The following is a 46,121-nucleotide window of genomic DNA, read 5'->3' on the forward strand; positions in this document are numbered from 1 at the left end:
CGTGCCGACCTCGAGGCCGCCATGAGCGGCGGCGCCCCAGAGAAGCTGCTCGGCCTGTTCCACCCGGGCAACCTCAACGTCTACCTCGACCGCCAGCACATCAAACAACCAGAGGTCCTCGGGGACTGGGACGACCAGCCCACCCTGATGGAGACCACCGAAGCGGCGCTGAAGGTACTCGAGCAGAACGAGAACGGCTTCTTCCTGGCCGTTGAGGGCGCATCGATCGACAAGATGGAACACCCGATGGACGGCCCGCGGGTTGCCTACGACACCATCGAGCTCGACCGGGCCATCGGCGTGGCCCGGAAGTGGGCGGAGGGCCGCGACGACACCCTGATCGTCGTCACCGCGGACCACAACCACTCGATGAGCATCGTCGGTACCCACGACCGCCGCAACGCCGACGGCCGTCAGGCCAACGGCGTCTACGCCGACGCCGGGTTCCCCACCTATGTCGACGATGACGGCGACGGGTTCCCGGACGACCCGAACCCGGACGTGCAGCTGTTCTTCGGCTGGTCCAACCACCCCGACCACTCCGACGACTTCCAGCACAACTCGGTGTTCGCACAGCCCGCGCTCATCGACCCGGACACCGGTGTGGCCGTGGACAACCCCGAACGCGACCCGGACGCCGACGTCCAGATCGGCAACCTGCCGTACAACCAGACCAACTGTGTCCACACCGTCGAGGACGTCTCCGTCTTCGCCAGCGGACCCGGAGCGGAGCGGTTCAACGCATTCCTCGATAACACCGAGGTCTTCCACGCGATGATCGACGCCCTCGGCCTCGACCCACTCAACGAGAAAGCCTGACAACTCCTCAGCTCACATCGACAGGTGGCCCGGCCGGTACTGCACCAGCCGGGCCACCGGCCCCTAATCCGGCACCCTGCGAGGGCGGCGCCCGCGGGCCCCAGTGGCGGATGGTCGCCCGGGTGTCACCAGGCCAGAGTGGCCCTGGGCTTGAATCCGATACTTAGGTACAGGTTTATCGTCGAGACATGGACCTTGCACACGAATCGTTGTTCGTCCCGGACGCGTGCGAGCTGCCGACCGCGCAGCGGCCACTGCGAGTGGCCGAGTTCCAGGATCTGTTCGCCTCGAGCCTGTATGAGGTCAGGCGACCTGCCGCCACCCGGCTGGACCTCGTTCTCGATGCCGATCCGGCGGTGGAGCGTATCGCGCGTGACCTGGCGGCGCGGGAGAGCGAGTGCTGCTCGTTCTTCACCTTCAGCTTCAGCACTGTCGCGGGCCCCGGGCCCGATGGACCGGCAACGCGGCCGGGCGAGCCGTCGTCGGCGCACGTCCTGAACGCGGTGGACGTCCTGGAGATGGAGATCACCGTGCCCGAGACCTACGTCGAGGTGCTCGACGGCGTCGAGCGATTGGCGGCGTCGTCGATGCGGTCAGGAGAGCCGGGATGACCGTCGCCACGCAGGTCGAGCCACCGCACGGGCTGCGCAGCGGTGCGGTGGCCGACGCCGCCGGAGTGAACCTACAGACGCTGCGGTACTACGAGCGCCGAGGACTGTTGGACCCGCCGGCGCGGACTCTGGGCGGACATCGGCTGTATCCGCCCGAAACCGTCACAGTGGTCAAGGTGATCAAGGCGGCCCAACGTCTGGGCTTCACCCTGGACGAGATAGCGGAGATGATCGACGTCGGCGCTCATCGTCATCGGACGCCAGGGCTGCAGGCGCGGGTGACCGACAAGCTTGCCGAGATCGAGGCGCGTATCGCCGATCTGACGGTGGTCAGGGACACGCTTCGCAAAGCGCTCCATGCGGGCTGTGACGATCTTGAAAGCTGCGCGCTGAGCCCGGATTGCCCGTTGCCGTTCACCGAGATCGCGCGCGATGCCTAGAGTGATGCCTACAGTGCTGGCATGACTGTTGGCCGGTCCATCGCGCTGTTCGTGCTCGCTGCTATCGCCGAGATCGGCGGAGCGTGGCTGGTCTGGCAGGGTGTGCGCGAGCATCGTGGACTGCTGTGGGTCGGCGCCGGCGTGATCGCTCTCGGCCTCTACGGGTTCGTCGCCACGCTGCAACCGGACCCGCACTTCGGGCGCATCCTGGCGGCCTATGGGGGTGTGTTCGTCGCCGGCTCCCTGACGTGGGGCGTGGTGTTCGACGGCTTCCGCCCGGACCGCTTCGACATCATCGGTGCTCTCGTCTGCCTGCTCGGTGTCGCGATAATCATGTACGCGCCACGCCCGTCGTAGACACCGCCGACCGTGACGAACAGCTTCCGAACGACATTGCGGTCGCCATCGCGACCCCAACGCATGCCCGTTCACTCCGCGCTTTGGCCTTGCCAGCCGCCGTTGCGGAGCGCGCGCACCAGCAACGCTCCGACGCGCGCCTTGCGATGCCGTACCGAATACGACGTGAACGGCAGGATCCGATCGCCGCGAGCGCTGAGCTCAGCCTGACGGTCAAGATCCGCGTCCCAGTTGAGGATCTCCATGTGCTGGAAGCCGTGCACTTCAGCTCCGACCTCGTACTGCTTCCAGTAGGCGTCGAGGTAGAACCGCCCGTCGGCACGCCGCACGATCGCCTGACGCTCTGGCTCCGGCAGATCGAATGCCCGGCAGATCTGCCGGAAGTCGCGCTCGGGCACGGACGCGATTCCGCCCTCGGCGTCATCGATCGACTCGGAGATCAGTGCCCGATGCCGACACCTGATACGTCGGCTGAGGGCGTCCCGCAGATCATCCGGACGGACAAGACGCTGCTGCACGCCAGCGAGAATGACAGCTCGGGCCCGCACCTCGCTCGACGTCCACGACGCGCCGTCGATCAGGCTGCGCGGGAGCCGCGTGCGGCGCGGCTGACGGACCGGGTGGACGTCGGCGGGGTTCAAGGTTCGGGACTTCTTGACGACCAGGCCGTCACGTACAGGAGGGCGAGCGCCGATCGGGACCACCACGTACACCTCAGGCGTCTCGAAGCCTTGCAGGCCATCCAGTTCGGCCGCCGTCAATCCGGCAAGCGCTGAGCCCGGCGGCGACGCACGCAGGCACACCAGTAGCTCCTGGTTCCGCGTGAGCTCCCCATTGTGTGCGACGTACACGCCACGCTGCGGGGATTGCCACCGGCCGGATCTCACCGCGTGCCGGACCTGCGCTCGAGTCATGATGTGCGCGATGTCGCCGAGCCGTACTACTCCGTCCTGCTCGCGCAGGATGGAGTCCAGCGAGCGGCGATCATCCTCACGGGACGCCAAGTAAACGACCATGGATCAACTTGACGCCATGTGAACCCAAACATGCCACCCCTAACGGCCACATGTGGATAACTCACGGTCTTCGACTCCGAACCGTCCGCCCCTGTGGATAGCCGCATCGTCGCTCGCACAGCCGGACTCGTATGGCCCACAAGAGAACGACACTACGGTCGCTATCACGACCTCGATGCATGTCCGTTCGCTGCCTTTACGCCGCCGCCCGACCGTCTACCATACGGGCATGACCTGGGCCGAGGCAGACTACGTCGAGTACCTGCAACAGGAACGCCGACTTTTCGCCTGGGTGATGCAGCGCCATGGGGGCTTGTCGCCGGACGAGTCCGAGGCGGCAGCGCTTGAGCAGTATCCGTACGAACCAAGCGACGCACCGTTTCGTGGGCTCGTCTTCCACGACGAGGCGTGGCATTGGGCAATGCTGGCCATTCACGGGGACCGCTACTGGGCAGATCATCCCGAGTTCGCCCAGGCGTCGGCGGAGTACCGGGCCCTAGGCTGAGAAAGCGCAGGGCTCGAAGTCGCCGCGTTCACCTCCGGCGGGCCAGCAGCTGCACCGCTCGCGATTGATGACCGTTCATCGAAGCGACGTCGAACTCGCGCTCCTGCAGCACATCGAAACCCGACAGCAGGGCGCGAAGGTTCGATCGTTCGTGGTGCCGGCACGCCGCACCGTCGTCCGTGGCGAATACGCCGTATGGAGTGCCGGATCGCGCAGCATGGGCCTCGTAGCGGTCGCGGCTTCGTTCGTCGTCCTGCAGAGGCACGTCGCTGACGTAGAGCAGGCCGCCCGGCCTCAGGACGCGGACCACCTCGTCGATGAGCGCGCGCCGAGCGTCATCCTCAGGGACGCACGTCAGCACCGCGAACAACAGGATGACGTCGAAGCTCGCCGCTTCGTACGCCAACGCCGGCGGGCGCTCCATCACGTCGAACCGGAGGTCCGGCCTCGACCGGCGGCCCCGGTCGATCAGCGCCGGCGACGGGTCTACCCCGCGTACATCGGTGAAGCCGTGCTCGCTCAACTCGGCCATGACGCGGCCGTAGCCGCAGCCATAGTCGAGGATCCGAGCATCTCGATTCAGCTCAGCCAGCCATGCGTGGTTCACCGGATGGGTGAAGGTCTTGGTGGCGCCGACGCCGTCCCAGTACGCGACCTGGGTGCCGTGCTCATCCATACAGGCCGAGCATACGGGCGGTAGAACCCTCCCAGCACCCGGGCCTGAGGCGCGCGGATCCGACCCGGTAGCCGGCGTGCCAGCGCTCCAATAGCCCAGCACGGGGCGTAGCCACGCGCGACCGGGTGAGCGATTCGTCAATTCCTGTGTATCGATGAGTGTGGTCGGACTTCCCAGGTCGGGCGTTGGAGCTGATCGTTGTACACGATGATGTCGGCGTGATCGGTTGGGCTGGCTGTGGCGAAGTAGAGCTGTTGGGAGGGGATATAGCGGTTGCGCCAGGACCGTTCGATTTCAGCGGCGTCGGCGGTGGAACCGGCCAGCGCTGTGCCTCGGTCCCGGGCGCGATCTATCGTCTGCTCGAATGGGACGGACACGAAGATGCGCAGGTCCCACCGGTCGATGAGTTCTGGGCGCAGGAGGAAGACGCCGTCGAAGAGCAGTACGGCGTCTGCGGGAGCGGTCTTGGTCGGCGGGGACGACGGGGTATCGGTGTCTCTGTCGTAGACCGCGTGCCTGAACCTTCGATCTCCGCCTGGGCCCAGCGGGTCGAGCAGGACCCGGCACAGCGCGGCGTGGTCGTGGGCGTCGAAGTAGCAGCCCTCGGCCGAGTACTTCCCGCGTCGGTAGCGCTGCGCGCGGGGGTGGAGGAAGTCCTCGATGGTCGCGCGGATGACGTCGCGGGCGTGCGCGCGCAGCACGACGGCGAGCTCGTCGGCCAGTGTGGTCTTGCCGGCGGCGGGTGGCCCGTCGATGGCGACCCGCAACGGGTGTGCGGTCGTGACGGACCTGATCGCCTCGGCCAGCCGACTGATGAGCTCGCCGCGGGTGCCTTGGTCCATCGCTCCCTCTCTGACGGTGTCTCTGTTTAGCATCGCACGTCCAAGCCTGAGGTCGCCGGCTCGCGTTCGACGAGGACGTCTCGTTCGAAGCGGGTGCCAGACGCGCGGTCTGGACGGTCAGGCCCTGGGAGTGGTGTATCGGGTGATGCATTGGTCGTAGCTCAGGCGGTGAGGCTTCCGGCGTCGGATGTGGCTCCTTGGAGGACTACGGCACCAACCTGTCAGCCAGCACTGCCAATCACACTACAGCGTGGCGTCGAAACACGTGCGTCTTTTCGCCGCAAGCAGGCGTCCTGGCCATGATCGCCGAGCGGCCGGGATGGTGGAGCCGCGCCGATTCCTGGCGAAGGTTAGCGCTTAGCCGACCTCGTCGGCCAGGCGTGCCACCGCCCCCGCCACTCGAGGCCCGAACATCACGGCGTCGTTGTGGTCCGCTCCCGCGATCACCACCCGCTCGGATAGCGCCGGCGCCTTGTCAGCCACCCGTGCGCTGAGGTCTGGGGGCACGACCGAGTCCCGGTCGCCGTACACCACGGTTACCGGCACCTCGCTGCCTGCGAGGTGCTCCACCACGCGGAACCGGTCGCGCAGCAGCAGCCGGACCGGCAGCCATGGGTAGTGTCGGGACCCGACATCGGCGAGCTCGGGGAACGGCGACCGCAGCACCATCCCGGCGGGCGGCCGCAGCGCCTGCAGCGCTGCCACGACGCCGCTGCCCAGCGATTCCCCGAAGTAGATCGTGCGCTCGGCCGGATAACCCAAATCCTCCAGCGCCTCCACCGCGGCCATCGCGTCGCGCGCCAGGCCCTCCTCGCTCGGGCTGCCCGGGTTGCCGCCGTATCCGCGATAGTCCATCAGGAGTACGGCGAGCCCGCGCCGCTGCAACTCCTGCGCCAGACCGGCCCGGCCGGCTCGGTTCCCGCCGTTGCCCGGCGCGACCAGAACCGCCATCCGATAGTCGGTCGCTGCCGGCCCGGACGCCGGCGGTACGAACCACGCGCCCAAATCGAGCCCATCCTCGGTGTACAGCGTGACGTCACGCGCTCCCTCGATCACCTCACCGGCCGTCGGCACGCCCGACGCGTCAGGGACGTAGATCAGCTCCCGCTGCAGCCACCACAACGCCCCCACCATCACCCCGCAGATCAGCACAAAGACCACGAGCACCCGCAGCATCCGACTGCGGTGCAGCGCCTTTGTGGCCATCCCTCATGATGGCCACCGCGACCTGGCCCGACGCAAGCTTGGCCCGTCATAACCGGCCCGATACGAGGTGTGAGATCGTGGATGCGACGGTCCTCATCTTCCGCGATCCGCGAGTGCGTCTGGGTTGCGTCTTACCGCCGCGTGAGCTGCTGCGTACCTCCGCCGCCCGCGGACTCATCCAGCGTCGGTCTCGCCAGCCGCTGGTCGCGCGGTACGCGCTCCGGGTAAGGTCCTCGCGTCAGAGGTAGACCGAGAACCGGAGGCTGGACTCTGCGAAATGGTCCCTAGCCCGGGGCCGAGCCGGAACCGGCAGCCAGCCGACCGGAGCGAATCGCGCTTGACTCGATAGCCTGCAACACATGCCCATCAAACTCGAGAACGTCGGGATCGCCGTCCGCGACCTCGAAGCGACCATCGCCTTCTTCACTGACCTCGGGCTTACCGTCCTCGGCCGCGACACGGTCAGTGGCGAATGGACCGACACAGCCGTCGGCCTCGACGGCAACCACGCCAAAATCGCCATGCTCCAGACGCCGGACGGCATCGGTCGTCTCGAGCTCTTCGAGTACATCCATCCCGATGCGATCGAGACGGAGCCCACCCTCCCTAACGAGATCGGCATGCACCGCGTGGCCTTCTCGGTCGACGACATCGACGAGGCGCTCGAGATCGCCGCGAGGCATGGCTGCCATCCGCTGCGCGGCGTGGCGACCTATGAGGACGTGTACAAGCTCACCTATGTCCGCGGCCCCAGCGGCATCCTCGTCATGCTTGCCGAGGAGCTGAAGAAGAGCTGACCGCAGCAGGTCGCGGCCGATCGGTTGACTGCGGTGTTGGAAGGATCGCTCACCGCGTGTACGTCCTCACCGCATACGTCGCCGGCATCTGAACCGTGCCCACAGCGACACCGACCAGTCGTCCCGGACGCGTCAATCGTGGTGACGGTCAAGCCGACAGCGGGCGGATACCGTCCAGCGCGTCGCCGAGGTGGTCTTTCTCGACTTCGAGATCGAAGCGGGTCTGCAGATTGAGCCAGAAACGGTCCGTGGTCCCGAAGTAGCGTGCGAGACGCAGTGCGGTGTCTGCGGTGACTCGACGCTTGCCGTGCACGATCTCGTTGATCCGGCGTGGCGGTACGCCGATGGAAATCGCCAAGTGGTGCTGGGTCACGCCCAGCGGCTCGAGGAACTCGTCCATGAGCACCTCGCCAGGGTGAATCGGTGCGATCCTCTCCATACGGCACCCCTCCTAGTGATAGTCCACAATCTCGACCTCTTCCGGACCCGCCGTGGTCCAGACGAAGCAGATCCGCCACTGTTGGTTGATTCTGATGCTGTGCTGCCCTGCCCGATCTCCCTTCAGCAGCTCCAGCCGGTTGCCCGGTGGAACCCGCAGGTCGTCCAGCGACTCGGCAGCGTCCAACATCGCAAGCTTCCGCAAAGCGACTCGCTCGATCCGCGGGTCGAACCTCTTCACACGCTGCCGTGACCACAGTCGCTCGGCCGTGGTGCCCCGAAACGACCTGATCACCCCACCAGCATAACGCGAGGCGTTATGCCAAATCCACCCGCGCACGAGTAGCCCCGCAGGCTAGCGTTATCCGAACGAAGCGTGCGTCATTCCGTCGCGAGGGGATGACCTGTCAGTGCTGGCGCGCGTGTCGTCTGCCCGACCTGGCGGTCGCCGACTGAGCACTTCAGGACATGGCTCCGTTGCTCGATGTGATGCGCAGGTAATACCCGTCTGGATCCAGGATCCGGAAGTCGCGGAGTCCCCACGGGCGTTGCTGCAGGTCCTCGTCGAGTGGCCACCCTCGGCTGACCACTCGATCTCGCTCAACGACGACGTCAGCCACCTCGAGCACGAGCTCAACACCGGTCGGAGGCCGCCGCCCCTGCGGATCAGCGACGGCGGGCCGCGCCGCCGCACCGATCCGAACGCTGCCCCGTTTCATCGAGACATACGGGCTCTCCGACTGCCGTTGATCCTGCACAACGGAGAAGCCCAGCACTCGTGTGTAGAAGTCCACACTCGCGTCCAGGTCAGCGGGGAAGATCTCAAACCGAAGAGCCATCGTCATGGCCTCATCATGCCCTCGATGCCATGGCCGCGCTGTACCGCATCCGCAGCACCCGGCACGCTCGTCGGGCGTGAGCCAGCGTGCGAGGACAGCGAACGACATTGTGGTCGCGATGACGACCTCAACGCATGCTCGTTCCGATGGTGACTCGTGGCCAGCAGACGCGCAGCCGGACCCGGCCGCCTAAGCCCGTGCGACGGTCGTGCTCATCACGCAGTGGTTCTTGCCCTTGGGTCGCACGTACTCGAACCCGGCCTGCTCGAACAGGCTACGGGTACCGTTGTACAGAAAGGACGCCGAGATCTTCTTGCCCTGGGTGTCTTGCGGGTACGCCTCGACGACGCCACCACCGTCCGACGCGATCAGCTCAAGCGCGCCCCGAAGTGCGACCGCCGACACTCCCTTGCGGCGGTAGCGCTTGTCCACGAAGAAGCAGGTGATCCGGTAGTCCGGCAGCACGTCGACGCCGGCCTCGTACTCCTTGCGGTGGTAGATGCTCGGCAGCTCCGCTGGCGTGCCGTACTGACACCACCCCACGGCGACGTCCCCGTCGAAAGCCAGGGCAGCGTGCGTTCGGCCCTCGCGGACCATCCGCTCCTTGAGCCGACGGTTGCCTTCGGGACTCTGACCTCGCTCGTCGTCTGCTGGATGGAACCACAAGCACCAGCAGCCGCCCCACACGCCGTTGTGCCGTTCGGCCAATTCTGCGAACGCGTTCCACGTCGTGGGATCGAGCGGCCTGGTCGTGTACCCGTTCACGTTTTTCTCACCTCCGACCATGCAACGCATAGTAAAGAGTGACCCGGACGATCCACGCCCGCAATATCGGTCCCTCATCGCACAGCCGAGAAAGGCCGACGCTGGAACCACCCCGGCGCACCACGCGTCTGGAGCGTCAGGTGCGGGGTCCGACCGTCGCCATTGCGCGGTCGATTGCGTCGGCGAAGGAACCCTGCCCGCCGGAGGCGAGCCAGGCACGCTGCCCCGCCACGAGGCATCCGAACGCGGCAGCGGTCAGGGCGTGCGGCGCCGGGTCGTCGGCGTCGTAGGGTTCACCGGCCCGCTCAGCTCGTTCGAGCAGTTCCACGACGACGGCGTCCTGCATCCGCTGCAGCTTCTGGAGGTAACCGGCGAACAGGGCGGGGGTCTCGAACACCACTCGATGAATCGGTTCCACCATCTGCTCGTGCCCCGGCGTCTGGGCGAGGGAGACCAGCACATCGAACATGTGACGGAGCGACGTCCACACGCCTTCATCGGCCGGACGAGCACGCAGAGCCGCAAGCATGTCGTCCACGACGAGGTCGAACTTGCCGAGGACGATCTCCTCCTTGCTCGCGAAGTAGCGGAAGACGCTGCGCTGAGACATTCCGGTGGCCGCCGCGATGTCGTCGATGGTCGTGCGCTCGAAACCGCGCTCCACGAACAACACATTGGCGGCCTCGGCGATCTCCCGCTGCACCGCGCGCCGGGTGCGCTCACGGAGGCCGAGTTGCATCTCGCTCATGATCCCTCCACCCTAGCAGGGTAAGTCGACTGTGGCAGTCTCTGCCACGTTCGGCGTAAGCTGTTGACACACAGTCGGCCATTGCATCAGAGGCGGAACATGAACCAAGGCAAGACAATCGTCATCACTGGCGCCAGCGACGGCATCGGCGCCGCGTCGGCCCGTCAGCTTCACCGGGAAGGCCATCGCGTCGTGGTCGTCGGGCGCTCCCCGGAGAAGACCCCGGCAGTCGCACGCGAGATCGGCGCGGACCACTACCTCGCCGACTTCACCTGCCTAGACGAGGTACGCAAGCTCGCCACCGACCTCGACACCGCGTACCCCCGCATCGACGTGCTCGCGAACAACGCCGGTGGCGTCTTCGGCGATCGCGCCAAGACCGTCGACGGCTTCGAGAGGACCTTCCAGATCAACCATCTGGCGCCCTTCCTCCTCACCACTCTGCTGATCGACAAGCTGGCCGCATCGCGAGCGACAGTGATCCAGACATCGAGCGTCGCCGCGCGTTTGGCCCGCAAACTCGACATCGACGACCTCAACCACGACCGTGAGTTCAACCCGCTCCGGGCGTACTACGCCGCCAAGCTGGAGAACATCTTGTTCACGAAGGAGCTGCATCGCCGGTACCACTCACGCGGCATCTCCGCCGCCGCGTTCCACCCCGGCAACGTCGCAACGAGCTTCGGCACCCAGTCCGAGAGCCGGCTGATGAAGTTCATCACCACGAACCGTGTCACCCGCGCCACGCTGATCACACCGGAGAAGGGCGCAGACCAGCTGGTCTGGCTCGCGCAGAGCGAACCCGGCACCGACTGGGAACCCGGTGCCTACTATGAGAAGCGCAAGCGCGCCAAGCGGGTCAATCGGCAGGCGCTCGATGACGACCTGGCACGTCGGCTGTGGGATCGGTCCGACGAACTGTTGGCGTGAGTGGGGCCTGCAGTCGGGCCGGGAATCGCGTGGGAGCCAGCCTGCCGGAATGGGCGAGCCCCGCGTGCTGCGGCACAGCGGTCAACGAGGCATTACCAGTGCTAGGTGATGGGCACGTCTGACGGAGACGTGAACGAACGACATCGTCGTCACGATGACGACGACAATGCATGCTCTTCAGGCGGAAAGCCACACTCGTGCACGACCTCCTCCGCCAAGACCGCGACGCCGATGAGCGTCAGCTCATCGGGTGAGCACCGCCGCCGCCAGCAGCCGGCGGCGCGCCGCCGACACTCAGCCGGCAGTGGTGTGAAGGTCCGGGTGACGAAAGATCTCCGCCGTCTGCGCATCTGCCGGGTAGTATGACTCGATCGCTCTCTCATCCAGCAGGATGTCCTGGGACGACCCGAACGGGGTGATGGTCGAGAACCTGCTGACGGTATCGACATGGCTCGCCGACGGTCACCACGACACAAGACCATGGGCACCGCGGCGATTCACCGTGCTTTCGGCGAACTCAGACCGACTCGCGCGGTTGGAAGGCTCGGCGATAGGCATGAGGAGACATCTTGACGCGCCGAGTGAAATGCTGCCGCAGATTGATACCGGTGCCGAATCCACAATGTCTGGCGATCTCTTCGACAGACAATGCCGAGGTTTCGAGGAGTTGCTGGGCATGGCGCACGCGCTGGGTCAGAAGCCATTGCAGCGGCGTCGTTCCCGTTTGTTCACGGAATCGCCGGTTGACGGTGCGGGTACTCATGGCCGCGTGTCGCGCGATGTCGGACAGCGTCAGCGGCTCCCCCAGGTGGTCCTGCATCCACCGCATTGTCGGCTCCAGCGAGCCGCTTTCACCAGTAGGTTCCTGATGCACGATGAACTGCGCCTGTCCGCCGTCGCGCTGCGGGGCGATCACAATATGACGGGCGGTCTCCGCGGCGACCGTTGCACCGAAATCCTTACGCACCATGTGAATACACAGATCGAGCCCGGTGGCGGCTCCGGCCGACGTGAGCACGTCCCCTTCGTCGACGAATAGCACGTGGGGATCGATCTCGACGTGAGGGAATCGCTGAGCGAACGCCTCCGTGGAAGTCCAGTGTGTCGTCGCTCGCCGCCCGTCGAGCAGTCCCGCGGCTGCGAGGACGAAGGCGCCACAGCAGATCGAAGCGATCCTGGCACCGCGGCGATGTGCCTGACGCAGGACGTCGAGCACCTCGGCTGGGGGTTCGATGTCCGTGCGGATCCCAGGGACGATCACTGTGTCGGCGGTCAGCACTGCAGCCAGGTCGTGCGGCGCGGTAAGGCGGAACATCTCCGCTGCTGAGCGGCCGACGACGACGAGATCAGGTCGCTCACCGCACACGAACACCTCGTACAGCGGAGCGCCGAACACCGCACCGGCCGGCTTCTCCGCCGAATGGGCGGTACCGAACACCTGACCAGGGATCGCCAGCTCCAGGCTCTTCACATAATTCGCGGCCAGGACCGCGACGCGATGCATGGCGAGAATCTATCGCAGATGGGCATTCTTGTCACTGTTCGAGTCCGCAGAGCTTCGCGACGATGGTCCCTGTGCTCGTCCTCCTCCAGGTCGTGATCCACCTCATAGGGCTGCTCGTGGTCATCCTGACCGGCTGGCTTGTCGACCAGGTGCTACGGCCACCGGACCGCCGTCCAGTGAAGCGGCCAAAGCGTGAAGGGTGACATCTGCCGACCCACGCCGCGTCCCATGCCGCTGGCTCGCACGTGAGCGAACGACATCGTGGTCACGATGGCGACCACAATGCATGCTCAATCCGCCGAAAAGCGACGGTGGCCGCAGGATGGGACATGCGCCCGGCGTTGACGCGGGCGTTCAGACGGGGTGCCGATGCCGTCCGGATCGGGCGAGGCGCAGCGCGATGACCGCCAAGACCGCCCCCAAGCACGCACCGAGGGTGTTGGCGAGCCAGTCGTTGCTCGAGCAGCTCCGTCCGAGCACGGTCGCGAAGGCTTGAACCGCCTCCACCAGGACGGAAGCGCCGCTGGCAGCGAGAAGCATCACCAGCGGCCGCCGGGTCACGACGCCGGCCAGCAGCACCACGGGAACGAACAGGATCACATTCCCCATGAGCTCAACTGCACCGAGCGTCGGGACGCTCCACTCCATGGTGCAGCCGACCGCAAGCTCACGGCCCGTGGGAACGAATGCGAGCAATGCCACTGCGAGGATCGACAACGCGAGCAGCACTCGCGCGATCTGTGGCCGCGGCATCAGCCACGCACCGACAACGGGACCCAGCACCACCAACGCCACGAGTCCGACCGTCGTCATCCACGGATGCTCGACGAGGACGGTGCTGATCACGGAGCGACCCTACACAGCCGTCGACGCCGACGAGCGTTCGACACCTCGGAGTGGGACCGCCTCGTGGTCGCATCGTGCGCCGACGATCGGCCCCGGCATGCCATGGTGAGGCGGCCGTCGCCGTTGTTGCGGGGAGCGCGCCGTTCGGCCGTCATCGGCGCGCTCCGACGCTCAGCCGGCGGTGGCGCGGACGTCCAGGTGACGGAAGATCTCCGCGGTCTGCGCATCCGCCGGGTAGTACGACTCGATAGCGATCTCGTCCAACGTGATGTCCTGCGGCGTCCCGAACGTGGTGATGGTCGAGAACAGCTTGAGGTCATATCCGCGGTGGCGGATGATCATCGGGATGGCGATCTCGGATTCGATCGGGACGGTTGTCGCGTCGTCGCCGGCGTCGGAGGCGAGCAACTCGTCGTACAAGGCGGCGAGCTCCGGATCCCAGGCCTGCGCGAGTTGCCGGGACAGCCGCGCGCGGATGACGGCGCGCGCCTGAGCGAAGTTGACGATCTTCGGAGCCAGGCCGCGCGGATGCAAACCCAGCCGCACCATGTTGACAGGCGGCTTCAGCAGCTCCGGATCGACGTCGCCGAAGAACGGATCGACGGCGTCGTTCGTCAGGACGATGTTCCACCGCCGATCGATCACCAAGGCCGGGTACGGCTCGTGCGCGCGCAGCACGGCGACGACGGCGTCATGCGCCGCCTCGAGATCGCACCCGGTGAGCGGACGTTCCCGATACCGGGGCGCGTGACCGGCGGCGAACAACAGTCGATTTCGGTCACGCAGCGGCACGTCGAGCTGCGCGGCGAGCCGGAGGACCATGTCCGCGCTCGGCCGGGACTTGCCTGTCTCGACCAGGCTGACGTGCCGCGCCGAGACGTCGGCGGCGAGAGCCAGATCAAGCTGGCTCATCCGCCGACGCTTCCGCCACTCGCGTAACAGCTCGCCGACGGTCACCACGGCACAAGACTGTGGGCGGCGGGGTCGCGGTCGGTCTCCGGCAACGGCTGGAAAACTTCGCCGTGCTCCACGATCAGGCCATCCTCGAGCCGGTAGATGTCGACGACGGCGATCCAATGGCTCTCCCACGGCAGCCAGCGCCGCGACAGCATGGTCACGTGGTCGCCCTCGGCCAGCACATGATGGACCTCGATCTTCATGTCGGCCACCGGGAGTTGACGCACGGTGGCGATCCAGTCGGCCTTGTTCGACGTCACCACGCCCGGTCCGTGGTCGACGAAGTCGTCGTGCAGGTACGCCGCCGCAGCGTCGACACCGCCCGCGCCGAACAGCTCGCCGATGGCCTTCTCAACGATGCTCTTGTTGTTCTCGATGCTCATGGCGGCAAGTCTTACCGGCGGGGTGCGCGTTGTCGATGACATCGCATTTCATGGTGACGCCTGCATCGAGCCAGCGAACGACATTGTGGTCGTGATCACGGCCACGATGTCGTTCGCTTCACAGCGTGGCGTGCGGCACGGTGCTCCGCACGCCATAGGCTGAGTCTCATGCCGGACCCGTCGTCCCTCACCGAACCGTTCGCTCCGCAGACCGCTCCCGAGGCGCTCGAGGACCTCCGTGCGCGGCTGCGCGCGACACGCTGGCCGGACGCGCCCGAGGACGCCGGATGGTCGCTCGGAACGGACGTCGACTACCTCCGCGAGCTCGTCGCCTACTGGGCAGACGGGTTCGACTGGTCCGCGCAGGAAGCGGCGCTCGCGCAGCTCCCCCACTTCCGGATGCGGCTCGGCGGCCTCGGGATTCACTACGTGCACGTCCGAGCCGCCGCGCCGTCCGGGCCCGTCCTGCCGCTGGTGCTCAGCCACGGCTGGCCGGACTCGTTCTGGCGCTACACGAAGGTCATCCCGCTCCTGACCGATCCCGGCGCGCACGGCGCCGACCCCGCCGATGCTTTCGACGTCGTCGTGCCGGACATTCCTGGTTACGGGTACTCCGATCGCCCGGCCGGCCCGCCGCTGGACTCCATCGCCGTCGCCGGCCTGTTCGCCGAGCTGATGGGCGCCCTCGGCTACGCGCGGTTCGGCGCTGCCGGCGGGGATATAGGCAGCCACGTGAGTCGCTACCTCGCCCTCGACCACCCCGACCGGGTGGTGGCCGTGCACCGCACGGACGCGGGTCTGCCTATCTTCACCGGTGACCCAGCAGAGCTCACACCGGAAGAGCGTGCCTGGTTCGAGGATGTCGCGGCCTGGGGCGCATCCGAGGGCGCGTATGCCGCCATGCACCGCACCAAGCCCCAGACCGCGGCGTTCGGGCTGACGGACTCCCCGGCCGGGCTCGCCGCGTGGATCGTCGAGAAGCTGCGGGGGTGGAGCGACTGCGGGGGCGACGTCGAACGACGCTTCACCAAGGACGAGATCCTCACCAACGTCACGCTCTACTGGTTCACCGGGACAATCGGCTCCTCGATGCGCATGTACAGCGCGAACGCCGCGATTCCGCCGGCGCAGCTCGCCCGCCGGGTCGAGGTTCCGTCCGGGTTCTCCATCTTCGCCGGAGACGTGGTCCGTCCGCCGCGAGCGTGGCTGGAGCGCACCGCGAATGCGGTGCGTGTGACCGAACCCGCGAGCGGCGGGCATTTCGCACCGTTCGAGGAGCCCGAGCTCTACGCTCAGGAGTTGCGCGAGTTCTTCCGCCCCTACCGGTCGGCCGCGACACACTGACGAAGCTGGCGCAAGCCTGTGGGTCACGCAGCAACACTCGATGGTCTTCACAGCACAGTTCTTGGGTTCTCGTCAACCGTTTCCCAGTACCCGGGCAGCCTCGTCAGTGCCGCCACACGCAGCAGCCCTGTCCCACGTTCGCCGACCCCGCAGCACTCCTGGACGCAGGGCGACCTTCATCATCTCCGCAGGCTTTCTGCCCAGCTCGCGGGTCAGGACGTCCTCCGGCTAGGTCGTTGGCGATCTGCGGCGATCCGCGCGCCCTATCTGCGCCTTTTGCCGCTTGGACACTCGTGCATAGGAACCGGTTCACTGGACGACTCGCCGCAGCTGAGGTGCCTGAGCCTTACGATTCAGAACCCCCGAAAGACGCCATCTGAATCGACGCTGTCCGCGAATTCCGCGAAATCCATGTTTGCAAGGGACAGATTCGCGACGATCAGCTCAACTTCCCACGGGACCGAACGAAACGTACGCCCGATCTGGTCGCCGTACTCGTCGAAGTCAACGAACAAGACCGTATGATCTCGCATTGCTTGCTCGTCAGCCACAGCGATGGCGGTGAGGTAGTCCTCCCTCGGAAGCGCAACCAGCTGATGCGGCGTTAGATTTGCAAGTTCAGGGGACTCGACTGGTTGCAGCTGGGCGCCCATGCGCTCGGCGACGTCATCTTCGTATACGGCATTCGCGGCTGCCAGGGCCTGTTGCCAAGCGTCGTCGTCCCCGTAGTCGGTGCGCACGAATATGAGGCTTAGGTCGGGACCCTTCGGCAACATCACGTTGAGAGGCTACACGGATTCATTTGCGCGTCCGCGGCGCCGGCTACCCGTGGGCCGAACTTATGCTGGCAATGCGTGCCGGCCATGAGGACGTCGCAGATCATGTTCCAACGCACGGCATCACAGCCACCTGCAGTCGCTGGGCGACGCCCATCGCAACAGAGCGGCGTCACAGTGGCGGGGATCCTCGTACTGTGCGGCCGTTCAGGACTTAGTGTGTTCAGTCAAGCTGAACGCCTCGGCAGGCTGAGCAGTGGCCCATTGGGCTTGGGCTGTGGCGTAGTGCGTAACACAGACGTCATAACTCGGAAGAAGATCCGCGTCGAGCGCTTGCCGCAGCGTGGGGGCCTGAGCATCTTTGTCAGACAGGATCGGCTCGATGTCGTCCGGCCAGGGCAGGGACAGGTCCTCGTCGAGTGGCGTGATTCCGTGTTCGCGTTCCGGGTTGTACCCGGTTGAACAGAGGTACGCCATGATCGTCTCGTCCTCCAGCGCAACGAACGCATGGCCCAGCCCTTCGGCGATGTACAGCGCGTGGAAGTCAGTAGCGTCGAGCCGGATGGCATCCCAGCGTCCGAACGTGGGCGAATCGACGCGCAGATCCACAACGACATCGAGTAGTGCCCCGCGTGGGCACCACACGTACTTGGCCTGACCCGGTGGTGTGTCGGCGAAGTGCACACCGCGGATCGTTCCCTTCCGGGAGACGCTGACATTGACCTGAGCCAGGCTCAACGGATGCCCGAGCACGTCGGCGAACGTCTTCCCTTGGAAAGGCGCGACGAACTTGCCGCGCCGATCCTCGAACACGTGCGGCAGGAACTCATACGCACCGGATGTCGATAGTTCACGTATTTCCATGAAAGCCAACCGTACATTCAATGGCGCCCAGACCCTTCACCAAACGATGGAATTACCCTACCGTTCATGAATGCGTTACAGCAAGGCAACATATATCTACGCGACGCTTCGCCATCGGGAAATCTTCGGTCGTTTTCTGACTTGCTCCCGTTCAAAGTGGCCCTCACGATTGTAAGAAGGGACTGACATGGCAGTTATCCGGAGCATAGGAATAGGAGTGAAATAGATGACGACAAACCATTCGCCTGCATCGTCGACAAATCCCGACACTCACCTGATCGAGAAACTCTGCACGACGCTCGACGATGCATTACGAGATGCCCTCAATGGGGCCTCAGAGGTGGCGCTGGTCAACTTCCACAATCTGTCTGCCGGGTGGCCGCGTTGGGTGGGGAATCCTGGCGATATGGCGATCTGGCACGCAGCTCACGCCTCACTCCGCCGCCTGAACGTTCGTGTCGCCTACCAAGCGGCGTACAACACCCTGTCCATTCCCGCCCTCAAACGTGCCGTCCCATTCGGCCCGGTACTGATCACGGGTGGTGGCGACTTCGGTGACCTGTACACTTTTGGCACGCCCGAAACCAGAGAGCGTCTTCTAGCAGAGCTTCGTGGCGTCCCCATCATCCAGTTGCCGATCGCCGTCTATTTCAAAGACCCTGCGAACATTGCCCGGATCCAGCGGCTCGTCGCGGAGCACAACAACTTCACGCTGATGGTGCGCGATCAGCTCAGCGAACAGCGAGCCCGTAAGCACCTCGACACCGAAATCCGTCTCACACCGGACATGGCGTTTGCTCTTGGGCCTCTCCCAAGGCCTACGAAGCCTTCCATCGATCTGGTCTGGAACGCGTGGAGATCCTCTGATCCGGAGCATGTCGACCACGGTAGCCCTCCTCCGGGCGTGACCAGCAGCACGATCGAGTGGGCAAGTAGGGTCCAGGATGAACCTTCCGTGTCCGTGCAGGACAAGATGGTGCGCACCGCACACATTCGGCTTGGCACGCTCCTCGCCCGCTGGCCTTCCCTGCGCGGCGCAATGTGGCGTCCCTACGCTGCCACCTTCGAGCCGCTATGCCGTGCCTCAATACGCCGGGGACTCCGCCTGGAGAGCGCGGGGTGTGTCCTCGTGACCAACAAGCTCCACGGTCACATATTTGCTCTGCTCGGCGGTATACCCCACGTGGTTCTGGACAACTCGTTCGGCAAGGTACGCGGCGTGTACGAGACATGGACATCCTCGAGCACCCTGGCGCACTGGGCCGAAGACGGAGATTCCGCCCGGCGCCTCGCTCTAGACCTCCTGGAACAGATTCGCACTTCGTGAGCCACGCCGCCCCTCATACGGTCGGGTGGCGGAGGTCTATCTCCTGGAGGGCAGCGGCGACATCCTCCCACGGAACCTCGTGTGGAAGAAGGTCTCCCGTCGCCGACAATGCCGCTGTCACTCCGGCCGCCTGGCCCATTGCTACCGCATTGCCGGTGACTCTATAGCTCGAATGCGCAAGGAAGTCTCCGCTGATGCAGCGGCCGGCCATCAAGAGGCCATCCACGTCCCGAGCGATGAGCGCGCGCAGCGGTATGTCATACGGCCGAACCTCCAGCTCCTTTCGCCCACCGTCACTTGTCTCCGTTTCTCGCGCAGCACTTAGGTAGCCGCCTTCCGCGGCGGACAGCGCATGAACATCGACCCCCCAACGTGCCCGGCAAACGGCATCCTCGTGCTGCCTCCCGTCGACGAGGTCGTCGACCGTCACCGTGTAGCGCCCGTGTATACGCCGCCCCTCCCGCACGCCGATCTGATCGGCTGTGGCCACAATCTTGAGTCGTGCCCACGGCCCGCCGAGCGAACGCAGGCCGTTCACGATGCGGTGAAGCTCCGACCGCGCGGCTATCGTTGCCTCGGTGATCTCACCGGCGCTCAATGCCGAGGCACCGTACTCATGGTTGGCCATCATCGCGAAAAGGTCTTCGTGGATGGCCCAAAGAGTCGGGCCCTTGTAGGACGGTTTGACGCCGGCACGCTCAATCTCCTCAAGCAGCGACCGGGTGCCGCCTCTGTATCGCTGCGACGGGCTCGGCTCCGTGCTACCGCGGGGCGAAGGCTTACCGCCCGCGACGAACCGATCGATCTCCTCGATTCCGGGCCCCATGAGCAACGCCATCAAGCTCATGGGCTGGGCGTCGCCGGTTTCAGGATGACCGTAGTCATATCCGCATCCCGCCAGAGCGCCGACGTCGCCATCTCCCGTCGCGTCGACGAAGGCGCGCGCTGTCCATGCCTGTCGACCTGACTTGGACTCAGATGCCACGGCGGACAATCGACGCGACTCGTCAACGTGTGCCGCGACAGCCCTGGTATGCATTTGCACCCGAACGCCGGCTTCACACGCAAGCTCCTCGAGCACCACTTTCATCATCTCGACGTCGTAGCTGTACTCGGTGCGCCCACGGTCCGCTCGTGCTCCACGCGCATCCAGAATCTCCGTCAACTCAGCCATGACACCCGGTTTGTCAGTTTCGATGATCCTGCTGAGCGCACCTGCCGTCCATACGCCGCCCAAGCAGCCACTCACCTCGAGCAAGGTCGTCCTCGCTCCCATACGTGCCGCTGACAACGCCGCCGCGAATCCCGCCGGTCCCGCGCCACACACAACGACGTCGCACTCTCCCGCTATCGGGGTGTCTCTCTCTTGTTCCCGCAAGACCTTCATTGTGTCCTCCGCCTAGAGTGATGGAATGTGCTTTCGCTGCATCGTTTGCGCGCGTTCGATTCCGGTCGGTCCGGCGGCTTCGCCCCACGGCGGCGACATCGCGAAATGGCATGCGGCGAACCGCCGGGTCGGCCCGCTTGCGGCATCAGTCGAGGCAAGCGGCAACAAAGGCGGCTCCTCCTCCGCGCAGATACGCTGCGCGTATGGGCAGCGAGTGCGGAACGAACAGCCCGCAATATCCTGACTGGCGTCCGGCACGTCGCCCGAGATCGCAGTGGCCTGCAAACGATGCCTAGGGTGAGGCTTAGGGGAAGCATCGAGGAGAGCTCTGGTGTATGGATGCCTCGGCCGAGCAAAGAGTTCAGCCGTCGGCCCCAGTTCGACCAGCTTGCCGAGATACATCACGGCGACGCGATCGCTGATGTGCTGCACCACGCCGAGATCATGAGAGATCATGATGTAGGCAAGCCCGTACTGGCTTTGAAGGTCTCGGAGCAAGTTCAGAATCTGCGCCTGAATCGAAACGTCCAATGCCGAGACTGGCTCATCGCAGACCACAAGACGAGGGTTGAGCGCGAGCGCCCGTGCGATGCCTATCCGCTGACGCTGGCCTCCAGAGAAAGCATGCGGATAACGAATTCCGTACTCGCGACGGAGCCCAACCTGGTCCATCAGTTCAAAGACCCGCTCCTCGAGACTCTTGCCTCGCGCTATACCGTTGATCCTCAGTGGCTCCCCTATGATGTCCCGAACTCTGTGGCGAGGGTTCAAAGAGGCATAAGGGTTCTGAAATATCATCTGAACGCCGCGACGCAACCGCGATAGATCAGCCCCGCGTGCAGTTCCCACATCTATGCTGTAGTCATCGGGCGAGGCACTCGCCGGGCCCTCACTTCCGGGACGGAAAAGAATCTCACCCGAAGTCGGCACGTCGGCACGGACGATCATCTTTCCCATCGTCGTTTTGCCACAGCCAGACTCACCGACCAAACCAAGCGTCTCGCCGTGAAAGACATCGAAGCTCACACTGTCGACCGCCCGAAGGTAGCCAGTGGTTCGATGAAAAGAGCCTCTCTTGATCGGATAGCGCTTGGCCACGTTCCGCACGCGCAGAACCGCACGGCCCGGGCTCTCAGAGACGAAACGTCCGACGTCACGATGTTCGCCGCTCTCGCTCACGCTAGTCTCTCCTCTCCCCGTGACCATGCTCTGCCAAAAAACACGCCGCCGTATGCTCGTCCCCGACCTTTACGAGCACAGGTTCGGCCCGCTCGCACATGTTGGCCATGAATGCAGTACATCGAGGATGGAAGCGGCAGCCCGATGGCACGTCGTATGGGTTGGGCACGTCGCCGGCCACCGCCCGCAGCCGCCCGCCCAGTTCTGCCTCCGTCTCGATCACCGGGACCGACTCCAACAAAGCTCGCGTATACGGGTGCTGCGGGTTGTCGAAGAGCTCCCATACCGGAGCCTGCTCGACCACGCGCCCCATGTACATCACCGCCACCACGTCCGCGGCCTGCGCGATGACCCCCATGTTGTGCGAGATCAGGATCACTGACATCTCCATCTCTCTCTGCAGGTCGGCCAACAACGTCAAGACCTGGCCTTGCACCGTAACGTCCAGCGCAGTCGTCGGCTCATCCGCTATCAGAATCGACGGCCGGCACGACAGGGCCATCGCGATCATCGCCCGTTGCAGGAGCCCGCCGGACAGCTCGAACGGGAACCGATCAACCATGCGCTCGGGTTGCGGTACGCCCACTCGCGCCAGCATCTCGATCACATGACTCCGCGCGTCTCTCTTGGACTTGTCCGTGTGAATGCGAACCGCCTCCACGATCTGGCGTCCAATGGGATATACAGGCGAGAAGGCCGCCATCGGCTCTTGGAAGATCATCGCGATCTCATTGCCGCGAACCGATCTCATCTCAGGGCCCCGCGGGTTCAAACTCGCCAGATCCACCACTCTCTCATCGCGCCCGCGATACAGGATCTCCCCACCGACGATCTGTGCCTGCCCCGGCAGGAGGCCCAAGATCGAACGGACTGTCACGCTCTTCCCACAGCCCGACTCACCCACTATCCCCAGGGTCGAGCCTCGCTCGAGCGTCAAGGTCACATCATCGACTGCTCGGATCGTTCCCTCAGCACCCGCAAAGTGTGTGACCAGGTTTCTGATCTCCAGGATCGGCTCTGGCCACTCGTCTACCACCTGACTCAAGTTCGTGTTCCATCCCGGACCCCGGGCGATCGCCGGAGCCCCGCTGGTCCCACCGTCACCGGCTGTATGGGTCCGCTGCATCACGCAAACCATCTCCCAGGAAGTTGAAGCACAGAACGACCAGAACCACCGGAATCGCCGGCGTCAGTTGCCAAGGATGCGCGGTGACGGCCACGACGTTCTGCGCGTCTTGGAGCAACGTTCCCCAGGAAACGGCCGGCGCCTGCATCCCAACGCCGATGAAGCTCAGCGCCGTCTCGCCCAGGATCATCGCCGGAATCGCCAATGTTGTCACCACGATCAGATGGCTGGTCACGGACGGTACAAGATGACCGAAGATGATCCGTCGCCGTGACGCCCCAGCCACCTTCGCCGCCACGACGAAGTCCTCCTCGCGCAGCGCCAGCAACTTTCCGCGCACCTCGCGAGCCAGACCCGTCCACGAAATGAAGGACAGGATCACGACGATGAAGAAATACGTTCGAATAATCGACCAATCCCGAGGCAGAGCCGCCGCTAGCGCGATCCATAGGGGCAGTGCCGGCAGAGCGAGAATAAACTCCGTCACTCGCTGGATTATGGTGTCCACCACTCCGCCGAAATATCCTGATATAGCACCCAGCAGAGTCCCGAGGACCAAGCCCAGTGCGACACCCACGAGTCCGATGGTCAGGGAAATCCGCGATCCGTAGATGATACGCGACAGGATGTCGCGCCCGAGCCTGTCGGTACCCAACAGCAACACCGGTGGCTCTCCCGCCTCGGTTGTGAACAGGCGGCGCTCCGTCTCTATCACACCGAAGAGCTTGTACGGCTCGCCCCGCCCGAAGAACTGAATGGTCGATTCCTGGCTCCGGTCTTCGACGTGCTCATATTGCAGCGTCTGTGTATCCAGTGCCCGTTCACGCCCGTAGACGAACGGCGTGGAAAGCGCGCCGTCGTCTACCACGCGAACCACTGTCGGCGGCGCGTCCTGATACCCTTCGAATCGCGTGTCCGCGCTGTAGGGTGCGAAGAACTCGGGGACCAGCGCCACGATGTACATGGCAACCAGCGCCCACAGCGACCACTTCGCCACGCGGTGCGCCTTGAACTTCCACCACATCAATCGCCACTGACTCGCGTAAACGTACCGGGACTGTTCCTGCCCGACCGCGGCAAGCCCGACCTTCTCCTCCACCACAATGTCACTCATCGGGCGACCCTTTCGAACCGTATTCTCGGGTCCAACCACGCCAGCAAAAGATCTGCCACCAACGTTCCAACGACCGTGAGCACAGAGAGGATCATGATTATACTTGCGGCAAGGTATACATCTTGGTTAATTACCGACCCCAGTAGCAGCGGCCCTGTCGTCTGAAGGTTGAGAACGATGGATACCAGCACCTCACCGCCAACTATTGACGGCAAAAGCCAACCAATCGTCGACACGATGGGGTTGATTGCGATCCGCAAGGGGTAGCGAACGAGAACCGCACCCTCGCTCATTCCTTTCGCCCGTGCAGTGATCACGTACTGCTTCTCCAACTCATCGAGCAGGTTTCCTCGCATCACGCGGATCACGCTGGCGGTGCCGGCCGTGCCGATAATCAGAACAGGAAACCATATTCGACTCAGCAGATCCAACACCTTGTCGATGCTCCACGGCGCATCGATGAATTCTTCAGAGAAGGATCCACTCATGTTCACACCGAAAAGCCAGTGGAAGAGCCACAACAGGATGAGCGCGACCAGGAAGTTCGGCGTGGCGAGGCCGATGAAACCCACGAACGTGAAAATGTAATCGAGGGCCGAATTCTTGTGAACCGCCGAGTACACTCCTATCGGCACCGCGACCGCGAAGATGAACACCACCGTGGCAAGCGAGATCACGATCGTCAACGGGATGCGTTCCGCGAGCAAGTCGGCTACGGACCTATCCCACTGGAACGATCTTCCTAGATCTCCGCGCAGGAAATCGCCAATCCAATTGAGATACCGGGCCCAGATGTTCTGATCCAGGCCATATTGCTGCGTCAGCGCCGCGCGTTCCGCTTCGGTCATCTCGAAACCCTGCGAAGCACGTTGCGCCTCAATTCGGCTGACCACGTCTCCAGGGGGAAGCTCAATAATGATGAACGACACGACCGAGATGGCGAACAGCACGGGCAATAGCAACCCGAGACGACGCAAGACGTAGCCTCCCATGCGGTTCACCTACTCTCCCATTCGCAGTAACACGACTGAACACCGACGATCATTCGTCTATATACCACTGTTCCATGCTCATCTCGACCACCACGCTGAAGACATCACTGTTTCCCTCAGGAACATTCCGCAAACGTGCTGAGAAGGGCATAGGAATCTGCGTGGATTCTACCGGGACTATGGTCCAGATGTTCTCACGATAATTGTCGACCATACCGTCCGCGGCGGCCCTTCTTTCCTCCGATTCGGGCTCGGCCGCCATCATCTGCTCATAGAGATCGTAAAGCTCCCGGACTGCGTCAGGCGGCTCCTCGCCGCGCTCGCCGCCAGATGAGTACCATTCGCCCCACGCGGGGGCCCAGAAGGCACCGAACTTATGTGGCAGGTAGTCTTCACCGTAGCCAGCGGCCATTGCGTCCGGGTCGGCAACCCAGAAGACGCTCGCCTTGATGTCGTTGCCAAGCTCAGCCTGCGTTCCGTCGTCGATCTGGCGCAGCGTGGTGTCGATTCCGATGTCCTTCCAGTACCCCGCCACCAACTCCGTGATCGGTACGTGCGAGTCAGTGCGGGGCACGATCTCGAATGGAATCGTGAACCGTTTGCCATCAGGCCCGAGCCGGAATCCATCACCGTCGCGCTGATCCAGTCCCATTTCGTCCAGGATGCCATTCGCCTCGTCCTGGCTGTTCTCGGCAGGATTTACTCGCTCCGGAACCGAGCCGAACTCGGAGAAGAAGAACGTATCCAGAATCTCCTGCCGATCGATGGCAAGGCTCAGCGCCCGGCGGAAACTGACATTGCGGACGACTTCCCTCCACGCCTCGTCCGGATGCGTGAGGTTGAGCTCGAAGTTGATCGGGCATCTATAGTTGCGCGGCATGTGTAGATTTAGTTCGCCGGCGTCACGTCGCTCCGCCAGCAACGGCACGTGCTGAATGGACAGTTCCTGACCCACATAGTCGAACTCTCCAAAGAGAGTCCGCGAAGCCAATGCCTCAAGGTCTTCCACGACCGACGCACTAAGTTCGTCCACGTACGGCAATTGATTACCGTCAATATCGACCTTGAAGTAGTACGGATTCCGCTCATACCGGAGAACGCTGGTTCCGCTGTCCGCCATCACCCATGGCGTCAGCGTCGGATGACCTGCCCTATTCCTGTCCGAGACGTTCTGCACGCCATCCATCTGCTTGGCGTGGAAAAGACGGTACCACTCTCCTTCATCGATCGACTCGCCCTCCATCAGCTCTTCCAGAGCACCAGCGTCGGCGTACTTCTCGTGAAACTGCTCGAGGTAGTGCCGTGGCTTGATAATGTCGCCATAGCCAACAAATCCGCTGCCGGCCAGCTGGGCAGGAAAGTCCCCGTAGGGCTCATCGAATGCGAGGCTGAACGTGTATTGATCGATGATCGCCAGCTCCGCAGGCCGCCCGTCGAATCGTCTTGCGGCACGCAGGTATGTCGGGACGGAGGGTGTTATCTGTTCGTTGAAGAGGACATCCTCGAATGCGAATCGGACATCCTCAGACGTCACTGGTTCACCATCGGACCAGCGCAATCCTTCACGCATATGGAAGGTGAAGAGAGTGTTCTGCTCGTTCACCTCGTACCCGGCCAGAACGTTGCCTTCGATCGACTCGCCGTCGATATAGCCGAAGCCGCCGGGCGACCATAGGAGCGGCTCGGTATTGGCTATCTGTACGCTTCGGTCGAAGTTCGGGTTCCGCTGCGGTAGCTGCAGCGTCCCGCCATATCGTCCCGGTTCGAACCCGACCGACTCGTCATCGAGCAGGGTGCCGGGCCCGACAACGAAGGGCTGCTTGGGCAAGCGCTCGGCCACCGGCGGCAGCTCGCCCGCTTCGACCCGGCCCATGAGCATTGGAGATTCCCTGTACTCAGCTGGGCCCCCCGTTCGGCGTACCTCGGGGTTTTCAGATCCACCGTCGCCCTCGCTGCCACCAGATGTGCAGGCGGTGAGCAGCGCCGCGCTGGTCGTGCCCCAAATGAAGCTGCGTCGTGAAAGAGTTCGGCGTTCCACTGTGCTCCTCCTCGCTGAGAGAGATGCGGACTCGTTAGTGGGTTCGGTATCTCCCCTTGTCGTCGCTGCTCTTCAAACGTCCTGATGTTGCTCCTGGCGACGCCTACCTGTCGTGTCGCCGGACGCGTGTGCTCAGTCTGTAGCTTCCAGATCTGAGGCGCTCAGGTTCTGCGCCGGGAAGAACGACGTCGGCAGTCGCGCCCGGGGGAATGACGATCTCCGCAGTGAAGCGATCGCCGTCCAGGTGCCACCTTGATTCAATCCGGCCGTAGGGCGAGTCGTGCGCGGCGCTCGCGGACACGAGACCACCTCCGGGGCAAGGCTCGATAGTGAATCGTCGATAGCCGGGGCAGTCGTGGTTCGGCCGTATGCCGGCCACGTAGCGGTGCAGAAACGAGGCCACCGCGCCCTTGCTGTAATGATTGAGGGAACCGACCCCTTTGGGTGCGTTCGGTCGGCCTTCCTCGTCCAAGCCGGACCAGTGTTCCCACACCGTTGTGCCGCCCCGGTTGATCATGGCCAGCCAGGAGGGTTCGGTGTCCTGTAGGAGTAACTCGTAGGCCACATCGACATGTCCTGTGTCGGCGAGAACCGGCAGAAGATCCGCGGTGGCGAGAAATCCAGTGTCGAGATGTGTGTCTGCCTTCCGAACCAAGTCCACAAGGCGTTCGGCGACCTGTGCTCTCGCAGCTTCAGGAACGAGATCAAAGGCGAGCGAGCGTACGTAGGTTGCCTGCGTGTCGGGCTTGAGTAGTCCGTCGGACATCATGAATTCAGCCTGCCAGGCTGCCTTCACGGACGCCGCGTACTCGTCGTACCGCGAACCGTCGTCCGCTCGCCCCACGATGCGAGCCATGGTGGCTAGTAGCTTGGTGGACCGGTAAAGGTAAGCCGTAGCAAGGCTGCTGTGATCCGCGGTGTGCAGCGTGGCCATATGCGACTCGATGTCGCCGGATCCCGAACTCTTCGTCAGCATGTCGGGCTCGAGCCACTCGCCGAAGTGGAACCCAGAGTTCCATACGTAATGTTCATGCTGGGGCGATGGCAGCTTCCGAGCAGACTCCCGCGGTGGACCTGGGTGCTGTCGTGCCTTTCGCTGGGCGTAAGCCACCCACGCCGCCATCGAATCCCATTGCTGCGCCAGCAGATCACGATCGCCGTACGCCTGGTAGACCTCCCAGGGAACGATCACGGCGGCGTCGCCCCAGCCTGCCGATCCAAGTGGATGAAATGGGGCGGCCTCATGATTGGGCGCGCAATACCACACCTCGCCCTCCGGGCGTTGGTCTGCGGCCAGGTCACGCAGCCATTTCGCTGAGAACCCTGCGACGTCGTAGAGGAATGCGGCTGTCGGCACGAAGATCTGCCAATCACCGGTCCAGCCGGCGCGCTCCCGTGTCGGGCAATCAGTGGGAATGTCGCACGCGTTGCCGCGAAAACTCCACACGATCGCGTCGTGCAACCGGTTGAGCCGCTGATCACTGCATTCGAACCACCCCGTCCGTCGCAAGTCCGTGTGTACGACGACTCCCCGGACGTCGTCGGAGCTCAAGGTATCCGGATGTCCCTCAACGCGGACATAACGGAATCCATGCGTAGTGTGCCGTGGCTCAAACGAATCGCCCGATCTTCCGGCAGAAGTCACCTGATCGCGCTGAAACGGCTCTCCACGTTCAACGGCACCATCAGCGATGTGTTCGATCGTGAGATCGCCATCCGTGTCCAGCGCCTCTCCGTGAGTCAACGTGATGGTGCTGCCGCTCGGCCCAAGGTTGCTGAGCTTGACCCAACCGTTGATGTTCTGCCCTAGATCAACGATCTGACGGTCCGGATGCGGCCGGCTCACCATGACCGGTGACACCTCCTCTATGCGCCGCACCGGAGGAGCCACGGGACCGCATAGACGACTGAAATCGACATCCGCAGCCGTCCGCACTGGTGTCCAGCCAGCCAGGTCGATGTCTGGCTCGCAACAATCCAGGCGAAGGTCGCGAAGATCGAGCACCTGGCCCCTTATCAGGTTGGCGCTCTTGATGGGTCCACCAGCGTAGAGCCATTCACTCCCAGTCCCGTAGCAGCTGAGGCTCCCGTTGAATCCTTCTACTTCAAGCTGAGCCAGCAGTCCGACACGCATGTCCCGGTAACGAGGCGTCCATCCGATCCATCCCCCTGAGAGCACGGCCGCAAGGACGTTCTCACCGGCCACCAGCAGGTCGGTCACATCGAAGCTCTGCACTTGAAGGCGCGACTCGTAACTGGTGAAGCCGGGGGTCAGCTCCGCGTCGCCCACCCTATGGCCGTTGATGAAGAACTCATAGATTCCGTGTGCCGTGACGTATAGCCGCGCTCGACGCACCAGATCAGAGTGGTTGGCTGTCCCCCTGAACACCCAGCATCGGTCTGTCTCTGGTTCACCCTGCGTGCACGTGAACGGCTCGATCCAGCTGGCTTTCCAGTCGGACGGATCAAGCAGGCCCATCTCCCAAGAGCCGTACTCGGACCATGCGGATTCACCGGCATCGGTCCACACCTTGACGGTCCATTCGACGTGCTCCCGAGAGCGCAGAGCCGGACCAGCATAGGGCACCAAGATTGACTGGTCGGACTCCACCATGCCCGAGTCCCACCGGCCGGCTCGGATCCGATACGCCACCTGCTGCGTGCAGCCCTTGGGTAACCACCACGACAACCGTGGCTTCGCCATAGTGATGCCACACGCTTCCTCAAGGTGTTCAACCATGAGACGCTCAGGCCGCAGCATGCAGAGCTCCCTTCGATAGACGCGCCCCTAGGTGGCCGCCGACAACACCAGCCGATTCCCGCTCTCCTGCAGCCGTGGCTGCAACGAGCCGGCCGGACACCTCTCATTCGCTTCGGTGTCATCTGCGTGTAACAATCCGACTTTCGCAGATCGTTTCGCCCTAGCACATTTCCGATTCGGGTAGGATCCTTCCCGATTAGAGAGGTGCCGACGATGACCCGACCCATGGGGATGGACGCCGCACGTTTCGAGCCTTACGGGCTGTCCGCCTTCACGTTCGAACGCAGAATCGAATCCGGAGTGATCGACGATCTGAGGTCTTCGGGCTGCCACACGCACCTCGAACTCGAAGTGCACTTTGTCGAGACAGGTGCGATCACGCTGGACTGCGCTGGTCGAGAGGAACGTCTCACGCAGGGAGACATACTTGCTTTCTGGGGTGGGCTACCCCATCGCGACGTGGATCCCGCCCCGCCGACGACCATGTACTACGTCGCCCAGGTACCGATCGTCAACGTCCTCGCCTGGGTTGGATCACCGGAGGTGCTCGATAGTCTCCTTGCCGGCCAGTTGTTGAGGTCGACGACGCCACCTTCTGAGATCGCTGCGGAGAGTTCTGCCTTCCGGAGATGGACCGCGCACCTCGCAACCGCCGATGACCGGCTCAGGAAGGCCGTCGAACTGGAAATACACGCGCGTCTACTCCGCCTGCTCAGCGATGCCGCTCCGACGCAGGCAACGCTCGCACATCGACCGGGCACAGCGACGGCGCACGTCGTCGCCCGCGCGATCCAATTCGTCACACGACACTTCGTGGAAGAGATCAGCATCGAGGACGTCGCCCGCGCCGTTGACCGCCATCATGATTACCTCATGGCAAGCTTTCGCCGGGTATGTGGGCTGACGCTATGGGAGTACGTCACACGATTGCGGCTGAGCGAGGCACAACGCCTTCTCGCCGGTACCGACCTGCCCATCCTGGCGGTTTGTCACCGCGCTGGGTTCAGCGCCACCAGCCGCATGTATGAAGCATTCCACCGTTACCACGGTCAGACACCGGCGATGTACCGTAAGAACCTGACGCAGCGCGCATCGTAGAGTGCATGTCACGCAACACCGCTCGCAAACTCAATGCACCGCTGCCGTGACAACCGCTGGCTCGGCAACCGTTGACCGGTGCTTTCAATCAGCTGATCGGCGATCGAGCAAGGATGGCGACGAGTTGTCCAGCGGAGTCTCCCTGATGAACGCGACGGCCGCCAAGGCCAAGACGGCGAGTGCCGATGCAGCAAGGAACACCATGCCGACGGCGTCAGCGTAAGCGCTCTGAACGACATCCCGCACTGGCTCAGCCAGGCTCGACAGCTCCGGGATGGTCGAACTCTGCAGTCCCGAGAGCGGTTCCGTGCCCGGTTGCCGCGCAAGACCTTGATCGATTTCGCTCGTCACTCGCGCCGCGAATAGCGCGCCCAGCAATGAGACCCCGGCCGCTTCGCCCAATGATCGGAAGAACATCAGCGTTGACGTGGCGCTCCCCAGGTCGCCGTCCGGCGCGCTATTCTGCACGGCCAGCATGAGGTTCTGCTGGCCAGTGCCCAGCCCAAGACCGAGAACGACCAAAGCCGAACCGACAAGCATCCAATGTGAGATGTTGCCTATCGCGCCCAATGCTGCCGTTCCGGCCACCGTCAGAACCATGCTTGTTGCGAGGTACCTCTTCCACCTTCCACTGCGAGATATCAGCTGCCCGCTGACGGTCGTTCCGATCAATGAACCCACGATCAGCGGCAACAAGAGGAGACCCGACTGTGATGGCGAGTAGCCGCGAGCGATTTGAAAGTACTGGGCGAGAAAGAGCATGGCGCAGATCATGACAACGCTCACCCCGACGGCGGCCGTGATCGCAAGACGCACAGTTCGCACACGCAGAATTGTGGAAGGAACGATCGGATCCTGTGCTCGACGTTCCGCCATGATAGCGCCGGCCAGAAGGCCGAGACCTCCGCCCGCCAGCGCGGCGCTCATCCACGAGTTCCAATCAAAGACGTTGCCCGCCATGGTTACCCAGAGCAGAATCGTGCCAATTCCTACCGGTATCAACAGAGCGCCGCGCCAGTCGACGTTTGTACTCGTCCGAGTTACAGGAAGGTGCAAAGTTCTATGCAGAACGACGAGCGCGAAGATCGCGAATGGTGTCCCAATCCAGAAGCACCATCGCCAACCCATGGCAGGCGTATCGACAACCAGTCCGCCCAACGGCGGTCCGGCCAGCATCGCAACCGTCGCGACAGCAGAGAAGTAGCTCACGTACCTCGCTCGTTCGCGAGGACTGACCAGGGTCGCCCGCGCGACTTGAACCAGGACCAGCAGGCCTCCGCTCCCGACTCCTTGCACGGCGCGGAACGCAATCAGTGCCTCCGGACTAGTCGAGACTCCGCACAGCACGGTGCCTACCACAAAGGTCGACAGGGACATCTCAACAAGCAGCCGTTTGCTCATGCGATCAGCCAGCTTGCCCCAGATCGGGCCACTAGCCGTGGCGGCCAGCATGTGTGCGGCGACGATCCACGTGTACTGACTCTGCCGACCTTCGAGGTCGGCAAGGATGCGCGGCATCGCGTTCGCCACGATCGTGCCAGACAGAGCCGAAACGAATGTCGCCAGCAGCAGGCCGGACATCGCCTGCACAACCTGGCGGTGCGTCATGAGACCGCGACCTTGAGCGGTTCCCACCACGCACGGTGGTGGCGGTACCAGGCCACCGTCTGTTCGAGTCCGGCATCAATGCTGACCTGCGGACGATATCCGAGCTCCGTGGAAATCTTGGTGATGTCCACGGAGTAACGCCGGTCGTGCCCCTTGCGGTCGGGGACGTGGACGACCCGGTCCCAGCCAGTTCCCGTCGCCGCCAGCAGACGTTCAGTGAGCTGACGATTGGTGAGCTCGGTACCACCGCCGATGTTGTAGATCTCCCCTGTGCGCCCCCGTTCAGCCACCAGCTGGATCCCGCGACAGTGGTCATCGACGTGGAGCCAGTCCCGGACGTTCAACCCGTCGCCGTACAGCGGCACCGTGCCGCCGTCGATCAGGCTCGTGACGAACAAGGGTATGACCTTCTCCGGATACTGGTAAGGACCGTAGTTGTTCGAGCACCGCGTGATCACGACGTCGAGGCCGTGCGTGACGTGGAACGCCCGAGCCAGCAGGTCGGAGGACGCCTTCGACGCCGAGTACGGCGAGTTCGGCTCCAGGAGGTGGTCCTCACACCACGACCCGTCGGCGATCGATCCGTACACCTCATCCGTCGAAACGTGGACGAACCGGCCGATCCGAGCCTCCCGCGCGGCATGCAGCAGCGTGTGCGTACCGAGCACGTTGGTCTGGACGAACTCAGCCGAGCCGGTGATCGAGCGATCGACGTGCGATTCCGCGGCGAAGTGCACCACCACATCTATCCCGGCCAATGCCGACTTCACGGCTTGTGGGTCGCAGATGTCGGCTTCGATGATGCGCAGGCGCCGGTCTCGTTCGACGGGCGCCAGGTTGCTGCGGTTCCCGGCATAGGTGAACTTGTCGAACACGACCACCTCGGACGGCGTGAATCCGTCGTACGCACCTGAGAGGACATTGCGGACATACGCCGACCCGATGAACCCGGCGCCGCCCGTGACCAGAACCTTCATCTACGCCACCTCCATCGACCGCTGCCGCGGCAGGCAACGCTGCAGCGCCGCGCGCCACGGAGCCATCGAGGGCAGCCCTGCCGCGCGCCAGGCGTCGTTGGACAGCACCGAGTACGCGGGCCGTGGCGCCGGACGCGGGAACTCCCACGTCGTACACGGCCGGATGCGTTCCGGGTCGGCACCGAGCTCCTCGAAGATCGCCCGCGCGAAGCCGTACCAGGTGGTCGCACCGGCACCCGTGCAGTGCAGCACCCGCTCGCGGGGCCCCTCCCCTTGGGCGACGCGCCGCGCCAGCTCCAGCAGCCCTTCCGCCAGGTCCACCGCCAGCGTCGGCGAACCACGCTGATCGTCGACCACCGACAGCGTCTGCTTCTCTCGCTCCAGCCGCACCATGGTGTCGAGAAAGCTGTTCGCCGACGGGGCGTACAGCCACGCCGTCCGCACGACCCACGCCTCGGCGCAGATGGCCAGGACCGACCGCTCACCGGCCAGTTTCGACTTGCCGTACACGGTCCGCGGCGCACACACGTCGCCCGGCTCGTACGGCCGGTCGCCGTCGCCCGCGAAGACGTAGTCGGTCGATACATGCACAAGTGGCACGCCATGCCGGACACACGCGGTGGCCAGCAACGACGGGCCGAGCGCGTTGACGGCGAACGCGCGCGCCCGCTCGGTTTCGGCGCGGTCGACGGCCGTGTAAGCGGCAGCGTTGATCACCGCCGGCCGACGGCCGGCCTCCTGCGCACGCAGCACGAGATTCTCCACGGCCGAGTCGACCGAATCCGCGTCGGTGACGTCCAACTCGGCCGAACCCGCGCCCACGATGTCCACATCAGCACCGGCGACGGACGCCAGGCTCCGCCCGAGCTGACCCTTTCCGCCGGCCACCAGGATGCTCACACCCATCACACGGCCTCCGCCAGCTGCGCGGCCATGGCGTGCTCGGCGACCTGCCGGACATACGTGCCGTAGCCGGTCTGGCCCAGCCGCTCCCCCAGGTCGAAGCACTGCGCCGCGTCGATGAACCCCATCCGCAGCGCGATCTCTTCGAGGCACGCGATCCGCACACCCTGCCGGTCCTCCAGAGTGCGCACGTACTCACCGGCCTCCAGCAGCGACTCGTGCGTGCCGGTGTCCAGCCACGCGAACCCGCGCCCCAGGTCCACCAGCCTGGCCTTGCCGTGCGCCAGGTAGGCCAGGTTCACGTCGGTGATCTCCAGCTCGCCGCGCGCCGACGGCGTCAGCCCCGCCGCGATCTCCACCACGTCGTTGTCGTACAGGTACAGGCCGGTGATCGCGCGGTTGGACCGTGGACGTGCCGGCTTCTCCTGGATCGACACCAGCCTGCCCGCGTCGTCGGTCTCGCCGACGCCGTACCGCTCCGGGTCCGCCACCGGGTAGCCGAACAGCACGCATCCGTCGACGTCGCTCGCGGCCGTCTGCAGCAGCTCCGCGAATCCCGGCCCGTGGAAGACGTTGTCACCGAGCACCAGCGCGACGGCGTCGTCGCCCACATGCTCCGCGCCGACGACGAACGCATCCGCCAGCCCTCGAGGCTCGGGCTGCACCGCGTAGCTGAATCGGAGCCCGAGCCACGACCCGTCGCCCAGCAGACGCTCGAACTGGCCACGGTCCTGCGGCGTGGTGATGATGAGGATGTCCCTGATTCCCGCGAGCATCAACACCGACAGCGGGTAGTAGATCATGGGTTTGTTGTAGATCGGCATGAGTTGCTTGGATACGCCCAGTGTCACCGGGCGCAGCCGGCTGCCGCTGCCGCCGGCCAGAATGATCCCTTTCACGACTGTTCCTTTCCGAACCACGTGTGGTTTCGCTACCCGCCGTCATCGGCGCTCGAGCGCGTACCGTCGCTCGGCCACCGCTTCGATGACGCTGACCGCCGCCCCGGTTCCGTCTTCCGAGCGGATGGGATCGCGGAGCTCCTTCGCCCGCGCCGCCATGCCGGGATCGTTCGTCGCCCGCTTGATCGCGGCGGCGAGGGTGCTCGAGCTGAGCTCACGGTCGCTGATCGGCGCCGGCGCCACCCCCAGCCGGTGCATGGCGCGCCCGGACCACCACTGATCCGGGAACGACGGGCACACCACCTGCGGCCGCCCGGCGGCCAGCGCCGTCCCCGTCGTGCCGAGGCCGCCGTGATGCACAACCGCCGCGACCCGCTCGAACAGCCAGGAGAACGGCACCTCACGGAGGAACATGATGTCGTCGCCGAGGTCGTCGGCGCTCAGCCCGCTCCAGCCGCCGACGACGACGGCCCGCGTGCCCGCCTTGCGGACGGCGTCGCGCACCAGCCTGCCCAGGCCGGCCGGGTCAGATGTGACCGAACTGGCGAACCCGATGTACACCGGCGGCGGACCGGCCTCCAGAAAGGTGCTCAAGTGCTCGGGTGGAGTCCATTCGTCCGACGACGACAGGAACCAGAAGCCGTCGGTGCGCACCCACTCCGGGTAGCGGGTGCCGGCCGGCAGGAGCAGCTCGCTGAACGCGTGCAGCACCGTCGTCGGCGTGCCGTCCGGCTGGCGCATCCGGTCGGTCCGGCGGCGTTCCAGGCCCAGGCCCTGCTCCCGCCAGCGCGCGCTCCCGCCGGCGAAGACCCACAACACCGCCCTGCTGGCGATGTACGACGGCCGGTTGAGGAAGCCGGGCACGCGGTACGGCATCGACGGGTCCGGGAACACGTCCGTGGGCACCCAGTACGGCTGCGGGCACATCACGATCGACGGGATGCCGAGGAGTTCCGCCACATGGTGGGCGGGCACGCTGACGTGATACACCAAGACGTCGAATTCGGCGTCGTCGCGCGCCCGCGAGTCGTGCACCATAGCGGCGATATCGTCCAGGTATGCGCGGACGAGCCGACGTGTTTTGCGCGCCATCGTCACCAGGCCGAGTTTCCCGCGCATTCCGCGGAATCTGCGTTCGAGAGTGTTGACGACGGCTTTGTCGTCGGCCAGCACATTCGGGCCGTCGTGGATTCGCACAACTCGCTCGCAATAGGGCTCGGCCAGTCCTGCCGACGCAGCGGGAGCTACCATTGTCACTCGGTGCCCGGCACCGGTTAATTCCTTGGCCAGAGCAGCGAACGGTTGTACATCTCCGCGGCTGCCATGAGTAATCAGCAGAACTCTCATGACGATCCCTCCATCACATGCCATTCCATTCGCTTTTCATCCTTGCGGACCGGTGTGGCCGGCCACCAGCCGGAAACCGACCGCCCTTTTCCTCATCGCGGCGGCCGGAGTAGGGATAAGTTAAGCGAATGTGACAGCAAGATGACGGGGCACCGACTATGACCGTCCAGGCGAACTGGATTTCAATAGCGGACGGTTCGCGGATGCCAGCGTCGTCACCCTGGCGGCAGGCGCAACGTATCGCCCGGCAACTGCCCGAACCGCTGCTGGTAATGCCGGGAGAAGTGCCCGTAGCTCCGGAAGCCGAGCCTCCTCATCACCGTCTCGACGTTCGTCGTCGAGCGGTCGGCGGCCAGCAGCGCCTGATGCGCCAGGTCCAGCCGCCGAATACGCAGGTACTCGATCGGGGTGACCCCGAGGTGCTCCCGGAAGTACTTCTGCAGCGTCTTGGTGCTGACGCCCGCGTCGCCAGCGAGGTCGTCGATCCGGTAGCGCCGCGTCGGATGCTCATCGATCTGCTGCAGCACTGCTCGCAGGACGCGCGGCCAGTGGTCGCGGTGCTGGCCGCCGCCGTCGCCCACGCCCGGCGCGCTCTGGCGTTCTATCTGGTCAGAGTAGGTATGCCGGTGGACCCGCAGCAGCGTCTCGACGAGCGCTTGCTCGTAGGCCCGGGCTACGTCGGGCACTTCCACCAGAGCGCCCTCACTCTCGAGTTCCTGACGGATGAGCGTGGCCATCCTGACCCAGCTCTGCCCAGGCCCCTGGCGGATGTTCATGAGCCGATCGAAACGCAATGGGCGGGTCGTGGTTGCCTCGCCCAGCGCACTCAGCGCGATGTGGATCGCACTCAGCGGGATGTTGACGATCCATAGCCGACAACGCCGCCCGACGGTGAGCCGCATCTCCTCGCCTGGATGTGCGACGAGGACGTGACCAGGCAGGACGGCGACAGGACCATCGTCCAGCACCGCGTCGGCGGAGCCTAGAGCCGGTGCCAGCAGTACGTACGACGTGTCGGCTATGCGTCCGGCCAGCGACACGCCTTGCCAGAGATCGAGATACCCACCGAGAATCTGCCCCAGCCGGTACTTGCGGCCTCGGAACCGGGAGCGGTCCGCGTCACCGGCTGCGTCTTCCACCAAGATTCCGAAGACGTCCGCCAACAGGCGGCGCAGTTCGGCAAGTCCGGCGCCGGTCTTCCCACCGCGCCCATCGTCCGCAATCTCGCCGGTTAGCTCGCGCGCATCCGTCACCGTCACGTGTGTCGCCACAACTGCCCGCCCTGTCGCCCAGTTCTGCGAACGGCCCGCAGCCACGCCGACCCTGCCGCGACCCCGCTACCGTGCACCACCGAGATCGATCCTGACACGGAGTCAGGCGCATCGGAATACGCACGTGCGACGACTTCAGGACACTAAACGACCGCCCGACGACGGAACGCAACGTGGGTGCCACGGGGAGGCGCACCGTGAGTTCACGGGCAGACGCACTGCGAGCACGCCGTCGTTGTTTCACACGCGGCGCAGCGTCTCCGACGGCGCCTCGTTGAACCTCTGCCGATACCGGCGGGCGAACCGTCCATGATTGTCGAAACCCCAGCTCCGTGCGATCTGATCGATCGTGACGTCGTACGGCGACGCCTGACGCAAGGACTCGTACACACGGTCCAGCCGGGTGTTTCTCATGTAGGCGGTCGGCGAGATTCCCAGATGCTTTCTGAACCGTCGCTGTAGGGCACGTTCGCTCACCGCAACTTCGCGGGCAAGGCTGCCGATGGTGTGCTCCCACTCCGGGTGCTCCTGAATGAGCTGCAACGTCTTGCGCAGATAGGACGGGTACGACGCGGCATCGACGCCTCCGACGCTGCGTCCGAACCCGTCTTCGGACCCGGAACTAGTCCCGTTACCTGCGGCGATGTGGGGCTGCGCGCGCAGCAACATGGCGAGTAGGAGCCGTTCGAGCCGATGTGCCTCACGTGGTGTGTCCGCGAGGATCCCCGGCTGGTCGAACTCATCGAGCAGGAACATCCAGAGGCGATGCCAGCTGCGCACGCGACCATGCCCGACATCCAGGTTCCGCTCCAGGCGAGGCGGAACACCCGCAGAATGCGTCGCCACGTCTCGCAGGCCCTTCTCCAGTGAGTCCGCACGGACTCGAATGGCCGACAGTCGGCTGCCGGTGGCCAGACGAATCTCGGCGTCATCGAGGTCGGAGAGTGCCACGGCGCGGGCCGGCGTGACGTCGATGTGTTCAGAATCGAGTTGCAGTCCGGCCACACCGGAACGCGCCGTCAGGATAATGTGCGTCTTCTGCGGCGGCCGGACGGTCATCTGGACCTCTCCGCCGAACTCTACCTCACTGAAGATGGAATCACCGACCCGATACCATCGGAGGTCGATTGTCGTGCTCAGGTGACGTGCGCTGAAATCGGTGATTTCCCATCCCGTAGCGTCACTTAACTTATTGACTATTTCATCAGTCGCAGCATTGAGAGAATCACATCGATACCAAAGTGTGGAAGACCGCATGTGCTCCGCCGTCACGTTTCCGACCCTTCAGCCAGCGACCGGGCGCTTCTCCGCCGGCGAAACTTTCCATATCCATTGTCATACTCCTTGACTTCACGCCCTACCAGGAACATCATCGGTCAACGGACCCCCGCAGACAACCACCAAGAAACGACCGGCTCCATCCCGTTTACGAAAAACTCCGAGAGCGCACGGCGGGCGTAGTGTTCGCCCTATTCATTCCTGTGACAAGTAACACAACATATCTATCTCGTTAACTTTCGCGGACCGAAAGTCGTCGAGGTCGGCAACGCATCTGCCAGGGGCGCACGGCGCCCGCCAACCGCTACCCCGAGCTTCGGGACGGTCCGGCTGCCACCTGGACACGTCCCCATTCGGTAACGTCAAGGCGTGCGTAAGCTGACGATCACGTCGCGCAACGCCCGGTTCCAGCAGTGGCAGGCGCTCCTCGGCAACCGTGCGAAGCGGCAACGCGCGGGCGAGTTTCTCGTGCAAGGCGTCCGCCCCATCACGCTCGCCGTCGAGCATGGCTGGACGGTCCGTGCGCTGATCCATCCGACCACGGGAACGCGCTCGACCTGGGCGTCGAGCATGCTTGGGCAGGTGGACGGCGAGCACGTCGCGATGGCGCCCGATCTGTTCAGCGAGCTGGCGGAGAAGAACGACGATACGCCCGAGTTGCTCGCCGTCGTCGAGACGCCACCGGATCGTCTCGACCGCATTCGGGTCGATCGTCATCGCGATGAAGCGCAGATGCTCGTGGTGGTGTTCGACCGGCCTACCAGTCCGGGCAACGTCGGCACCATCATCCGCTCCGCCGACGCGTTCGGCGCTCACGGGGTCGTGGTCACCGGCCATGCCGCCGACGTCTACGATCCGAAGACGGTGCGTGCCAGCACCGGTTCCCTGTTCGCGCTGCCGACCGTCCGCGCCGACGGACCTCACGAAGTGATCGACTGGGCTCGTGCGCACGATGCGCAGATCGTGGGGACGGACGAGACCGGAACCGTGGATGTCGACGGGCACGACCTGACTGTGCCCACCGTGCTCGTCGTCGGCAACGAGACGAAGGGCATGAGCAGAGCCTGGCGCGACGGCTGCGACACGATCGTCCGGATACCGATCGACGGCGCCGCCAGCTCACTCAACGCGGCCGCCGCAGCCACCGCGGTGCTGTACGAAACCGCCCGCCAGCGACGGTCCCAGCATTCCCCGGCGAAGGTCATTCAATGAACCGCAGCAGTGTCTTGAGGTTGCGCTCAATCGGGTGCACGGCATCGAGCGTAAGGTCCGAGCCGCGCAGCGCCGGGAACTCGGGCCGCATGCGCTCGACGTGGTTCCAGTCGATCTCGTGCCAGCCCGGGATACCCCGCTGACGTCCGTCGACCCGGCTCCGGTGCAGGTCCACGTCCGTGCACACGCATTCGACGACGTGCGTGGAGGCGCCGAAGCTCGCGAAGTGTGCACGCCAGTCGTCGACGACGTCGTCGGTGACGAGGCAATCAGTCACCGCCGACTGGCCGAGTATCAGTTGCCTCGTGACGAGTGTGCGCAGGAGCCGGTGATACATGCTCAGGTAGGTCGGACGATCCAGATGAGCGAAGATGCCGGCAGGCTTCAGCGCGCCCATCAACCAGTCGCCCGCGAACGACGGCGCGCCGATCTCCTTCGCCACCGCGTCCGCAAGCGTCGACTTGCCGGTTCCCGGCAGTCCTGTCATCACCACCACTCTGGGCGATCTACCGTCCGGCATACGGATCCTCCGTTCCTCGTCCCTCGGCCATCCGTCCCCGCCGAGTGCCACACGGCGGCGCGGCCATGCCGAGTGCCATACAGCGGTGCGGTAAGTGTGAAGCCGAACGGCCAGCGCCTTCCCGAGGTTCCCATGCCAGCCTGCGATATCGGAGAGGTTGCTGGCGCGGCCCAGCCTCTATTCCGCCCCGACATGGCCACTTGGCGGCTTTGAAGACCCGAACGGAACGACATTTCGGTCACCATCACGACCACAACGCATGCTTCTCCAGGCAGGGTGGAGACTTCGCATGGCTTCAGTGTCACGGTATGACGACCATCAGACACGTGCGCGCGAGCGAAGCCCGAGCAGCCTGCCCGGATGGTCACCGGCCGCAGCCTGATCAAGTCGAAGGGCGGTCCATGTCCTCCTGGCAACGGACCGGTTACGGCGCGCTCGGACGACGTGGACCGCCTTGCCCGCGCCGTATTCGTTTACCCGGTTGTCCGGCGCGTCCGTATGTTGTCGGCGTGACCGTTGAGGTGCCGTACCGAGCGCTCCCGCTGGATCAGTCGGATGTTCGCTACGTCCACGGCCCCGACTCCGTTGTCCAGGCGGACGTGCCTGCCGGTGAGACCGTCGAGTTCGAGTGGAGAGACAGTTCGATCTATCCAGGCACGTCGCGGAAGTTCTGGGTTCACGTACCTGCGATGTACGATCCTCGCGAGCCTGCCGCGCTCATGGTCTTCCAGGACGGCTGGTGGTACCTCGACCCTGAGGGCGAGGTACGCGGCGGAATTGTGTTGGACAATCTCATCCACCGCGGAGACATCCCGGTCACCATCGGCGTGTTCGTCGATCCCGGCGTCTTCGAGGATGCCGCGGCTCCTCATGCGCGGAAGAACCGCAACGTTGAGTACGACGCGTTCGATGACTGCTATGCCACCTTCCTGCTGCACGAGATCATCCCGCAGGTCGCAGACCGCTACTTGATCACCGAGGACCCGAACCGTTGGGGCATCTGCGGCGGTAGCAGCGGCGGGAACTGCGCGTTCACGGCGGCATGGTTCCGGCCAGACAAGTTCCGGAGGGTCATCGGCTACCTGTCCAGCTTCGTGCAGATGCCGGGCGGCAACCCATATCCCGAGCTGATCCCCGGCTCCGAACGCAAGCAACTGCGCGTGCTCCTCCAGGCTGGCCACCGCGACCTACGCTGGAACGAGCCGGAGAGGAACTGGCTAGCAAGCAACCTGCGCGTTGCGGCCGCCTTGGCAGAAGCGGGCTACGACTTCCGTCTGGTTTTGGGCGACGGCGGCCATAGTCCCAACCACGGTGGCGTCCTCTTGCCCGACGCCCTGCGCTGGCTGTGGCGGTAGGCCCCGCTATGGACACCATCCCGATCAATGACGCCCTGGACCGTGGCCAAAGCTGCCTCATCATCACCGGCGCGCCCGGCTCGGGCAAGTCGACCGTCTCGCTTCTAGTGGCTCGGGCGCTCACGCGCTCAGCCCTGCTCAACGGCGATCAACTGAACGAGATGATCGTCGGCGGGCGCGTGTGGGCACTCGGACAACCACCGGACGAGGCAGCTCGCCAAGTCCGGTTATGCAACGAGAATCTCTGCGCGCTCGCGACAAACTTCGCCGACTCTGGCTTCACCCCGGTCATCGACTGGATCATCCCGGATCGCGAACAGCTCGACTTCTACCTACGCGCACTGAGCCCCCGGCGGATCCTGCTGGTCGTGCTCACACCCAGCATCGACATATGTAGACGGCGCAACATAACCCGAGACCCTGACGAACAGTTCTTCTTCGACGGGTACGAGGACCTGATCTCGTCCATGCGCGACGGATTCGCAACCGTTGGATGGTGGTTCGACACCTCAGACCTCACACCCGACGAGACCGCCATGCAGATCGTCGCTCAGGCCCCTACCCTCGCCGTCCCGGCCCTCTAGAAGATCATGAAGAACGTCTACGTCGTCACTCATCCCGAGTCGACGCACCATCTCGACGGCCTCGTCGGCGGGTGGTACGACTCCGGGCTGAGTGATCGAGGCGTCGCCCATGCCCGAGCCATCGCCGAAGCTCTTGCCAGTCGGCTGCCGAGCCCCACCGCCGATGTGGAGATCTACACCTCTGACCTGCTCCGAGCCCGCCGCACCGCTGAGATCATCGCTGAACATCTGGGCGTTAGCCTGATCGTCGACCCCGACCTTCGGGAGAAGTCCTACGGTGTGGCCGGCGGAAAGCCTCAGGCCTGGTTGGACGAGCGCTTCATCCCACCGCCCGAGCATGGCGAGCGCATGCGCCACGACGAGGGCATCGAAGGAGCCGAGACCAAGTGGGATATGGCCGTGCGCGCATATGCCGCGATGAAGCGGATACAGGCTTCTGCCGCACCGCGTCAGATCGTGGTCTCACATGGAGGGACCGCCACCTTCCTGCTCGCCGCGTGGGTCGGCATGCCGATCGAGGCCGCCGGTCTGGTCAGCTTCCGCTTCACCTCCGGAGGCATCTCCCTACTGCGCAAGGATGACTACTTCCACAATCACCAGGTTTCCGAGCTCAACGACGTAAGCCACCTGACCTGACAACCGACGGGCGGGAGCACCGGCGAGCTGGAGTGATACGCACAGTTGACGGCGATCATGGCGGATCGATCTGCCGGATGGGTGTGCGTGCCTTGTGCCGGGCCCATGCGCCAACTGGCCGTGTTGGTAGAGGAAGCCGGTGAGCCGGGTGCACCCCGGACTTCGCCGTCGAGCAGCGCCATTCCCAGTACGGACCACGCCTCCCACCGGCGTCCGTGCAGCCGCGTGGTGTCCATCTCGCTGCGTAAACTGTTGGCTCGTATGCTCGTCCGTGATGTCAACGTGCACACCGACGGTTCCCCGTTCGACCGAAGGACTCAGCCGTGCCCGACCGACCTGAGATTGTCTGCATCTGCGGCTCTACCCGGTTCGTGGACGAGATGCGTGCGGCGAACCGTGATCTGACCTTCGCAGGTGTCATCGTCGTCGCGCCAGGCGAAGCAGACGAGTTGATCACCAACGAGCAGAAGACCGCGCTGGACGTCCTCCACCTGCGCAAGATCGACCTGGCTGACCGGGTTCTGGTCGTCAACCCCGGCGGGTATATCGGCGAGTCCACGAGCAGGGAGATCGCATATGCCCACGCCACCGGCAAGCCGATCTCGTTCACCGATCCTGTCTGACCAGTAGACGCTTCGCGGTCCGCACGGGCAACGAGTCTCGGTCAGCCTCCTAGCGTGTTGCAGAGGATCTTCGACGTCGTCTTGCGCAGCATTGTGCTTGTGTCGCGTGACGTGATCTCTGATGAGGCGTGGTCAATACTCGGACCTTTGTTTCCTGCTGTGCAAGCTACGGGCCGTGCGCCGGTAGACCGACGCACGGTGGTCGAGGCGACGGCGTGGCGGGTTCGCACCGGGGCCCCGTGGTGTGATCTGCCCGAGCGGTTCGGGAACAGGAACACGATCTAGAAGAACTTCGACCGTGGTCGAAGGCCCGGGGGTCTGGGCGCGCGTCCTCGAGTAGGTCAAGGCGATGGCTGACCAGGGCGGCGACGTCGAGTGGATCGCGTCCATCGACTCCACGATCGTGCGTGTCCACCAACACGGCGCGACCCTGCCCAGGGACACAGGGGGCACGGTCGAACCACAAGAAGTTCGGAGATGAACCCCGCTGATCTCGCGATCGGCCGCTCCCGTGGCGTGTTGACGACCAAGGCGCACCCTGGTCGCCGACGGCAAGGGGCGGACGCTGGCATTCGTCCTGACCGGTGAGCAGGTCGCGGACACAACCATGCTGTCCGACACCCTCGACGAGATCCGCGTGACCGGCGCGACCGGGCGGCCGCGTCAGCGCCTGGACCGGCTGCTGGCGGACAGGGGCGACGCTTCAGGGCGAACCGGGTGTGGCTGCGCGAGCGCGGCATCGCCACGACGATCCCGGAACGTGACGACCGGATCGCCCACCGCCGCAAACGACCTAGTACTCCAGCCGTAGATCGTGATCTTGGTCGTGTCGGTGCTGGATATGGAGCGGCCACCGCTCGATGATCTTGGTTTGTGAAGACACAAAATGATCTAGCGATGGCCGCAGGCCCAAGCGTAGACGTTGATAGATGGCACGTCGAGAGGCAGGTGCTGATGTCTCAGATCGCGTCGCGGTTCGCCCGTGTGGAGTCGTATCGGCGCGCGTGTGACCTGGTCACAGGGTTGATGTCGGATCTACCGAACAAGAACTGCTGGACGATCGCCGAGCACGTCGGGCATCAGAGTCCGGATGGGCTGCAGAACCTGTTGTTCAGGGCGTCGTGGGACACCGACGGTGTCCGCGACGACCTGCGTGGCTACGTGGTCGCCGGGCTTGGCGACGACGAGGCGATGCTGGTGGTGGACGAGACCGGCGATGTGAAGAAGGGAACCTGCACGGTCGGAGTGCAGCGGCAGTACACCGGCACCGCCGGCCGTGTGGAGAACGCGCAGGTAGCGGTATATCTGACCTATACCACTACGGCCGGGCACGCGTTCATCGACCGAGAACTCTATCTCCCGAAGTCGTGGACCGAAGGTGCCGAACGTCTCGCCGCAGCCGGCGTGCCTGACGATGTGGAGTTCGCGACCAAACCGGAGCTGGCTCGGCAGATGATCGCCCGGGCGCTGGATGCCGGGGTGAAGGCACAATGGGCCGGCGGCGACGAGGTCTACGGCGCCCACCCTGGCCTTCGCAAAGAGCTGGAAGAACGCGGTGTCAGCTACGTCCTTGCCGTCGCGTGCGACCACCACGTCACGACCGGCATCGGTAAGCAACGCGCCGATAAGATCACCCAGCGGCTTCCGAAACGAGCTTGGCAACGCCACTCGGCCGGCCACGGCGCAAAAGGCCCACGGATGTATGACTGAGCATTGGCCGACATCGCAGATGACGCCGAGCGGGGCGGGCACCGGTGGCTGCTGATCCGGCGCAACCACACGACCGGTGAGCTGGCCTACTACCGCTGCTACTCACCCGACCCAGTGCCGCTATCCGCGCTGGTCAGAGTCGCGGGCCGACGCTGGACGGTAGAGGAAAGCTTCCAGAGGGGCAAGGGACTATGTGGTCTGGACGAACACCAGGTCCGCACCTGGACTTCCTGGCGACGCTGGACCGTGCTGTCCATGCTCGCCTACGCCTTCCTCGCCGTCATTGCCGCAGCCGAACGACCACCACAACCCGAGCCCAACGACGAGCTTATCCCTTTGACCTGCAACGAGATCCAACACCTACTCAACAACCTCACCCGCCCAGGCGCCAACCGGATGCGCTGTATGCGCTGGTCAACCTGGCGCCGCAGACACCAGCACAGATCCCGGCACTGCCACTATCAACGCCGAACAGCGGGTCGAATATGAAGATCACGATCTACGGCTGGAGTA

General features: G+C 64.5%; 46 protein-coding genes and 2 pseudogenes (1 of these 48 only partly in view). 17 read left to right on the forward strand and 31 right to left on the reverse strand.

What is annotated here, in order from left to right; all coding sequences use genetic code 11:
• The 4 genes from G1H10_RS27580 to G1H10_RS27595 form a co-directional block, all read left to right on the forward strand.
• Positions 1 to 819, forward strand: the final stretch of a protein-coding gene (locus tag G1H10_RS27580; RefSeq protein WP_163744040.1) for an alkaline phosphatase. 1,146 nt of this gene lie to the left of the window's left edge; only the last 819 of its 1,965 coding nucleotides appear in the window; its start codon lies beyond the left edge, outside the window; the stop codon is at positions 817 to 819.
• A 188-nt stretch (positions 820 to 1,007) separates the two neighbouring features.
• Positions 1,008 to 1,430: a hypothetical protein gene (locus G1H10_RS27585; protein ID WP_163744042.1), complete on the forward strand. Its 423-nt coding sequence runs from the start codon at positions 1,008 to 1,010 to the stop codon at positions 1,428 to 1,430.
• A complete protein-coding gene (locus G1H10_RS27590) occupies positions 1,427 to 1,870 on the forward strand; it encodes a MerR family transcriptional regulator (protein WP_163744044.1) in 444 nt (147 codons plus the stop codon). The genes G1H10_RS27585 and G1H10_RS27590 overlap by 4 nt, the downstream gene beginning before the upstream one ends.
• 21 nt (positions 1,871 to 1,891) lie before the next feature.
• Complete coding sequence (locus tag G1H10_RS27595) at positions 1,892 to 2,227, forward strand: YnfA family protein (protein WP_163744045.1); 336 nt, start codon at positions 1,892 to 1,894, stop codon at positions 2,225 to 2,227.
• A gap of 71 nt (positions 2,228 to 2,298) precedes the next feature.
• Here the strand turns inward: G1H10_RS27595 and G1H10_RS27600 are convergent, their stop codons facing one another.
• Positions 2,299 to 3,243 (reverse strand): hypothetical protein, encoded by a 945-nt coding sequence (locus G1H10_RS27600; protein WP_163744047.1) that lies wholly within the window; start codon positions 3,241 to 3,243, stop codon positions 2,299 to 2,301.
• A 229-nt stretch (positions 3,244 to 3,472) separates the two neighbouring features.
• On the opposite strand from G1H10_RS27600, the gene G1H10_RS27605 reads away from it, so the two are divergent.
• Positions 3,473 to 3,748, forward strand: coding sequence for a hypothetical protein (locus tag G1H10_RS27605; protein ID WP_163744049.1), 276 nt, complete (start codon positions 3,473 to 3,475; stop codon positions 3,746 to 3,748).
• Between the two features lie 28 nt (positions 3,749 to 3,776).
• Here G1H10_RS27605 and G1H10_RS27610 read toward each other — a convergent pair whose 3' ends face one another.
• The 3 genes from G1H10_RS27610 to G1H10_RS27620 form a co-directional block, all read right to left on the reverse strand.
• Positions 3,777 to 4,424 carry a class I SAM-dependent methyltransferase gene (locus G1H10_RS27610; protein WP_163744051.1) on the reverse strand — a complete coding sequence of 216 codons (648 nt, stop codon included), beginning with the start codon at positions 4,422 to 4,424 and terminating at the stop codon, positions 3,777 to 3,779.
• A gap of 137 nt (positions 4,425 to 4,561) precedes the next feature.
• A complete protein-coding gene (locus tag G1H10_RS27615; protein ID WP_163744052.1) occupies positions 4,562 to 5,266 on the reverse strand; it encodes a cytidylate kinase family protein in 705 nt (234 codons plus the stop codon).
• 357 nt (positions 5,267 to 5,623) lie between these two features.
• The gene (locus tag G1H10_RS27620) at positions 5,624 to 6,442 is read right to left on the reverse strand and encodes an alpha/beta hydrolase (protein ID WP_163744127.1); all 819 of its coding nucleotides are present in this window, start codon (positions 6,440 to 6,442) and stop codon (positions 5,624 to 5,626) included.
• A 389-nt stretch (positions 6,443 to 6,831) separates the two neighbouring features.
• On the opposite strand from G1H10_RS27620, the gene G1H10_RS27625 reads away from it, so the two are divergent.
• Complete coding sequence (locus G1H10_RS27625; RefSeq protein ID WP_163744054.1) at positions 6,832 to 7,269, forward strand: VOC family protein; 438 nt, start codon at positions 6,832 to 6,834, stop codon at positions 7,267 to 7,269.
• Positions 7,270 to 7,417: 148 nt separating this feature from the next.
• Here G1H10_RS27625 and G1H10_RS27630 read toward each other — a convergent pair whose 3' ends face one another.
• From G1H10_RS27630 to G1H10_RS27650, 5 genes are all read right to left on the reverse strand, one after another.
• The gene (locus G1H10_RS27630) at positions 7,418 to 7,708 is read right to left on the reverse strand and encodes a HigA family addiction module antitoxin (protein ID WP_163744056.1); all 291 of its coding nucleotides are present in this window, start codon (positions 7,706 to 7,708) and stop codon (positions 7,418 to 7,420) included.
• A gap of 12 nt (positions 7,709 to 7,720) precedes the next feature.
• Positions 7,721 to 8,002 carry a type II toxin-antitoxin system RelE/ParE family toxin gene (locus G1H10_RS27635; protein ID WP_163744058.1) on the reverse strand — a complete coding sequence of 94 codons (282 nt, stop codon included), beginning with the start codon at positions 8,000 to 8,002 and terminating at the stop codon, positions 7,721 to 7,723.
• 166 nt (positions 8,003 to 8,168) lie between these two features.
• On the reverse strand, positions 8,169 to 8,552 hold the full coding sequence (locus G1H10_RS27640) for a VOC family protein (RefSeq protein WP_163744060.1): 384 nt from the start codon (positions 8,550 to 8,552) through the stop codon (positions 8,169 to 8,171).
• A gap of 183 nt (positions 8,553 to 8,735) precedes the next feature.
• Entirely contained in the window at positions 8,736 to 9,311 is a 576-nt protein-coding gene (locus G1H10_RS27645; protein ID WP_216853720.1) for a hypothetical protein, read from the reverse strand.
• 136 nt (positions 9,312 to 9,447) lie between these two features.
• Positions 9,448 to 10,059: a TetR family transcriptional regulator gene (locus G1H10_RS27650; protein ID WP_163744064.1), complete on the reverse strand. Its 612-nt coding sequence runs from the start codon at positions 10,057 to 10,059 to the stop codon at positions 9,448 to 9,450.
• Between the two features lie 99 nt (positions 10,060 to 10,158).
• Between G1H10_RS27650 and G1H10_RS27655 the strand changes: the two genes are divergently transcribed.
• Complete coding sequence (locus tag G1H10_RS27655; RefSeq protein WP_163744066.1) at positions 10,159 to 10,989, forward strand: SDR family NAD(P)-dependent oxidoreductase; 831 nt, start codon at positions 10,159 to 10,161, stop codon at positions 10,987 to 10,989.
• A 517-nt stretch (positions 10,990 to 11,506) separates the two neighbouring features.
• Here G1H10_RS27655 and G1H10_RS27660 read toward each other — a convergent pair.
• The 4 genes from G1H10_RS27660 to G1H10_RS32565 all read right to left on the reverse strand — a co-directional run bounded on the left by G1H10_RS27660 (position 11,507) and on the right by G1H10_RS32565 (position 14,679).
• Complete coding sequence (locus G1H10_RS27660; protein ID WP_163744067.1) at positions 11,507 to 12,493, reverse strand: GlxA family transcriptional regulator; 987 nt, start codon at positions 12,491 to 12,493, stop codon at positions 11,507 to 11,509.
• Between the two features lie 354 nt (positions 12,494 to 12,847).
• Positions 12,848 to 13,339: a VanZ family protein gene (locus G1H10_RS34790; protein WP_163744069.1), complete on the reverse strand. Its 492-nt coding sequence runs from the start codon at positions 13,337 to 13,339 to the stop codon at positions 12,848 to 12,850.
• A 171-nt stretch (positions 13,340 to 13,510) separates the two neighbouring features.
• Entirely contained in the window at positions 13,511 to 14,299 is a 789-nt protein-coding gene (locus G1H10_RS27670; protein ID WP_163744071.1) for a helix-turn-helix domain-containing protein, read from the reverse strand.
• On the reverse strand, positions 14,293 to 14,679 hold the full coding sequence (locus tag G1H10_RS32565) for a nuclear transport factor 2 family protein (RefSeq protein ID WP_163744072.1): 387 nt from the start codon (positions 14,677 to 14,679) through the stop codon (positions 14,293 to 14,295). The genes G1H10_RS27670 and G1H10_RS32565 overlap by 7 nt, the downstream gene beginning before the upstream one ends.
• A gap of 168 nt (positions 14,680 to 14,847) precedes the next feature.
• Here G1H10_RS32565 and G1H10_RS27680 point away from each other — a divergent pair, with 168 nt between their 5' ends.
• Entirely contained in the window at positions 14,848 to 16,023 is a 1,176-nt protein-coding gene (locus tag G1H10_RS27680; protein ID WP_163744074.1) for an epoxide hydrolase family protein, read from the forward strand.
• Between the two features lie 353 nt (positions 16,024 to 16,376).
• On the opposite strand, the gene G1H10_RS27685 is transcribed toward G1H10_RS27680, so the two are convergent.
• The gene (locus G1H10_RS27685; RefSeq protein WP_376778669.1) at positions 16,377 to 16,799 is read right to left on the reverse strand and encodes a DUF6924 domain-containing protein; all 423 of its coding nucleotides are present in this window, start codon (positions 16,797 to 16,799) and stop codon (positions 16,377 to 16,379) included.
• A 207-nt stretch (positions 16,800 to 17,006) separates the two neighbouring features.
• Complete coding sequence (locus G1H10_RS27690) at positions 17,007 to 17,663, reverse strand: dTDP-4-dehydrorhamnose 3,5-epimerase family protein (protein ID WP_163744078.1); 657 nt, start codon at positions 17,661 to 17,663, stop codon at positions 17,007 to 17,009.
• A gap of 226 nt (positions 17,664 to 17,889) precedes the next feature.
• On the opposite strand from G1H10_RS27690, the gene G1H10_RS27695 reads away from it, so the two are divergent.
• Positions 17,890 to 18,990, forward strand: a complete 1,101-nt coding sequence (locus G1H10_RS27695; RefSeq protein WP_163744079.1) for a polysaccharide pyruvyl transferase family protein — start codon at positions 17,890 to 17,892, stop codon at positions 18,988 to 18,990.
• A 13-nt stretch (positions 18,991 to 19,003) separates the two neighbouring features.
• Here G1H10_RS27695 and G1H10_RS27700 read toward each other — a convergent pair whose 3' ends face one another.
• From G1H10_RS27700 to G1H10_RS27730, 7 genes are all read right to left on the reverse strand, one after another.
• Positions 19,004 to 20,377, reverse strand: a complete 1,374-nt coding sequence (locus tag G1H10_RS27700; RefSeq protein WP_163744081.1) for an FAD-dependent oxidoreductase — start codon at positions 20,375 to 20,377, stop codon at positions 19,004 to 19,006.
• 12 nt (positions 20,378 to 20,389) lie between these two features.
• Positions 20,390 to 21,490 (reverse strand): ABC transporter ATP-binding protein, encoded by a 1,101-nt coding sequence (locus G1H10_RS27705; protein WP_246220038.1) that lies wholly within the window; start codon positions 21,488 to 21,490, stop codon positions 20,390 to 20,392.
• A 67-nt stretch (positions 21,491 to 21,557) separates the two neighbouring features.
• Positions 21,558 to 22,601, reverse strand: a complete 1,044-nt coding sequence (locus G1H10_RS27710) for an ABC transporter ATP-binding protein (protein ID WP_216853721.1) — start codon at positions 22,599 to 22,601, stop codon at positions 21,558 to 21,560.
• A gap of 55 nt (positions 22,602 to 22,656) precedes the next feature.
• The gene (locus G1H10_RS27715) at positions 22,657 to 23,796 is read right to left on the reverse strand and encodes an ABC transporter permease (protein ID WP_163744086.1); all 1,140 of its coding nucleotides are present in this window, start codon (positions 23,794 to 23,796) and stop codon (positions 22,657 to 22,659) included.
• Positions 23,793 to 24,788 (reverse strand): ABC transporter permease, encoded by a 996-nt coding sequence (locus G1H10_RS27720; protein WP_163744088.1) that lies wholly within the window; start codon positions 24,786 to 24,788, stop codon positions 23,793 to 23,795. The genes G1H10_RS27715 and G1H10_RS27720 overlap by 4 nt, the downstream gene beginning before the upstream one ends.
• A gap of 49 nt (positions 24,789 to 24,837) precedes the next feature.
• Positions 24,838 to 26,667 (reverse strand): ABC transporter substrate-binding protein, encoded by a 1,830-nt coding sequence (locus tag G1H10_RS27725; RefSeq protein WP_163744092.1) that lies wholly within the window; start codon positions 26,665 to 26,667, stop codon positions 24,838 to 24,840.
• Positions 26,668 to 26,929: 262 nt separating this feature from the next.
• Positions 26,930 to 29,587: a family 78 glycoside hydrolase catalytic domain gene (locus G1H10_RS27730; RefSeq protein WP_163744093.1), complete on the reverse strand. Its 2,658-nt coding sequence runs from the start codon at positions 29,585 to 29,587 to the stop codon at positions 26,930 to 26,932.
• A 225-nt stretch (positions 29,588 to 29,812) separates the two neighbouring features.
• On the opposite strand from G1H10_RS27730, the gene G1H10_RS27735 reads away from it, so the two are divergent.
• Positions 29,813 to 30,685 (forward strand): helix-turn-helix domain-containing protein, encoded by an 873-nt coding sequence (locus G1H10_RS27735; protein WP_163744095.1) that lies wholly within the window; start codon positions 29,813 to 29,815, stop codon positions 30,683 to 30,685.
• Between the two features lie 84 nt (positions 30,686 to 30,769).
• Here the strand turns inward: G1H10_RS27735 and G1H10_RS27740 are convergent, their stop codons facing one another.
• The 8 genes and pseudogenes from G1H10_RS27740 to G1H10_RS27770 all read right to left on the reverse strand — a co-directional run bounded on the left by G1H10_RS27740 (position 30,770) and on the right by G1H10_RS27770 (position 38,962).
• Entirely contained in the window at positions 30,770 to 32,293 is a 1,524-nt protein-coding gene (locus tag G1H10_RS27740; protein WP_163744097.1) for an MDR family MFS transporter, read from the reverse strand.
• A complete protein-coding gene (gene rfbB / locus G1H10_RS27745) occupies positions 32,290 to 33,270 on the reverse strand; it encodes a dTDP-glucose 4,6-dehydratase (RefSeq protein ID WP_163744099.1) in 981 nt (326 codons plus the stop codon). Before rfbB ends, G1H10_RS27740 begins: the two co-directional genes overlap by 4 nt.
• The gene (rfbD, locus tag G1H10_RS27750; RefSeq protein ID WP_174264716.1) at positions 33,271 to 34,176 is read right to left on the reverse strand and encodes a dTDP-4-dehydrorhamnose reductase; all 906 of its coding nucleotides are present in this window, start codon (positions 34,174 to 34,176) and stop codon (positions 33,271 to 33,273) included.
• On the reverse strand, positions 34,176 to 35,072 hold the full coding sequence (gene rfbA / locus G1H10_RS27755) for a glucose-1-phosphate thymidylyltransferase RfbA (protein WP_163744103.1): 897 nt from the start codon (positions 35,070 to 35,072) through the stop codon (positions 34,176 to 34,178). The genes rfbD and rfbA overlap by 1 nt, the downstream gene beginning before the upstream one ends.
• A 42-nt stretch (positions 35,073 to 35,114) precedes the next feature.
• Complete coding sequence (locus tag G1H10_RS27760) at positions 35,115 to 36,269, reverse strand: glycosyltransferase (protein WP_246220024.1); 1,155 nt, start codon at positions 36,267 to 36,269, stop codon at positions 35,115 to 35,117.
• 51 nt (positions 36,270 to 36,320) lie between these two features.
• A pseudogene (locus G1H10_RS35185) lies at positions 36,321 to 36,443 on the reverse strand (glycosyltransferase); the annotation flags it as partial.
• Positions 36,444 to 36,634: 191 nt separating this feature from the next.
• Entirely contained in the window at positions 36,635 to 37,678 is a 1,044-nt protein-coding gene (locus tag G1H10_RS27765) for an AraC family transcriptional regulator (RefSeq protein ID WP_163744106.1), read from the reverse strand.
• Positions 37,679 to 37,930: 252 nt separating this feature from the next.
• Complete coding sequence (locus G1H10_RS27770) at positions 37,931 to 38,962, reverse strand: AraC family transcriptional regulator (protein ID WP_163744108.1); 1,032 nt, start codon at positions 38,960 to 38,962, stop codon at positions 37,931 to 37,933.
• A gap of 375 nt (positions 38,963 to 39,337) precedes the next feature.
• Here G1H10_RS27770 and G1H10_RS27775 point away from each other — a divergent pair, with 375 nt between their 5' ends.
• Entirely contained in the window at positions 39,338 to 40,180 is an 843-nt protein-coding gene (locus tag G1H10_RS27775) for a TrmH family RNA methyltransferase (RefSeq protein ID WP_216853722.1), read from the forward strand.
• On the opposite strand, the gene G1H10_RS27780 is transcribed toward G1H10_RS27775, so the two are convergent.
• Complete coding sequence (locus G1H10_RS27780) at positions 40,170 to 40,667, reverse strand: P-loop nucleotide/nucleoside kinase family protein (RefSeq protein ID WP_163744110.1); 498 nt, start codon at positions 40,665 to 40,667, stop codon at positions 40,170 to 40,172. The genes G1H10_RS27775 and G1H10_RS27780 overlap by 11 nt on opposite strands.
• A gap of 542 nt (positions 40,668 to 41,209) precedes the next feature.
• On the opposite strand from G1H10_RS27780, the gene G1H10_RS27785 reads away from it, so the two are divergent.
• From G1H10_RS27785 to G1H10_RS27810, 6 genes and pseudogenes are all read left to right on the forward strand, one after another.
• The gene (locus G1H10_RS27785; RefSeq protein ID WP_163744112.1) at positions 41,210 to 42,055 is read left to right on the forward strand and encodes an alpha/beta hydrolase; all 846 of its coding nucleotides are present in this window, start codon (positions 41,210 to 41,212) and stop codon (positions 42,053 to 42,055) included.
• Positions 42,056 to 42,063: 8 nt separating this feature from the next.
• On the forward strand, positions 42,064 to 42,639 hold the full coding sequence (locus G1H10_RS27790; RefSeq protein WP_163744114.1) for an AAA family ATPase: 576 nt from the start codon (positions 42,064 to 42,066) through the stop codon (positions 42,637 to 42,639).
• 6 nt (positions 42,640 to 42,645) lie between these two features.
• Positions 42,646 to 43,275, forward strand: a complete 630-nt coding sequence (locus G1H10_RS27795) for a histidine phosphatase family protein (protein WP_163744116.1) — start codon at positions 42,646 to 42,648, stop codon at positions 43,273 to 43,275.
• Positions 43,276 to 43,598: 323 nt separating this feature from the next.
• Positions 43,599 to 43,898 carry a hypothetical protein gene (locus G1H10_RS27800; RefSeq protein WP_163744117.1) on the forward strand — a complete coding sequence of 100 codons (300 nt, stop codon included), beginning with the start codon at positions 43,599 to 43,601 and terminating at the stop codon, positions 43,896 to 43,898.
• A 111-nt stretch (positions 43,899 to 44,009) separates the two neighbouring features.
• Positions 44,010 to 44,183, forward strand: a complete 174-nt coding sequence (locus G1H10_RS35190; RefSeq protein ID WP_376778670.1) for a transposase — start codon at positions 44,010 to 44,012, stop codon at positions 44,181 to 44,183.
• A gap of 612 nt (positions 44,184 to 44,795) precedes the next feature.
• Positions 44,796 to 46,097 (forward strand): annotated as a pseudogene (locus G1H10_RS27810) (IS701 family transposase).
• Positions 46,098 to 46,121: the final 24 nt, after the last annotated feature.

The organism is Phytoactinopolyspora halotolerans, from assembly GCF_010550675.1.
Classification (GTDB): Bacteria; Actinomycetota; Actinomycetes; order Jiangellales; family Jiangellaceae; genus Phytoactinopolyspora; species Phytoactinopolyspora halotolerans.

Excerpts from the sequence above, each read along its gene's own strand:
- G1H10_RS27585 (WP_163744042.1), top strand. The coding sequence starts at position 1,008 with ATGGACCTTGCACACGAATCGTTGTTCGTCCCGGACGCGTGCGAGCTG.
- G1H10_RS27590 (WP_163744044.1), top strand. The coding sequence starts at position 1,427 with ATGACCGTCGCCACGCAGGTCGAGCCACCGCACGGGCTGCGCAGCGGT.
- G1H10_RS27595 (WP_163744045.1), top strand. The coding sequence starts at position 1,892 with ATGACTGTTGGCCGGTCCATCGCGCTGTTCGTGCTCGCTGCTATCGCC.
- G1H10_RS27600 (WP_163744047.1), bottom strand. The coding sequence starts at position 3,243 with ATGGTCGTTTACTTGGCGTCCCGTGAGGATGATCGCCGCTCGCTGGAC.
- G1H10_RS27605 (WP_163744049.1), top strand. The coding sequence starts at position 3,473 with ATGACCTGGGCCGAGGCAGACTACGTCGAGTACCTGCAACAGGAACGC.
- G1H10_RS27610 (WP_163744051.1), bottom strand. The coding sequence starts at position 4,424 with ATGGATGAGCACGGCACCCAGGTCGCGTACTGGGACGGCGTCGGCGCC.
- G1H10_RS27615 (WP_163744052.1), bottom strand. The coding sequence starts at position 5,266 with ATGGACCAAGGCACCCGCGGCGAGCTCATCAGTCGGCTGGCCGAGGCG.
- G1H10_RS27620 (WP_163744127.1), bottom strand. The coding sequence starts at position 6,442 with ATGCTGCGGGTGCTCGTGGTCTTTGTGCTGATCTGCGGGGTGATGGTG.
- G1H10_RS27625 (WP_163744054.1), top strand. The coding sequence starts at position 6,832 with ATGCCCATCAAACTCGAGAACGTCGGGATCGCCGTCCGCGACCTCGAA.
- G1H10_RS27630 (WP_163744056.1), bottom strand. The coding sequence starts at position 7,708 with ATGGAGAGGATCGCACCGATTCACCCTGGCGAGGTGCTCATGGACGAG.
- G1H10_RS27640 (WP_163744060.1), bottom strand. The coding sequence starts at position 8,552 with ATGACGATGGCTCTTCGGTTTGAGATCTTCCCCGCTGACCTGGACGCG.
- G1H10_RS27650 (WP_163744064.1), bottom strand. The coding sequence starts at position 10,059 with ATGAGCGAGATGCAACTCGGCCTCCGTGAGCGCACCCGGCGCGCGGTG.
- G1H10_RS27655 (WP_163744066.1), top strand. The coding sequence starts at position 10,159 with ATGAACCAAGGCAAGACAATCGTCATCACTGGCGCCAGCGACGGCATC.
- G1H10_RS27660 (WP_163744067.1), bottom strand. The coding sequence starts at position 12,493 with ATGCATCGCGTCGCGGTCCTGGCCGCGAATTATGTGAAGAGCCTGGAG.
- G1H10_RS32565 (WP_163744072.1), bottom strand. The coding sequence starts at position 14,679 with ATGAGCATCGAGAACAACAAGAGCATCGTTGAGAAGGCCATCGGCGAG.
- G1H10_RS27680 (WP_163744074.1), top strand. The coding sequence starts at position 14,848 with ATGCCGGACCCGTCGTCCCTCACCGAACCGTTCGCTCCGCAGACCGCT.
- G1H10_RS27685 (WP_376778669.1), bottom strand. The coding sequence starts at position 16,799 with ATGTTGCCGAAGGGTCCCGACCTAAGCCTCATATTCGTGCGCACCGAC.
- G1H10_RS27690 (WP_163744078.1), bottom strand. The coding sequence starts at position 17,663 with ATGGAAATACGTGAACTATCGACATCCGGTGCGTATGAGTTCCTGCCG.
- G1H10_RS27695 (WP_163744079.1), top strand. The coding sequence starts at position 17,890 with ATGACGACAAACCATTCGCCTGCATCGTCGACAAATCCCGACACTCAC.
- G1H10_RS27700 (WP_163744081.1), bottom strand. The coding sequence starts at position 20,377 with ATGAAGGTCTTGCGGGAACAAGAGAGAGACACCCCGATAGCGGGAGAG.
- G1H10_RS27715 (WP_163744086.1), bottom strand. The coding sequence starts at position 23,796 with ATGAGTGACATTGTGGTGGAGGAGAAGGTCGGGCTTGCCGCGGTCGGG.
- G1H10_RS27720 (WP_163744088.1), bottom strand. The coding sequence starts at position 24,788 with ATGGGAGGCTACGTCTTGCGTCGTCTCGGGTTGCTATTGCCCGTGCTG.
- G1H10_RS27725 (WP_163744092.1), bottom strand. The coding sequence starts at position 26,667 with ATGCTCATGGGCCGGGTCGAAGCGGGCGAGCTGCCGCCGGTGGCCGAG.
- G1H10_RS27730 (WP_163744093.1), bottom strand. The coding sequence starts at position 29,587 with ATGCTGCGGCCTGAGCGTCTCATGGTTGAACACCTTGAGGAAGCGTGT.
- G1H10_RS27735 (WP_163744095.1), top strand. The coding sequence starts at position 29,813 with ATGGGGATGGACGCCGCACGTTTCGAGCCTTACGGGCTGTCCGCCTTC.
- G1H10_RS27740 (WP_163744097.1), bottom strand. The coding sequence starts at position 32,293 with ATGACGCACCGCCAGGTTGTGCAGGCGATGTCCGGCCTGCTGCTGGCG.
- rfbB (WP_163744099.1), bottom strand. The coding sequence starts at position 33,270 with ATGAAGGTTCTGGTCACGGGCGGCGCCGGGTTCATCGGGTCGGCGTAT.
- rfbD (WP_174264716.1), bottom strand. The coding sequence starts at position 34,176 with ATGGGTGTGAGCATCCTGGTGGCCGGCGGAAAGGGTCAGCTCGGGCGG.
- G1H10_RS27780 (WP_163744110.1), bottom strand. The coding sequence starts at position 40,667 with ATGACAGGACTGCCGGGAACCGGCAAGTCGACGCTTGCGGACGCGGTG.
- G1H10_RS27790 (WP_163744114.1), top strand. The coding sequence starts at position 42,064 with ATGGACACCATCCCGATCAATGACGCCCTGGACCGTGGCCAAAGCTGC.
- G1H10_RS27795 (WP_163744116.1), top strand. The coding sequence starts at position 42,646 with ATGAAGAACGTCTACGTCGTCACTCATCCCGAGTCGACGCACCATCTC.